Consider the following 57382-nt stretch of genomic DNA (forward strand, 5'->3'; position numbering starts at 1 on the left):
TCGACATACTCTTCAGCCTTAAGACCTTTCCAGCCCAGTCTTGCCTTGACTGAGCACTCAAAGCCCAAGTAACTAGCTTTCCAATGCTCTGGCACGCGGCCTATCCACTCGATATTTGAGCTTTTATAAGTTGCATACGGTTTATATCGCCCCACCATCAGGAATGCACCTCTTGCAGTAGCTGCATAATCTCGGCTGACACAGCATCCAAATCCGCATCAATATCTACTAAGTCTCGTGGCGGTTGATACTGGTAAAAGTGTCGGTTAAACGGAATTTCATACCCGACAATACCCACTTGCTGATCCTTGGCGTCTTTTTTGCTAGCATCAATCCAGGCATCGGGCACGTGCGGCTGCACTTCTTTAAGAAAGTAAGCTTCGTTAATGGCGTTAACGCTTTGGCTTGGATCCAGCGCTACGTTTTCGTTGTCACGCAGGTCGCTATCGGTTTGATATTCCAGCACCTCACCGTTGACGGCAAACAATCCGTACAGGGGATTTTCTTTGGTCTTGTGTGCCTTTTTGATGACCTTTGCCGCTTCTGGGTTTTTCCAGCTCACGGCATCGATGATTTGTTTTTTGTCTTTGGCGTCTAGGACAATGCCCTGTTGCTTGCAGACCGCTTTAACGGCCTCGTCAAAGGTGTTGAAGTCGTCATGCTGGGCGGTGCCAATGCTGGCCTGAAGACTTTGTGCCTTGAGTAACAGCCGCTTCTGATCCATCCAGGTTGTTCTGTTGAGCAGATCCTTGATGTGCTTCTCTTTTAGTTCGGCGAAGTGCAGCTTGCAGTAACGTCGAATAACGTCTTCATGGGTGCTTAGGTCACCGTAACGCTTGCAATTGTCGCCGTCGCTCCAGCTTTCGCCCTCCACTGCGCTGAACTCTTGGTAGACCCAACGCATGGCGCTGTTGAGGGCGCCGGGGGCGAAGCGACAGGTTGCCACTCGCTCATCACTGAACTGGTAAGACAGACGCAACGGGCGCTCAATGCTGATACGGCGATAGCCGAACTCATAGCTGTTGAAGATCTTGCTGGCGAAGGTCTTGGCAGACTCGGCTTTCGGGTTGGCAGCCTGGCGGCCACGATTGCTTTTTTGTGCGGCTTGTTTGTCCAGCTCGTAGGCATCGACGGCGGCAAAGCTGCCGAAGGCGCGGATCACTGTGGCAATATCGATTTCGTCCATTTCATTGCGCTTGGAGCCGAGAGATTTGCGCATTTTGCCGCAAAGGTTCACGCCATTAATTAGCTGCACCTTGCTCTTGCGCTCAGGGGCTTTTTTGTTCGACAGCACCCAGACGTAAGTGGAAATACCGGTGTTGTAGAACATGTCGGTGGGCAGCGCGACGATAGCTTCGAGCAAATCGGCTTCGAGAATGTAGCGGCGGATTTCCGATTCGCCAGAGCCGGCGCCACCGGTAAACAACGGCGACCCATTGAGGATGATGCCAATCCGCCCGCCGCCTTGAGAACCGTCGCGTAGCTTGCTAAGCAGGTGCATTAGGAACAACAAGGAGCCATCGCTGACCCTTGGCAAACCTGCGCCAAAACGGCCACTGAAACCTTTTTGCGTATGCTCTTCACTGATTTCTTGCTCGATCTTTTTCCAGTCCACGCCAAAGGGCGGGTTGGAAAGCATGTAGTCAAATTCAGTGGCATACAGCTGGTCGTTCGACAACGTGTTGCCGAGCTTGATGTTGCTTACGTCCTGCCCTTTGATCAGCATGTCAGCTTTGCAGATGGCGTAACTCTCAGGGTTTAGCTCCTGACCATAAGCTCGCATCACCGCCTGCGGGTTCAGCTCATGCACATATTCCATGCCGGAGGAGAGAAAGCCGCCTGTACCTGCCGTAGGGTCGTAGATGGTGCGGATGATGCCGGGCTTGGTCAGCGCATCATCGTCTTCCATAAACACTAGGGAGGTGGTGAGCCGCACGATGTCGCGCGGGGTAAAGTGCTCCCCAGCGGTGTCATTCGAGCTTTCCGCAAATCGGCGAATCAACTCCTCAAACACCAGGCCCATGTCGTGGTTGGAAACAGCAGCAGGGCTTAAGTCAGTGTTCCGTACCTTTAGCACAACCTTATACAGCAGATTGGCATCGTTCAATTGCCCGAGAAACTCGGTGAATTTGAAGTGTTCGAAAATCTCCCGTGCATCTTTGGAAAAGCCTTGTAGGTAGGACTCCAGGTTGGCTTTGATGCCGGACTCACCGAGCTTGGACAGATCCATTTTCGAGGTATTGAAAAACGACAGTCCACCGCTGGCACGCAGGAGCAGTTTTTCTTGGGCTTCTTCGGAGATATTGAGTTGCTGGACGCGTGCATGCTCCGCCAGCACCGCCGCCTTGCTTGCCTCCAACACGCACTCGAGGCGACGCAACAAGGTGAATGGCAGAATGATGCGACCATATTGGCTTTGTCTAAAATCACCACGTAGTAAATCTGCTAAAGACCAGATGAAGGCGGCTAGGTTGTTGGAGGTTTGCGACATTATTTGAATATTCCCTGCAGTGCTTTGCGGTTGCTGAAGCGGGTGCGAAGCACGATTATGAAAAAACTGGGCGGCATTATGCTGCAACGTAAGCAGGTGGCCATGCCTGAAATTGGGTATTTCTATTGGATGGGTTTGGGCTGAAGGACAATTGCCAGATACGGAGCGGTACTGCGATCATGGATTTTGCTGCCGTGTCACCGAATTCATCAACGCGCAGTTGTTCCAGCGAAGCGCCGCCTGACGTTTGCTCGAAAAGCGCGACTAGCAGTTCGGTGCGACCTCGGCCAGCTTTTTACAGGCCGAGTTGAGCAGGTTTAGGGGGTATCGCGATGCCCCGGTTGTATACCTCCATCTAGAGATAAGAGCGGCAGGCCAAATTCAGTGCGACTGCGTCTTTGAGGTCAGCCGCAGGGTTGACTAATCCTATCCACCGTCTGGCAGTCTCTGATGGAGGTCGCTATGCCTCTTACAGCCAAGCACAAACCTAAACCCCGACGAGGCCGGCCCCGGCTCGAAACGCAACGGGCCCTTTATCAAATTAAGCTGTCCGGGTGGGAATTTACATGGTCGCTAAGCCTAGCCTTGCCCAATAACTCGAGGGCTAATGAGGGTCATTATAATGAACACATGATCCTCACGCTGAAGGGCGAAATACTCTATCCAGAGAAATTCAAATACCCAGATGTCGAGTGCCAGCTCTACGCAGATCCGCGACTGACGCAAGACACTGATCCTCCCAAAGGAATAGGATCAATGACAGCAAGCGGGACACGACTGATTGCGTACATAGCTGTCCCCCGCGAGCGGATGGATGCCTTAGCTGGCGTGGCCGACCGACTTCTGTCCTTAGAGTTGAATACCACCCCGTTGCATTACCGGCGTGCGCTGATCATGTCGATTCATTTGGGTTCAGAGCCAGAGCCAGATTGGTAATGCTATTGCGGCTTACCTGGATGCGCTTCAAAAGCTGAAGCCCCGGTTTCGGGACTTCGGATGAATCGATCGCGGATAGAAGGCATTGCAAGTCCCCTTTCGTAGCCTCAGCGGTTACGTGGCAAGGCCCTAGTCGCCTCATTCCGCATCCTCTGGCTTCGTTTCGTACACACTGTTATGGCTAAATGCTATTGTCTGGCACGGCGCCAAGCGCCTAATGGATCAAGAAGTCGCGATGTAACCGGCGGCCCTAGCCGAGAACTGGCAAAAATAGGGGGGGAATGGTAAGGGGCAGTAAGCATGAGCATCCCTCCTTACACCCTACATCCCCTCGAGCACAGCAAATGGAGAGCACTTATGAAGGATCATTGGCTGATAAAGGTCATGCTTTACGTCCTTTCACTATGGTTGCTGTTCGTTTCGCTGTTGATCATGTCCTTCGACCAAGCACTGCTGTCCAATTTTTGGGCCGCCTTAACCGAGCATGACGTTGCGAAGCTGACTTCGGAGTTGAAAGTCAGAAACTTGGTTTTTATTGTGAGCATATTCTTCATAATTTTGGGCATGCTCATACTTTGGCTTCTTGCGAACAGCTATCGAGGTGGCTGGTCAATCAACTGCAAAATATCAGACGTTACCGATGAAAATCATGAGCACTTGGAATTTCTCGCGACCTATGTAATGCCGCTTGTCTTTACCGATGTAAATAGCAAGAGAACTGTGCTGAACTTGGTGTTGATGATTATTGCTATTGGAGCGATTTACGTAAAAACTAATAAGTTTTACTCAAATCCATCATTGGCCATTCTGGGGTTTAAAATTTACAAGGCAAAAATACACGACAGAGGCGAAAAGCAGTTTGTAGTCATTTGTCGAGGGCAGCTCACAGAGCAGAGCGTAATCCGCTATATCCGGATTGATAACAATACCTGTTTGGCTAAATTGGATAAGTAATTATGTTTACTGGCATCGACGCTATCATAAGCTCAAAGCATCTCTCTGGAGAGGCGTTCTTTTTAACAAGTACGGCATCTGGCCCAGTGATCTGGTCAGTTTTATTGGAGCCTACAGTTGAGAAAGAACTAACAAAGGCGTTCGCCGATAAACTTAGAAAGGTCGCCGTCGAGCCTAACGTGGGTAAAGCCGGTGTTCCTATGGTGTCTACTATCCTAGAGCGGGATCGACAAGTGATGGAGTACGACCAAGCTGCAATCGGCCACGTACCTAGTGAATTTGCCGAAATTCAGCGTGTACTGACCTTTGGGGTGAACGCTAGCGCTCCAGCCTTCGACTTCAAGCAGCAAGGTCTGTCGGCGGTTAAGGGTGTGATATATCATCTGTCCGATGGGCAAGGTAACAGTGTGGTTATTTACCAGCACAAATACCCCGTGTCACTGCATAAAAAAACCAAAAGCTCATTTTGCAGTTTCAACGGCCGCACTTTAGGGAAAGTTGATTACGATGCCATTGATATCAATGACACGGTCGATGTATTTTATTTTGCTGGTAAGTTCTATACGCTGAATGTTGCTCTGCTGGAGCGGTTCTATGGCCTTGAGCAAGTTATCAATAATCTTGCGCATGCCGCAACACCGCTTGTTCTAGCCTTAAATGTAATAAATATCCAGGGGGTTGCATCTCCAGGCGACATTTTTAAGGATATGCATCACGATCGAGCATTCATGCGCCGGTTGGCGATGGTCTCGAAAGGCAATATCGTGAAATCTGGATTGAACGTTACTCAAATCCAAGGCGTGATGGCGAACTTTCCGATTTTTTCCCGTACGATCGATCTCACTGGTGGCTTGGTGAATCTAACTACTAAAGAGCAAAAACGGAGTTTCATCCGCTTGCTCAATAACGAGGCTTCGTTCGCTGCTCTCGACAATAGCCCGTTCCTGGCGGTAGATAAGGATTCAGCAGCGTAATCCTCACTGGCTTGACAGACTGGCCTTGTTCCCTCGAACCATGACTTCCCAGCCGGGTTCATGGGGAGATTGAGGGGTGTTGAGTTACGTCTCAGCAAACCTGCAGAGGTTGCGATGCTGGATTTCAGTCGCCATGTGGTGAGCTTTCTGACGTCGGTGTTTTAAAGATGCCACCGGGCGTTGCGGCCCGGCTTAAATCAGTCCCCCATGCCGTCCAAGCGGCAGGGAGATCGCTTGCGATAAGCGTTGAAAACACCTTGCTTAGGCGTTTGTAGAGTTGTGCAGTGTCATCACCTCGTGATGGTTGCGGGCAAATACTGCAGAAGGAAGACCAAACCACCTCTTTCGGTGGTTTTTTTCTTGGAAATCTTACTAGCGAGGAGCGAGAACCAGGAGGGGCTTGGCTTTCACGTCTTAATCGTTGGGTGCAAGTTAAATTATTCGAAATTATGGCTGGGGAATAATTATGGCCAGCCAATAATTTCGTTGCCTGATCATTTTTTGAGCGGTTGTTGCTGGGGTTGGATGAATACCGGTCAAGGCCGACTTCTGCAATTCGACCTCGTTGGGCGTTCTTGAGGCATTGGAGGGCGCTACTGCTAGGTCGTCGACCCTATTTGATTTGTGTTCTGTGCTTCAGCGGTGGGTACCGTTCGTCTGGATTTTTACGTGGCTTAGACGATCCTCCTTCGACAGTACGGTCGATTGGGTTTTGTAAAGTTTTTAGGGCGGCATGAGCCATAAATTTACGAAAAACCTTACGATGATTTCATGTTTTTGTGACTGGCAGTTATCTTGCGCCTAATAAAATAAAGGGGTTCACTCACTCACCCGTTCGTAATGTTGGCTTTCTGGTATTCATAACCTTTTTGATTCGATGCTGCATCGGCTCTGAATAAAAAAGGCCCGTCGCTGAACACGACGGGCCTTTTTTGTGGGCGCTGGTTTTTCAATCAAGGATCAGGTGCGGCAGAAACCGACTCGAATCCTTGGTGATCAGACTGTTGTCTTCCCGCACACCAATTCCCGCCGCCTGATCGCCGATTACCCACGAACCGATCAGCGTGTAGCTGTCATCGAACTTCGGCAATGGCGCAAATTCCTGCAGGATGAAGGGTGCATCGGTGTAGGGCCCGTCTTCCTTGAAGATCAGACCTTCCGCCGTTTGCAGCTCGATGTTCGCGCCTTCGCGGGAAAAGTACGGTTTGCGTACCCAGCCCTTGGGCACGGCACTGCCCGGATTCGGATCGAGGTGCGCCGCGAGCAGGTTCGGGTGGCCCTTGTGCAGCTCCCACAGCAGCGGCAGTGCGCCTTTGTTCGACAGGATCGATTTCCACGCCGGTTCGAAAAACTGCGTATCGCTTTCGGCGATTGCAGCGCCGAACGGTTCGTGGAAGATGAATTCCCAGGCATGCAGTTTGAACAGGTGCGGGATCCAGCGATCCTCAAGGTCGACGAAGCGTCCCTCGGCGGTCAGGCCGATGTCTTCGATGTCGATGTGCCGGGATTCAATGCCGACTTTTTCCGCGATCAGGCGCAGGTAGTCGGTGGTGCCTTTGTCTTCGACCGAGTCTTTCATCGAGGCAAAGTAGAACGGCCGCTTGAGCTGCAGTTCAGCGAATGCCTGATGGAGTTTGGTATCGATGCTGTTGAACTGGTCGGCATTGCGCGGCAGCATTCCGCGCTCGATGCATTGCTCCAGCCAGCCCCACTGAAACGCAGAGGCCTCATAAAGACTGGTCGGCGTGTCGTAGTTGAGCTCCAACAGCTTGGCCGGGCCGTTGCCGCTATAGGAAAAGTCCATGCGCCCGTACAGATGCGGATGACCTTCGAGCCAGGACGTTCGGATCATGTCGTAGTACGGCGCCGGGATGCTCAGGCGATCCAGCAACGCTTCGCTGTGCACCACGCGGTCGACCAGATCCATGCACATCTCGTGCAGTTCAGTGGTCGGATCCTCCAGATCGTTTTCGATCTGCGCCAGCGTGAACTGGTAATAGGCGCTTTCGTCCCAGTACGGCTCGTCGTCGATAGTGTGGAACAGAAAGCCGAGGCTTTCGGCGGTCTGTTTCCAGTCGGGGCGCTCGGCGCAGTGGATCTTCTTCATGGTCAGCTGCTCGAGCGTCCGGAACTGCTGCCCCAGCCACCCCAACCGCTGCGGGCGGACGACTGGCTGCCGAAGCCGCCACGGGAGGTCGACGAGGCGACATTCACCGGTTTGCTTTTGCTGCTCTCGTAGTCCGGTTGACTGCGCGGTGCCGATTCGATTTTGCGGTACTGCGACGAGATGTTGTAGGTCTGACGCGTGTCGCGATCGCGGTAAACGGTGCGGTTGGCGTTGTTGCTCATCGCATTGCCGATCAGCCAGCCTGTGAGCCAGCCGTTGCCGCCGCCACCCGAGGAGTGAGAAGTGCTTTGCGCATTCTGCGCGGCGGCCGCTTCACCGGCAGGCATCTGCGCGTTGGCAATCGCATTCAGGTCCTGCGGCGCCTCGCCGTTCTGCGGCACCTTGAAACCGCCGAGCTTCGGCACGAAGCGGCCGTCGGAGTTTTTCTGGCACCAGTCGGCGGCGAAGTCTGCGTCGCACTTGGTCTTGTCATCGTAGGCCGGCGCAATGCGTCGGTGCTCGGTCAGGGCCGCGACATAGGCGTTGGAGCAGACATCGGCGGCCACTTCGGCGCCGACGCACTCCTCGACAGATTGAAAGCGCTGCTGCTCCTGCGCGGCAACTTCGCCGGAAATCGCCAGCGCCACCGAAGCGGCGAGCGACAGTTGAACGTACTTGCTGCGTTTCATCGAAGGCTTCCTGCCGATCAGTTGGACGGGGTCATGCACGCGGCGTTGAGCATGCCGACGCTGATGGCCACCGCGGCCACGTAGATACCCGAAGCGACTTCACCGTTGGCGATGCGCTGGGAGGTGCCCTTGAGCACCAGACCCGTGGCGAGGAAGGCCAGCAGCTGGACCACGGCAGCAATCACCGCCCACAGTACAAAGTCGAGGACGTTGACCGAAAACGCGATGACATTGCTGGCCGGAATCGCGAAGCCGATGATCGCGCCAGACAGGGCGATGGCGGCGGCGCTGTTGCCGGAGCGGATCAGCTCGAACTCTTTGTGTGGCGTGATGCGGGTGTAGACGAACTGAAACAGCATGAACAGCAGCACGGCGCCGAACAGGTAAACGATGAAACCGACCAGCGCGGTCTTGTTCAGGGAAACGGCCAGCACTTCCAGCATGGAAAACTTCCTTTTTAAATGGTGCTCAGATCAGTCGTGTATAGCGAAATGCCCAGCGAGGTGCTCAGGCTGACGGTGCCTTCTTCGTCCTGCTCGACGGAGAACAGCAGCAATTCGCGGCGATCGGTCAGGCCGGTCTCGCGTGCGTAAAGCATGGAGTGGTGTTCGATGGTGTAGCTCTCGTCCGGGTTGACCACTTGTTCGGTCAGCGGCACCAGTTCGGTCTGGCCTTGTTCGGTGCCCCACTCGCGGGTGTATTCGACACCGTCGTGGTTGTAGCCGGGCAGGCCGATCTGGCTGTTGGGGCCGGCGAGGCGCTGCAGCTCGGCGTCACTGTTGACGGTCACGTAGCTGAGGTAGTTGAACAGGGTGACCGATTCGATCTGATCCTCACCGGTGACGTGGATCTGTAGCCAGAAATCCTCGTCGTTCATGTAATAGCGGTGCAGTTTGTTGGACTGGCCGAGGTCGACCCAGCCATGGCTCCAGATCGCCTGATCGAAGGGCACGCGCACGGTCGTCGAACCGTCCAGCAACAACGCCAGGGTCGAATCGAACCGCACGCCTTTGCCTTGTGCCATTCCGAGTGGGCCGCCGGCTACGGGAGCGGGCGCGGCAGTTTGCCAGTTGCTGGTGCCCAGCAAGTCTTTGAACCATCCCATGGGTACATTCCTTGAGGCGGGTAGGTGTTCGTCGTAAAAAGCGCCGCTAGTGTACCGGGCCGAGCGCCGAACGAGCAGGCAAAATGCAAATGTTGTGGGTGCTGAAAACAATGTAGGAGCTGCCGGAGGCTGCGATCTTTTGATCTTGAATCCAGATCAAAAGATCGCAGCCTCCGGCAGCTCCTACATGGGCAGCGGTGCTTACTGAGTCGATTTTTGCTTCAGACGCTCAAGAATCGCATTGGCGCTGCCTTCGTTCGGCGTGATGCCGGCGTCGCGCAGTTTGCGTTCCAGGTCGTTGCCGGTCGAAGCGTCGGCCAGCTCATCGGCGGCGCTCAGCTCGGCGGCACGTTGCTGCTGCTTGGCTTGCAGACGGTTCAGGGTGCCGACCGCGGTTTCCAGTTTGCCGTTGGCACCGCCGCTGGCGATCGACGCGCTGACCTGGGCCTTCTGCACGCTTTCACGGGCCTTGGCCATGTCCACCTGCTGGCGCAGGCTCTTGATCCGCGACTCGGCCTTGGTGATGTCCTTGCGCATGTTTTCGGCATAGGTGCCGAACTCGTCGCTCTGGGCTTTTTCAGCGCTCAGGTCGTTGGTCAGGGTCGAAATCGCTTCGGCCACTTCCATCGCCAGGTCTTCACGGCCGGCGTTCAGCGCGGAAACCGCCTTGGCTTCCAGGTCCTTGATCTTGGCGTCGTACTCGCTTACGCGGTCAGCGGCCAGTTTGTGCTTGGCCATGATGGTGACCAGCTCGCGACGGGCGTTGGACAGCGCGGTATCGGCGTCGCGGATTTCCTGGTCGAGGATGCGCAGGGCCTGTTGGTCGACGATCGCTTCGCCGACTTCATTGGCGCCGCCGCGCAGTGCGGTGAACAACTTGCTCCAGATGGACTGAGTCATTGGATATTCCCTGTTGATTACTTGAAGAAGTGTTCGAAGGCTTCACTCGCGCGCTGCACGTTGTCGACCAGGGTTTTCACCTCGGTGACGACGTTGGTCAGGCTCGAGTCGGCGCTGAGGGCGCCAAACATGTTGTATACGGTCTGGCCGTTGGGCATCGACTCGATACCGATCGACGACAGCGGGAACATTTCCCGGCTGCGCAGCACGGCATCGTTGAAGGCGCGCACGTCAGTGATCGAATCGATATCCACCAGCACGGTGTCGACGATGATCTGCTGACCGGCCACGGCGATGTGAATCGGCAGACCGCCGAATTCGTTCATTTCCAGCTTGATGCTGGGTTCGGAGCTCTGGATCAGAGACAGTGTGATCTCGTGCGAAGCCACCTCATCCAGTGCCTTGAGGGCGTTGAAGAGGCTATCGATGTTCCAGTTGTTGCCTGCGCTCATGTAATTCTCCGACATGAATGAGCCAGCCAGAATCGGTTGGCGTAGCTGTTGCTCCATTTGCTTGAGCAAGCTCCGGTTTTCCGGAAGTACCCAAGTTTCGTGTTTCACATAACCGGCGGCGGCCAGGCCCGCACGCATCTGCTTCATGTAGAAGCTCGATGGTTTTTTCGCGGACGGTTTCGAGCGCTCTCCCTTTGGGCTCTCTGACGCAACGGTGGGGGAGCGGCTTTTCATGGCGATGACTCCGTTATGAACATCTCACGCGTGAGCCACACTACAACCAATTCAAAGTGCCATCAATGGCTCACGCGTGAGATTTTTTCGGTGCGTCTAAATGGCCCTGGCCAACCCTGCGCGAAAGTGACCAAGCCGCGAGGAACGCATCAACCGTTTGTATTTGAAGTTTTTGTCAGGTTGTTAAAGTTTTTTTGATTTTTAGTGTTTGTACTTTTTTGTTTAAGTTGCAAGGAAAATTCCTACGTTGTTTTTCTTTTTTCTGTAAGAGCTTTCCCTTGAGTGCAGTAGGGGTGTGGAGTTGCACTTCTGTTTGAGTAACATTAAGAAATAACGCGGGTTCGCAACTCTCGGAAACTTATTCTAGGTTTTGTGTGTGCACACCTTCGCCCCGGTGGAGAGTTGGTTCAACCACTGGCCCTTTAACTTTTCGAGGAAATCATTATGACTTTCGAAAAAGCATCTTCCGCAGGCGATTCTCAGATCGGCTGAGCTAGCCAATGAGAACCGGGGCCTTATGGCCCTGGTTCTTAATGAACCTGTTTTTAATTGTCTTTGAGGCTGATATATGAAGCTCTGTCTGAAGCCAACCATTATTCCGTTCAAACTTGAAGGCCAGGTTGTTCTGCGGTTTAACGGGCAATACGCAAAGATTCCCGATCCCCATGGGGCTATCTGGGAATTTGCGACGGCACTGGATGGCCGCACGCCATTCGAAGCGTTGATCACACGGGTAGCAGGCCGTTATCCCGCGGTGGATCAGGAGGATTTGCGCAGCGTTGCGCAGGATTTGGTCAGATACCGACTGGTCGAGAGTCCTGATGCTTTCGCGACGACCTCTCTTTCAGACCACGATCGCAACAGATTTTCCCGGAACATCGATTTTTTCGGGTCGATGGCGGCCGTGGGGGAGAGCAAGTTTTCCTCGCAGGAGAAACTGCGCGCGGCCAGGGTTTGCGTCCTGGGTTGTGGCGGGCTCGGCACCCATATCCTGTTCGATCTGGTCGCGCTGGGTGTGCATCACCTGACGATCCTTGATTTTGACAAGATCGAGTTGAGCAACCTGAATCGACAGATCCTTTACAAGGAGAGCGACATCGGGATGTCGAAGGTCGAAACCGCCAGGCGCCGGTTGCTCGAGTTCAACAGTCACCTCGATATCACCGCCCACGAGACCCGCCTCGAATCAGCTCAGGACGTCGCCAGAGTTATAAGTGGCCACGATATTGTAATTTGCGTTGCCGACAAACCCGCGAACTACATGGCCGACTGGCTGAACGAGGCCTGTGTTCAGGAGCGCGTGCCCTTCATATCAGGCGGTCTTGATGTGCGACGGTCGGTTTTCTATTCGGTGGTCCCCGGCAACTCGGGGTGCGGTGCTTGCTGGCTGACTTCGGCGCGCAACAAAAGCAGCCTGGTGAACAGTATCTCGACCATGGCCAAGCAGCACGACATAACCTACCAGCACCCAGGCCCGGCACTGGTTACCCTGGTGGCCGTCACCGCGGGCATGATGGTGAGCGAAACCGTAAAGATCCTCACCGGCTGCCAGCCGCCACAATTGACCAACAAGCTCAAGGAATTCACCTTCGACGATCTGGATGTTGGCATTGCCGAGGTCTGGGAGCAGAACCCGGACTGCACGGTGTGCGGGCATCTCGCGAATTCACTGCGGCTACCCATGCCGACGGAGACCGTCTAGATGTTCAAGCTGCTGGCGTCTTATATCATCACGTCTGTTTGCTCATGGGCCATTGCATTTCTCATCCCGCTTTACGTCTATGAGCAGACAGGCTCCCCTGTCTGGACATCACTGGCCTTTTTTGCCGCAATGGCGCCCTACATACTGGTCACGCCGTTTGCCGGTGTGTGGAGCGACCGCTACAGCAAGCGACGGTTTCTGATCGGTGGCGATCTGTTCAGCATTGTCATCGGCTGCCTGATTTACGTCGCCGTCAGCACCTTGTCCGGGGACGCATTGAGCATCACGCTGTTGCTGTTGAGCTTTATGCTGGCAAGCGTTGGCGCTACCCATCACCCCGTATTCCAGAGCATCGCACCTGCGCTGGTCGAGGGGCGAAAACTTCATCGGTTCAATGCGATCGTCAACGCCAGTGACAACATCATCCGCATCGTGGCGCCGATCAGTGTGGCTGCGGTGTTGGCCTTCAGCACCAAGGAGCGGATTCTCGTTGTCAGCATTGTCGGCTTCGCGCTCTCTTTGCCGCTTTGCTACTGGCTAACGGAGCAGGGTAAGCCCCAGCCCGCCACCACCCGTGTCTTCACTGAAATCAAAGCCGGCCTGCTTTATGTTCTTCGGCATCGAGAACTGTGTTCGTTGGTTGTGCTGTTCTTTTTCTGCAACTTCGGCTTTGCTCTGATCGGTGCCAGCCTGATCTATGTCTTCACCACGCTCTTGGCTGTGCCGTTGAGCGATGTCGGCTACTACTACGGACTTATTGGCGCGGGTGCCGTTGCCGGATCAGTTACAGGTGCAGGGCTTGTGAAACGCTATACGGCCGGCGTTCTCATCCGGCGCAGTTGCCTGCTGGCAGGGATTTTCACGTTGACCGCAGCGTTGGCCAGCGACCCCTGGACACTCGCGGGACTCTGGGCGCTGTCTACCTGCTGCCAATCTGTGGTGGTCATCGCTTTTTTCACCTATCGCCAGCAAGTGGTTCCGCGAGCGATTCTGGGGCGAACTGTAGGGGTGACTCGACTCATCGCCTATCTGGCAATTCCGCCCGCGAGCTTGTTCAGTGGATGGCTGTTACTCCATTTCTCAAGCAGTGCTTTTCTTTTTGCGGCAGGTGGTCTTTGCATTATTTTCGCCTCTCTTTGTGCTTATTTTCTGGCCAGGGATGAGCGGCAAGTTGTTTACAGCGATGTGCAATGAACAAAACGCTGCGGGCAGGAATTAAGTTCTTTAGGTGAGGAGTATTCATAAAAAGGGTTTGGCCATTGGAATGGCCGGAGCACGTTAAAAGGAATTTATGGTGGAACAAGATAAAAAGTTATACAGCGATGATGGAGTGCATGCTATTCAAACGGTCACTGGCGGTTCCATATGGGATAAGTGGCTGGACGCTGATGCGCTAAATAGATTGGTTCACCATGATCTGTTGGTGGCGATGCAGAGTGGCCATGTTTCTCTTGGCGGCATGCGCTATTTCCTGGTGCAGCATCATTATTACTCCAGAAACTTCACCCGTTTTCTCTGCGCAATCATTAATCGGCTTGAGTCCCTCGAAGACATCAGGCTTTTAATGCAAAACCTGCAGGAGGAAATGGGAATCGACGGTGACGACAAGCTCACCCATGCCGATCTGTTTCAACGAACACTCAGGATTCTGGGCACCCAACCCATGGCGGATCCTCCTTTATCCCAGACCGTTGATTTTACTCGTTCGATCATGAAATTTTGCCGCAGTGAAAATTCGGTTGAGGGCCTTGCAGCGCTATGTCTGGGGGCTGAAGCCATTGTGCCACTGATTTACAAGCCTGTTCTGGCGGCGCTCAAGAGACTGAATGTCAGTGATGAAGGTCTCGAGTTCTTTCGCTTGCACATCGAAGAAGATGAGGAACATGCAGTCAGCATGCTGGAGATTCTGAGGCGAATGACCCAGCAGGTACCTGAAGCGAAGATGATCGCGATGCAAACCGGGCGTCAGGCGATCGATAAGCGATGCGTCATGTTTGACGCCATCTGGAGGGAAGTGCGTGAGCTGCGGTAGGTCCCATGATCATGCAAATTGCCGTGAATCACCGCGCGGTCGTGCAGATTGAAACAGGCCCGATGCCATCAGATTTCGCGCAAGCGATTGATTCATTGTGCATTGTCGTCGTGGGGTGATTGGCCTGATCTCTGCACGTCTCACGACTACATTCACCAAGTCGCTTGAAGGGGGACGCATGACCCCGACGCCGAGCAAAAAAGTAGTTGTCGCCCACTCGGTGCGCACCGGCGCACCGCAACACGAAGTGCAGACCAACAAGGCGCTGGCCCGTTGGCTGGCGCAGATTCTCGGGTTCAAATTTGGTGGCAGCTACGACCCGGAAAAACACCGCGGTCGCGATCTGTACTGGTTGCCGACGCAGACCATCGTCGGCGCCAGCCAGGCGCAGCAATTGGGCATCAACGGTGCGAATGACTTGTGGGGTGGATACGTCGAACACGATTTCATCTGCACCAAAGCCATCAGCCACGGCCTGCGCAGCGATCTGGCCCGCGCCCCCCAAGGCTGGTCGTCGCTGTTCGCTGAGCGCGTGCGTGACGTGGTGCTCGATGGCCTGACGGTGTTTGCCCTGGAAGATGCGCGGCCCGCTGCCGAGCACTTTTTGTACAGCGGGCCGATCCGTCTGAAACCGATTCACGCCTGTGCCGGTCGCGGCCAGGAAGTTATCAACAGCCTCGACGCGTTCGATGAGGTGCTCGCCCGTGCGGAGGCCGCCGAGCTGTTTCGTGAAGGCGTGGTGCTGGAGCAGGACTTGAGCAAGGTCTTCACCCACAGCGTCGGCCAGTCATTCATCGGCGGCAAGGTGCTGAGCTACTGCGGTGATCAATACTTGACCCAGGATGCTCACGGCGAAGACGTCTACGGTGGCTCGAACCTGCTGGTGGTGCCGGGTGGTTACGCGGAGTTGCTGGCGCTGCAGCTGCCGGACGAGGTGCGGCTGGCCATCGAACAGGCGCAGATTTTCGACCGGGCGGCGGATGAGGCCTATCCGGATTTCTACGCCTCGCGCCGCAACTACGACATTGCCCAGGGTCTGGACAGCCATGGCAAACCCCGCAGCGGTGTGCTCGAACAATCCTGGCGCATGGGCGGTGCCAGCAGCGCTGAACTGGCCGCGCTGCAATGCTTCGTCAACGATCCCCATATGCCAGCGATCCGCGTGTCGACGGTGGAAACCTACAGCGAGCAAACCCTGCCGGCAGACGCCATCGAAATCTATCGCGGGCCGGCCGAGAACAGCGACTTTCTTCTTAAATACGTAACGGTCAAATCCTATGACGGCTAGAAGCGAAAGCATTCAAATCGATATTGATGACGAACAGATGAGCGGGACGTTTCTCAGCCCTAAATCGAAAGTCCCCGGCGTGTTGTTTGTGCACGGCTGGGGCGGTAGCCAGGAGCGCGACCTCGAACGCGCCAAGGGCATCGCCGGACTTGGCTGCGTCTGTCTGACTTTCGACCTGCGCGGCCACACCGGTGGCACCGGCATTCCGCTGACCCGGGTCACGCGCGAAGACAACCTGCGCGACCTGCTCGCGGCCTATGACCGCCTGCTCGCGCACCCGGCACTCGACACCTCGGCGATTGCGGTGGTCGGTACCAGTTATGGCGGTTATCTGGCCTCGATCCTCACCTCGTTGCGCCCAGTGCGCTGGCTGGCGCTGCGGGTGCCGGCGCTGTATCGCGACGAGCAATGGCACACGCCCAAGCGTGATCTCGACAAGGCGGATTTGCGTGACTATCGGAGCACGCTGGTGCGCGCCGATACCAATCGCGCGCTGCATGCCTGTTCGCAATTCACGGGGGATGTCTTGCTGGTGGAATCGGAAACCGATGAGTACGTGCCTCACGCGGCAATCATGAGTTACCGCGCGGCGTGTCAGCAGACGCATTCGCTGACGCACCGGATCATCGACGGCGCCGACCATGCCTTGAGCGAGCCGGTTTCGCAGCAGGCCTACACCTCGATTCTGGTGGACTGGATTACCGAGATGGTGGTTGGAGAGCGGTTGAGCATCATCCAGTCAAGTTGAGCTGTGTCGTTGTTTCGGACGCTATCGCGAGCAGGCTCACTCCTACATTTTGGAATGCATCCCCCTGTAGGAGTGAGCCTGCTCGCGATAGCCTTTTCAGCTTCACTGCAAACTCAGGACGGTTTCTTCTCGATCCGCAACGCCTTCGCCTTGGCCTCCACCAACAGATACATCACCACCGTGATCAACAACGGCAGCAGAAAATAAATCGCCCGGTACGCCAGCAGCCCTGCCACCAGACTCCCGCGTGAAGCCTCGTGTTGGAGCAGCGCGACGAACACTGCTTCCAGCACCCCGAGCCCCGCCGGAATGTGGGTGATGACCCCGGCAATCGCGCTGATCAACAACACGCCGAGCACCAACGGGTAGTCCAGCTTGCCCGGCAGCAAAGTGAAAATCACTGCCGCCATCAGCGACCAGTTCAGCGCACCGAGCAGCAATTGCAGCACGGCCATGCGCAGGGACGGCAGGTTGATTTCCACCCCGCGAATCGACCACTCGCGGCGCCTCGAGAACTGGCACGCGGCGAGGTAACCGGCACTCACCAGCAACAGCAGCACACCGATGCCTTGCAATGCACCACTGCTGACTTTCCAGCCCGGCGGCATGCTCACCAGGCCGCTGCTGAATACCGCGCCGGCAATCGTCATGTAGCCGAACCAATTGGTCGCCAGGCTCAGGCCGAGGATTTTGGCGATGTTGCCCTTGCTTACGCCCAGACGCGAATAGAGTCGATAGCGCATGGCGATGCCGCCGACCCAGGCGCTGAGATTAAGGTTGAAGGCGTAGCTGATGATCCCCACCGGCAGAATCTGTTTCCAGGTCAGGTCCTGGCGGATGTAGGTGCGGCCGATCAGGTCAAAACTGGCGTAGGTCAGAAAGCTCAGCAGGGTCAGGCCGGCCGCGATGATCAGCGTGCGCACCTTGAAGTCGGCGAGGGTTTGCAGCACTTCGGCCCATTCGATGCGCATGGCGAACAGCGTCAGCAAGACGATCAACGCGAGGAAAAACAACAGCGTCAGTGGACGTTTCCAGCGGCTCCATTTTGAGTGCGTCGCTGGCGCGGCATGCCTGGCCGAGTGCGTTTCGGAATGACTCATGGCCTGGCACCTCGAAACGGCTTGAGCCGCGGTTTATGCGCCGGCAACCAACCGGCCATCGCCGGGAAGTGCCGCAGGAAGTGAAACACCAGAAACCCCACGGTCATGTGCCAGATTCGCCCGCGCGGGGACATGTCGGCATCCATGGCCTTGCAGTGGTTCTGGCTCAGGTCTTCGAGGCGTTCGAACAAATGCTGATTGAACGCGCGATCGCGGATCAGCACGTTGGCTTCCAGGTTCAGCGACAGGCTCAGCGGATCGAGATTGCTCGAGCCGACGGTGCTCCATTCTTCGTCCACCAGCGCGACTTTGCCGTGCAGCGGCCGTTGGCAATATTCGTGGATCTGTACGCCGGCCTTCAGTAGGTAGTCGTAGGTCATGCGCGCCGCCAGCTTCGCCACCAGCATGTCCGGCTGGCCTTGCAGGATCAGCCGGACGTCGACGCCACGGCGCGCCGCATTGCGGATCTCGCGCAGCAGGCGGTAGCCGGGAAAGAAGTAGGCATTGGCGATGACCACCCGGCGTTTGGCCCGGCGCAGTGCCTGCAAGTACACGTCTTCGATATCGGTGTGATGCTGATCGTTATCGCGAAACACCAGGCGTACCTGCCCGTCATGCTCGTTGAAGGCCATGTCGGCGCGACGCTGGCGTCGACGCTGCCACCAGAACCGCGCACGTCCCGGCCGACCGCTTTGCAGCAGGGCAAAGTGATGGATGTCAGTGACCGCCGGCCCCTGAATCTGCACCGCATAATCCTGTTTCGCCTCGGGGCCGAAGTCGGCCAGGTGATCACCGGAAAAGTTGATCCCACCAATGAACGCGATCAGTCCGTCGACCACCACGATCTTGCGGTGCAGGCGGCGGAACCAGTTGGTGCGAAAGCCCAGATGTTTGGGCGCCGGATCAAATATCTGCAGGTGCACGCCCGCGTCGCTCAGTGCCGCGAGATAACCGGTGCTCAACTCGCCACAACCGAAGCCGTCGAGGCTGACGGTGGTGCGTACGCCGCGCCGGGCGGCGTCGATCAGGATCTGCTGCAATTCTGCGCCGACCTTGTCTTCGAAAACGATGAAGGTCTCCAGCAGGATTTCACTTTTCGCCGCACGCATGGCGTCGAACACCCGGGGGAAATATTCCTCGCCGTTTTCCAGCAACTCGATGCGGTTGTTGCCCTGCCAACTGTACTCGACGTCGACCTGGCCGGGCTCGCGCACGGGCGGGTTGATGCTGATCGGTTCCACGGCGGATTTCTCCAGCGGTGCGCTGCTCATAATTCAATCTCCACCGATAAAGGGGCGTGGTCGGACAGGTGAGACCAGGGCCGGTTTGCCAGGACTTTGGGTTGGCTGGCCTTGAGGTTGCGCACGTAGATGCGGTCCAGGCGCAGGGTCGGCAGGCGCGCGGGAAAGCTGCGCGCCGGTTTGCCGTAATGCTCGGCGAACACCTCGCGCAGGCCGCATGGCTTGAGTAGCGCATCGGCGCGCTGGCGCCAGTCATTGAAGTCACCGGCAACGATCACCGGCGCATCATCCGGCAGCTCCGCGAGACGCTGACCGAGCAACTGCAGTTGCGCGTTGCGATGGCTTTCGCGCAGGCCCAGGTGCACGCAGATGGCATGCACTTCGACGCCATCGCCGGGCAGGCGTAGCACGCAGTGCAACAGGCCGCGGTTCTCATGGCCGCTGATCGACACGTCGAGGTTGTCGTGGCGGATGATCTGGAATTTCGACAGCAACGCATTGCCGTGATCACCCTCCGGGTACACCGCGTTGCGCCCATAGGCGAACTGCGGCCAAAGGCTGTCGGCGAGGAACTCGTATTGCGGCATTGTCGGCCAATTGCTGTAGCGCTTAGGATGGTGCTCGTGGGTGCCGTGGACTTCCTGCAGAAACACCACGTCGGCCGCCACGCTACGCACTGCTTCGCGCAGCTCCGGGAGGATGAAGCGTCGATTCAGGGCAGTGAAACCCTTGTGCGTGTTGACCGTCAGCACGGTGAAACGGCGCACTGAGGGGGTTACCACCGAACCTTCATCGGTGAAGCCCACCGGCTCTGGAATACTCATGTCAGCACCCCTTCGGCAGCAGGCTCGCCGGGGGTGGTCGGCAAGTGTTTGTCGAGGTCAAAGCGCTGTAAAAGATTACGTGCGTCGTAAGGCGCGCGGACTTTGATGTCGTTATCGAAATAACAGAACACTTCGCGGGATTTGCGCGCCCGGGGCTTGAGGCGTGGGGCGATCAGGTGCGCATCGCCCGGCTGGCGCCCATGGTGCCAGGCGTCGATGCGTTCGGCCCAGTTCTGCAGCGCGGAGTCGGTGTAGCCGCTGGCGTACAGTTGTTCGGCGCCGTGCAGACGCAGGTAGACGAAATCGCTGGTGAGGTCTTCGCGGTACGGCCACTTGCCGGCGGTGTCGGCGATCACCAGCGCCGTGTTGTAGCGTTTCAACAAGCGAATGAAGTCGGGGTCGATGAAAGTGTCGTTGCGCACTTCCACGGCATGGCGCAGCGGCTTTTTACGCCAGGCCTTGAGGCTGGCGGGGCCATGCAGGTGAGCGTCGTGCTGGCGGGCGAGGGCGGCTGCGGCCTGCGTGTCGTGGGGCAGCAATGAGAGGAAGTGTTCGAAGCGCTCGGGGTCGAATTTGAAGTTCGGCGGAAACTGCCACAGGATCGGCCCGAGCTTTTCCTTGAGCTCCAGCACCCCGGACGCGAAGAAGTTCGCCAGCGGTTTTTCAATCTCGCGCAAGCGCCGCACGTGGGTGATGAAGCGCGGCGCCTTGACGCTGAACACAAAGTCGTCGGGTGTTTCGCTGTACCACTGGGCGTAACGTTCGGGCCGCTGCAGGGCGTAGAACGATCCATTGATTTCGATGCTGTTGACCGCCCGTGAAGCGAACTGCAATTCGCGCTTCTGGGTCAGTCCTTTCGGGTAGAAATCCCCGCGCCACGGAGCGTAGCGCCAGCCGGAAATACCGATGTGAATCGTTGCCATGCCGCCCTCCCGTAGTCAGTCCTCGTACAGCCTGTGTCTGTTGATGACTGTGGGCGGTTCGGGAAAGTTTCGGTGGCGTTACGGACGGTACAGGCTCAGGGGCATCACGGGGGGGATTTGATAGTTGTTGCTGTGTTGCGCCTTTGTGGTGAGGGAGCAAGCTCCCTCACCACAAAGGGTTATTGAGGCAAAAACCGAACTTGTCCGCCATTCACCGATCAGTTCCTTACAGGTTCAGCCAAGAGGGATCGGAGTTTTGATCAAGTTCAGGATCGTCATTCTGCTGGGAGCGCTGCTGTTGCTCGGCGCCAACGAACTCGAAGCCGCCGCGCTGCCGGGCGTTCCGGCTACTGCTGAAGAACCGGCCAAACCCGAGCCGATCGTGCAGGGCGGTTTGCTCGGTGCAATCAGTACGAGCATCGACGATGTGCAGGACAAACTCGATCTCAACGAACACCTGGTTGATGCCTGGCGTCTGCGGGCCGACCGCGCGGCGGACGAGGTCGACCGGCTGGTCAATCAACCGTCGGATCGTTCGGGCTGGAGCCTCGCCGGGGATTTCCTGATGTTGTCCGGTGTCTGGCTTGGCGCCTTTGCGCTGCTCACCGTGCTCGGCAGCCTGTTGGCCAAGCGTCTGAGCCAGGGCCGTTGGCTGCGTACCCGCCAGCGCAGTCAGGACCTGCTCGGGTATCTGCTGCCGTACACGTTGCCGGCGTTGATCTGTCTGCCGCTGACGCTGTACGTCAGCCACTTTCTGCCAACCTCGGTGGGCCGCGCGCTGGCGCTGTGTCTGGCGTATGCCACCAGCAGCGGCATTTTCTCCACCTCGATGTTGTTGTGCGTGGTGGTGATGTTCAATGTCGGCCATAAACGGCCCGCCGCGCGGATCATCCGTGACTACTGCCCGAAACCGCTGTTCCTGATCGGCTTCCTTGCCGCCCTCAGTGACGCACTGACCAGCCCGCAGATCGCCCGGCAGTTTGGCGGCAACATCACCAGCAGCGTCGCGGTGTTCACCGGGCTGATGGCTTCGATCATTTTCGGCCTGCTGGTGATTCGCCTGCGGCGGCCGGTGGCGCATCTGATCCGTAATCGCCCGCTGGCGCAACGCCTGAAGCAGCCGTCATTGCAGGAGTCGCTGCGGATTTTTTCCGGGCTCTGGTACTGGCCGATCGTGCTGATGGTGCTGGTCTCGGCGGTCAATCTGATCGGCATCGGCGAGGACAACCAGAAGGCTCTGCGCTGCGCATTGTTGACCACGGTGTTGCTGATCGGCACGGTGTTTCTCAGCACGATTCTGCAGCACGTATTCAAGTCGCGAAAAGCCGAAGCGATCCAGTGCAGCAGCGCTTACAAGGAACGCTTTCTCAGCTTGTTGCACGCCTTGCTGCGGATCGTCATGGCGATTGCTTTCATCGACATTCTCGGGCGGATCTGGGGTGTTTCGCTGCTCGATTTCGCCCAGAGCAGCACGGTTGGGCGGGCGATCAGTAACGCGCTGAGCAGCATCGGTCTGATCTTCCTGGTGACGTGGTTGTTGTGGGTGGTGCTCGACACGGCGATTCAGGAAGCGCTGAAACCACCGGTCAGTAAACGCTCGTCGCGCCAGCCCAGCACTCGGGTGAAAACCATCCTGCCGCTGTTGCGCAACGCGATCAAAATCATCCTGGTGGTGATTTGCGCAATCACCACCATGGCTAATCTGGGGATCAATGTCGCACCACTGCTGGCCGGTGCCGGGGTGGTCGGTCTGGCCATCGGTTTCGGTTCGCAGCAACTGGTGCAGGACGTGATCACCGGACTGTTCATCATCATTGAAGACACGTTGTCGATCGGCGACTGGGTGGTGCTCGACTCCGGGCACGCCGGCACGGTCGAGGGCTTGACCATTCGGACCCTGCGCCTGCGTGACGGCAAGGGCTTCGTGCACTCGGTGCCATTCGGCCAGATCAAAGCGGTCACTAACCAGTCGCGGCAGTTCGCCTACGCGTTTTTCTCGGTGCAGTTCACCTACGACACCGATGTCGACAAGGCCATCGAACTGATCCGCGAGACCGGCGATTCGATCCGCGAAGATCCGTTTCTCAAGTACAACCTGCAAGGGCCGCTGGATGTGTTCGGGGTGGACAAGATGGATTTGAATGGCGTGGTGCTGACCGCGCAGTTCCGCACGGTGTCAGGCGGGCAATATGCGGTGAGTCGAGCGTTCAACCAGCGCTTGAAAAAGCTTGTGGATAACAGCCCGGTGGTGCATTTTGCGCAGACTTATCCACAGCAGGTTTTGTTGCCCAAGCGGCAAGAAGAAACGCCTGTTGAGCAATCGGCGGCGGTGTTGCCGCAGGAGTCGCGGACCTAGCGCGCGATTGTGTATCGGGAGTACCGGCCTCATCGCGAGCAGGCTCACTCCTACATTTGGAATGCGTTTCCCCTGTAGGAGTGAGCCTGCTCGCGATAGCGCCAGTGCAGACGATATCAATGCTGGATCAGCTTGCCGCGCACCTGCTCCATCGCAACCTGATCCAGTTCCAGCCAGACCTGCTGCTTACCGGCAATCTCGGCCGCCACCGGCAACCCGTCGCGATACACCAGCCGATTACTCGCCAGCGCCGGCACTTTCGCCCCCGGCAACAGTGTCCCGGCGAGGTTCAGCGGATCCACCCCGCACACCGCGGTCAGACTGCCGTCATGTGGCCGGCGCCGTACATCACGCAGCAACGCAATCGCCTCGGGCAGGGCAAACTGTTCGCCTGCCAGGCCACTGACAAAACGCCCGCCGCGAATCTCGCCACGGGCCTCCAGTCGATGGAACGTGCGCAGCAATTCGCGCCAGCTCGGCAGCCAGTCCGCTTCGCGTTCCAGCAGACGCCAGAACACCACGCCGTAGCGGCGCAGCAAGGTCATGGCGACGTGTTCGAGGGTTTCCGGCGAAGGCGTCTGGCCGCTTTCCAATAGCGGCCCGCGCCGCAGCAACGCCCAGCGCCCGGCATCGTCCATGCCACCGACAAACGCCCCACGTCCGCGTCGACTGCTGCGCTGCTGGCGCTTGCTCGTCGGGGTGATCAGCGCACGCAGACCGGCGAAGCTGTCGGCGTTCACCAGGCCGGCGCCGACCAGTTCCTGCAAGGCGATTTCCAGCTCGGTGCGCAGCAGGTGCGCCTCATGGATCAACTCGTCGAAAAACAGCGCGCCGTGTTGAGTCAGTGCCGCGTAGACCTTTTGGGTTTTCGGTGAAAGCTCGCTGACCGGGGTCTGCTCGGCCAATCCACTCCACAACCCGACCTGGCTGCGTGGCAGCAGCACAATCGGCGTACTGCGCAGGGCCGTGCCGCTGACTTTCTGCCGGGCGCTGAGCCGCGTCCACACCAGTTTGCCGTTGCGGCACAGGTCATCCAGCCAACTCGGTGAATAGTCCTTCAGGCGCGCCGGCAGAATGTCGCTGTCCCACGCCGAGGCCGCCGCCGGGTAGCCTTCGAACTGGCCGACAATCGCCGGCAACACCGCGCTGCCCTGACCACGCGTAGCGGGGGACAGATGCTGCCAGTCAAACAGGAAACGCATGAAGTCCTGCAGCGCCACCGGCTCGATTTCCCGGCGCAAACGCTTGACCGTGTAACGATGGATGCGCGCCAGCAGATGCCGCTCGCACCATTCCTCAACCGTCGCGCCCGGGGTGAAGTGACCGCGCAGCACGTAGCCTTCGCGCTCCAGTTGCGCGAGGGCCTGTGCGACTTGTGTAGCGGGCAGCGCCAGCGGTTCGGCAATTGCGGGTAACGGCAGCGGGCCAAATGCGCCGAGCCGCGCGCGGAGCACTTCGACCAGCGCCTCATCGAACGTCCACGACTCATTGAAACCGGGCAACGCCTGCTGCGGTGGTTGCAGCGTGGCCTGTGGATAAAGCGCCAACAGGCAAGTCAGGCGTTCTCGCGCCAGCCACAACGAGCCAGGCTGTGGATGTGTAGTGAGTGTGAGGCCGTCTTCGCGAGCCTGTTCGCTAAGCTTTTCTTTTGCCGTTACTGGCGGAACGGCCAAGCGGCAGGCGCGACCGCTCGCAGTCAGCGCGTCAAGCCATTCGCGCCAGTGTTCGCCAGCCTGAACTTCAAGGTCGCTGATGCAGGCAAGGCTCATCAACGCCTCGTGCATTTCATCGACATTGGTCGGCGTCGGCCACGCTTGCTCGCGCACCGCGCCGATGGCGTCGGCGTCCAGTGCTCCGAGATCGTCGGTGGATTGCGGATCGCTCCAGCGCCGGTTGATCACCGCTTGCGTGCGGCGTTCTTCCAGCGGTGCGTCGTCGAGAAAGGTGTAGGGCCGCGCACTGAGGATTTCTGCCGCCAATGGCGAGGGCGCCGGCAGGTCGCGACTGATCAGCCGCACCTCGCCGCGCTCCATGCGCCGCAGCAAATGCAGCCAGCCTTCGCTGTCCATGGCCTCGTGCAGGCAGTCATCAAGGGTTTGCTCCACCAGCGGATGTTCAGGGACTTCCCGTTCGCCGGCGAGGTTTTCCAGGCAGGCGATCTGGTCCGGAAACACGCTCGCGATCAAGTCTTCGCTTTTCATTCGCTGCAACTGCGGTGCGACTTTGCGCCCGCCGGTAAAGCGCGGCAATGCCAGCGCCACCCCGGCATTCCAGCGCCAGCGCACGCCGAACAACGGCGCGTCGAGAATCGCCTGAATCAGGAGGTGCTCGGCGCTGTTGCTGTGCAGGTAACGCCAGACGTCATCCAGTTCGAAACTGTGGCTGGTGGACAGCGACAGGACGATCGCATCTTCGCTGGCAGCGGCCTGCAGTTCGAAGTTGAAGGTGCGACAGAAACGCTTGCGCAGGGCCAGGCCCCAGGCGCGGTTGATGCGGCTGCCGAACGGCGAATGGATGATCAACTGGGTGCCGCCGGACTCGTCGAAAAAACGCTCCATCAGCAGCGTGTCCTGTGAGGGCAGGGCGCCGAGCGTCAGGCGTGCGCGGGCGAGATAGTCCACCAGTTGTTCGGCGCTGGCGCGGTTCAGGCCGAGGGTCGCGGTCAGCCAGTCGAGCGCCGGTTGCAGTTCGCCGGGGCGGGCGCCAAGCAAGTCGTCGAGGGTCGCTTGCAGGCGCGCCACCGCCGAGGACAATTCATCGCTGCGCCCCGGGGCTTCGCCGAGCCAGAACGGTATGGTCGGTGGCTGCCCCTGCGCGTCCTCGACCCGCACCTTGCCGGCGTCCACCCGCAGGATCCGATAGGACGTGTTGCCGAGCTGAAACACGTCGCCGGCGATGCTTTCCACGGCGAAGTCTTCGTTGACGCTGCCGATGTTCAGGCCTTGGGGTTCCAGCAGCACGCTGTAGTCGGCGTTGTCCGGGATGGTGCCGCCGCTGGTGACCGCCGTCAGTTGCGAGCCACGCCGGCCCCGCAAGGTGCGGCTGACGGCGTCGCGGTGCAGATAGGCGCTGCGAATGCCCTGACGACCGTTGTAGCCTTCGGCGAGCATCGTCAGCAGCGCTTGATAGTGCTTTTCATCGAGATCGCGATAGGGCGAGGCTTGGCGAAACATTGCCAGCAACGCCTCTTCTGCCCATTCCTGACAACTGACTTCGGCAATGATCTGCTGCGCCAGAACATCCAGTGGCGCTTCGGGAATGTGCAGGATGTCGAGTTCGCCACGGCGCACGCAGTCGAGCAGGGCGGCGCATTCGATCAAGTCATCGCGGGTGGTGGCGAACAAACGGCCCTTGGGCGTGCCGCCGACCTGGTGCCCGGAGCGGCCCACGCGTTGCAGGAATCCCGCGATGGAGCGCGGCGAGGAAATCTGGCAGACCAGATCGACTTCACCGATGTCGATGCCCAACTCCAGCGAGGCGGTGGCGATCAAGACTTGCAGCTCGCCGCGCTTGAGTCGCTGTTCGGCGTCGAGGCGGAATTCCTTGGCCAGACTGCCGTGGTGCGCGGCGACGGCGTGTTTGCCCAGACGCTCGCTGAGGTGACGGCTCAAGCGTTCGGCCAGTCGCCGGGTGTTGACGAAAATCAGCGTGGTGCGGTGTTCGCGGGCCAGCTCGGCGAGGCGGTCGTAAACCAGCTCCCAGACATCGTTGGCCATCACTGCCGACAACGGCACTGGCGGCACTTCGATGCCGAGGTCCCGTGGGCGGGCGTGGCCAATGTCTATGATCTCGCAGGGCCGACCGGTACCGACCAGAAACCGCGCCACGGCGTCGATGGGTTTTTGTGTGGCGGACAAACCGATGCGGGTCAGCGGTTCGGCGCACAGGGCCTGCAAGCGTTCGAGGCTCAGCGCCAGGTGACTGCCGCGTTTACCGGCGGCTATGGCGTGGATTTCGTCGATGATCACCGTGCGCGTAGTGCCGAGCATTTTGCGCCCGGACTCGGAGCCGAGCAGCACGTACAGCGATTCGGGGGTGGTCACCAGAATGTGCGGCGCGCTTTTGCGCATGGCGGCGCGGTCTTTTTGCGGAGTGTCACCGGTGCGCACGGCGGTGGTGATCTGCAATTGCGGCAGGCCCATCTGGCGCAACTGTTCGGTGATCCCCGCCAGCGGGTTCTGCAGGTTGATGCGGATGTCGTTGGACAACGCCTTGAGCGGCGAAACATAGACCACCAGGGTTTCGTCCAGCAGGCCGGCGGGGTTTTCCAGGCCGCGCTGGACCAGATCGTCGAGTACGGCGAGGAACGCGGTAAGGGTTTTGCCGGAGCCCGTGGGCGCGGCGATCAGCGTCGAGCGGCGCTGGCGGATCAACGGCCATGCGCGTGCCTGGGCGGCGGTGACCGTCGGGAAGGTGCTGCTGAACCAGGCGCTGACGGCGGGGTGAAAGCCTGCCAGGGCCGCGTCCGTGGGGATGGGCAGATTCATGCTTAAGTTATGCGGGTGGGGGCGGCAAGATGCAAGTACCGCTGGGGATCTCGGCTGGCAGTTGCGGCCCCATCGCTGGCAAGCCAGCCCCCACAGTGATTTCTGTGATGCACGAGTCCTGCAATCAACGCTGAACCCTGCGGGAGCTGGCTTGCCAGCGATGAGGTCAGTCGCCACAGCCTAAATCCGGGGATCTACACTTTACGGGTGACGGTTGCGCACTAAACCCGCAAAATGCAACGATTCCGGCAATTATCGATGACGGTGCCACCAGCACCGTCGTTAAAGCCATCGTTCCAATCAGACTGGGCCTGCTGACTCTATGCGAATGCGCCTTATGTTACTGGGCGGCGGAAATGCCCTTGGGCAGGCGCTGATTCGCCTCGGTGCGGAGGAAGACATCGGTTTCCTCGCCCCCCGCCCGCCAGAAAACGGCTGGGATGCCGCGAGCCTGACGCAACTGCTCGACGACACCCGTCCGGATGCGTTGATCAACCTCGCCTATTATTTCGACTGGTTCCAGGCCGAAACCGTCAGCGAAAGCCGTCTGGCCGGCCAGGAACGTGCCATCGAGCGCCTGGCCGAACTGTGCCAGCACCACAACATCATTCTCGTGCAGCCGTCCAGTTACCGGGTGTTCGACGGTTCGCGGGCAACCGCCTACAGCGAAAAAGACGAGCCGGTGCCGCTGGGCCTGCGCGGTCAGGCGCTGTGGCGGATCGAGCAAAGTGTTCGCGCCACCTGCCCGCAACACGTGCTGGTGCGCTTCGGCTGGCTGCTCGATGACAGCCCTGAAGGCACCCTTGGGCGCTTCCTCGCCCGCGCCGAACAACCGGACGAATTGCTGATGGCCGATGATCGCCGGGGCAATCCGACCCCGGTGGATGATGCGGCGCGAGTGATCATTTCGGTGCTCAAGCAACTCGATTGTGCGGCGCCGCTGTGGGGCACCTACCATTACGCCGGCCACGAGGCGACCACACCGCTGGCGCTGGGCCAGGCGATTTTGACTGAAGCGCGCAATCTGCATGCGCTGGCGATCGAAGCCCCCACCGCCCAGGCGCACGCCGCGCGGCCGGACGCCGCCGAGGAACCGCAGCACGCGGTGCTCGCCTGCAAGAAAATTCTGCACACTTTCGGGATCAAACCGCGCGCCTGGCGCGCCGCACTCCCGGCTTTACTGGATAGGTTTTATCGTCATGGCTGAAGGCCCTGTTTTAATCACCGGCGGCGCCGGTTTCATCGGCTCGCACCTGACGGATGCGTTGCTCGCCACGGGCCATTCGGTGCGGATTCTCGATGATCTGTCGACCGGCAAACGCGCCAACCTGCCGTTGGACAACCCGAAGGTCGAGCTGATCGTCGGTGACGTTGCCGATGCCGCGCTGGTCGCGCAGGCGATGCAGGGTTGCAGCGCCGTGGCGCATCTGGCGGCGGTGGCTTCGGTGCAGGCTTCGGTGGACGATCCGGTAAAGACGCACCAGAGCAATTTCATCGGCACCCTGAATGTCTGCGAAGCCATGCGCCTGGCCGGGGTCAAGCGCGTGCTCTACGCGTCGAGCGCAGCGGTGTACGGCAATAACGGCGAAGGCGAGTCGATCGACGAAGACACGCCAAAGGCCCCGCTGACCCCGTATGCCTCGGACAAACTGGCCGGCGAGCATTACTTCGACTTCTACCGTCGCCAGCATGGTCTGGAACCGGTGATCTTCCGCTTCTTCAACATCTTCGGTCCACGCCAGGATCCGTCCTCGCCGTACTCCGGGGTCATCAGCATCTTCAGTGAGCGGGCGCAGAAAGGCTTGCCGATCACCGTGTTCGGCGATGGCGAGCAGACCCGCGATTTCCTCTACGTCGAAGACCTGGTCGATGTGCTGGTGCAGGCGATCGACAAGCCTGAAGTGGAAGTCGGCGCGATGAACGTCGGCTGGAATCAGGCGATGAACCTCAAGCAGATGCTGCAAGCGCTGCAGGAAGTGGTCGGCGAACTGCCTCCGGTCAGCTACGGTCCGGCGCGCTCCGGTGACATCCGCCATTCGCGGGCGAACAACCGGCGTTTGCTCGAGCGTTTCACCCTGCCGGAGCCGACGCCGATGCGCGTCGGGCTGGCGCGATTACTCGGAAGGTGAGTTTGGGGCAGACATGAAAAAGGCGCCTTTTTACAGGCGCCTTTTTCACGGCCGGAATTTGTCGCTAATCCTGTGGCGAGGGGATTTATCCCCGATCGATCACGAAGTGATCGTCGTCAGTTCCAAGCCTGCTCACCCAAAGCCTCATTCACCACCACGCGAATGTTCGAGTGTTGCTTAGAACTTGTAGCCCAGACCCACCATGTACACAAATGGATCGACATCAACATTCACTTTGGCACGGGTGCCCGGCGCCACTGCGTTGTTCTCGACGGTGGCGCGGGTGTTGATGTCGATGTAGCGCACCTGGGCGTTGAGCATGATGTTGTCGGTCAGCATGTAGTCAGCGCCGACCTGCCAGGCCAGACCCCAGGAGTTTTTCGCCTTGAAGTTGCTGAAACCGTTGGACTGGGCTTCGCTGCCGACGTGCTCGTCGTAGATCCAGGTGTAGTTGATGCCGCCGCCGATGTACGGCTGGAATGGCGACGTCGCTGCCAGCGGGTAGTAGACGACGCTGAGGGTGGGCGGCAGGTGTTTCAGGGTGCCGAGTTTGCCGTTGGCGGCTGACAACGCGGTGCCTTTGATCTTCACGTCATGCTCGAACGGGGACGCGGCCAGCAACTCGATACCGATGTTGTTGGTCAGCATGTAGGCGAAGTTCAGACCCAGTTGGGTGTCGCTGCTCATGGTCGCCTTGCCGCCCAGGTTGGTGCCGCTCAGCGGACCCTGATCGACCTTGACGCTGGAGCTGTCGGCCTTCGGGTTGACGGTGATCGCACCGGCGCGAACGATGATGTCGCCGGCCTCGTGGGCGTGGGCGAGCGGGGCTGCGAGCGCGAGAGCAAACAGCGAAGCGCTGAGCAAGGACTTGTTCATGGGAGCTCCAAAAGGACGTTAAAAATGTCTGATGCCCTATGGTATGAAGCCAACTGATACGGTCTTTTGACTCAGCTCAATGAAACAGTGAAGGGATGGTTTTTTGTGGAACCTTGGCCGGCCCCATCGCGAGCAGGCTCACTCCTACATTTGGAATACGTTCCCCCTGTAGGAGTGAGCCTGCTCGCGATAGCAACTGATCCGGCAACTCAAAACCTCCGGGTATTACTCCGGCAGCTCATACACATAAATCTTGTCCGCCGCCATCTGATACCCGGCGTCGGCCAGTTCGCTGGTGGACGCCTTGACCTGCAACGGTCCCTCCACCCAGTACGGCTGATACAGCTCGTCGAGCTTCACCCCCAGCTCGCTTTTTACATGCACGATCTGGTTCGACGGCGGTGGCGGCACGTGGATGCAGGCGCCGAAGTACGGCACCAGCAGAAAGTCCGTGGTGCGCCCCTCTTCGTTGACTTCCAGAGGCACGATATACCCCGGCAGGCGAATGTTCTGGCCGTCCAGGCTCTGCACCACCGGCGCATTCGGCATGTCCTGTTTTGCCGCTGGCGCCGACTCTGCCGAGAGCGCGTCGCCCATCTTCGACAGGTCATGCAATGGCGTCATGTTCGGCACTTCCGGCGCGGCGTCCGGCGGGATCATCTCCGACCAGGTCAGGTCTTTCGGCGCTGCTGCCCACACAGGCAGGGCAACCAGCAACAGCAGCGCAAGCACGGCGCGGGGCATGGTGAACATCCTCATAAACGGATCGACAGGCCATCGGCCAGGGATTGGCGATACGCGCGCCAGGCCGGCACGCTGCCCATCAGCAGCGCGGCCGCCAGAATGCCACCGAGCAGCGTCCATTCATACTCGCTCGGCCACGCCAGCGGCAGATACAGCCCGTAATTGGCCTGCACATAACCCTGCGCCGCAGCGATACCGATGTACAGCAACCCCAGCCCGGCGATCACCCCGGTCAGTGCCAGGGCGAAGGCTTCCAGCACTAGCAGGCTTGCGATGTGCCACGGCCGCGCACCGACCGAACGCAGAATCGCCATCTCGCGGCGACGCTCGTTGAGGCTGGTGAGAATCGCCGTGAGCATGCCGATCAACCCGGTCAGCACCACGAACAGCGAGACCACGAACAGCGCTTTTTCCGCGGTGCTCATCAGGCTCCACAACTCCTGCAAGGCCACGCCCGGCAGGATCGCCAGCATTGGCTCACCGCGGTATTCGTTGATTTCGCGTTGCAGGGCGAAGGTGGAAATCTTGCTGTTGAGGCCGAGCATGAACGCGGTGATTGCCTGTGGCGTCAGGTCCATGTTGCGCGCCTGGTCCGCCGTGATGCGCCCGTTGCCCCGGGCCGGCACGCCGTTGTGCCAGTCGATGTGAATCGCTTCCATGCCGCCGAGGCTGATGTGCAACGTGCGGTCCACCGGGGTGCCGGTGCGTTTGAGAATGCCGACCACGGTGAACGGTTTGTCGTCGTGCTTGACCAGACTGATCGCTGCCACACCGTGGGCCAGCACCAGTTGGTCGCCGAGCTTGTAGTGCAGCGCCTCGGCCACTTCGGCGCCGAGCACCACTTCGAATGGATCGGTGGCAAACGCCCGACCATCAGCCAGTTCCAGGTGCTGCTGGCGACCGTACTGGTAATGCTCGAAATACGCCTCGGTGGTGCCCATCACCCGGTAACCGCGGTGCGAGTCGCCAAGGGACATCGGGATCGCCCACTTCACTTTCGGGTTGCTGGCAAAGTGTTCGAAGCTGTCCCAGCGGATGTTGTTGGTGGCGTTGCCGATGCGGAACACCGAGTACAGCAGCAGGTTCACCGAACCGGAGCGGGCGCCGACGATCAGGTCGGTGCCGCTGATGGTGCTGGCGAAGCTGGCCTTGGCCTCGGTGCGCACGCGCTCGACGGCGAGCAGCAGGCACACCGACAAAGCAATGGCGAACGCGGTGAGCAGGGCGGTGAAACGGCGGTTGGCCAGGCTGGCCATGGCCAGACGAAACAGATACATCTCAGACCTCGGCAGACGTGGCGGCGCGATTGAGCTCGGCCAGGGACAGGTGACGGTCGAACAGCGGCGCCAGGCTCTGGTCGTGGCTAACGAACAACAGGCTCGAGCCGGCCTCGCGGCATTCGGCGAACAGCAGGCGAATGAAGTTTTCCCGGGCGTCGTAATCCAGCGCCGAGGTCGGTTCGTCGGCGATCACCAGTTCCGGTTGGCCGATCAAGGCACGGGCGGCGGCAACCCGTTGCTGCTGACCGATCGACAGCGAGTCGGCGCGACGACCGAGGAGGCTTTCGTCCTTCAGACCCAAGTGGGCAAGCAGCGTGGCGGCAGCCTGATCGACGCTGCCGTGACGCTGTTTCGCCCGTTCAGCGCGCAGTTTGGAGAAGTGGCAGGGCAACTCGACGTTCTCGCGCACCGAGAGAAACGGCAGCAGGTTGAACTGCTGGAAGATGTAGCCAGTGTGATCGACACGAAAGCGGTCGCGGGCGCCGGCACCGAGTTCGGTCAGCTCCTGGCCGAGCAGGCGAATGCTGCCGCGCCCGGGTTTTTGCACCCCGCCGAGCAGGCCGAGCAGGGTGGTCTTGCCACTGCCGCTGGGGCCTTTGAGGAACAGGGTTTCCCCTGGCTCCAGGCGAAACGCCGGGATGTCCAGCAGCGGCGGGTGACCGGGCCAGTTGAAGCCCAGGTCGGACAGTTCGATGAGTGCTTGGGTCATGGCGCCAGTTTCAAGAGTTGAACTCAGAACCCCTGTAGGAGCTGCCGAAGGCTGCGATCTTTGATCTTGCTTCTAAAAAGATCAGGATCAAAAGATCGCAGCCTTCGGCAGCTCCTACAGGAGATTTTCAGACAATCAGAATTTCAGGGCAGCCGCCTTGGCCGTGACTTCCGTACCTTGCTGGCCGCTCGGGCCGATCAGTTGTACCTGAATTTTCTGGGTCGCCGGGAAGGTATTGAAGATGTTCGCCAAGTCGAGTGTCTTCAGAGCACCCGGGGCTGCGCAGCTGAATTGATAGTGTGCGTGGATTTCGCTGTGATCGTGGTGATGCTCGTGACCGTCCTTGTCCGCTTCATCATCGTCGTGATCTTCGGCGGCCGGCTTGTCGCCGAACAGCGGGCTTTCCAGTTCCTGGCTGGCTACTTTGCAACCCGCGGCGGCGGGCAGGTTGAACAGCGCCAGCGGGTTCTCCAGTTTCGTGCGAGCGGCCACGACCTTGGCTTTGTCGGCGTCGGTGGTGGCGGCGTGTTCGAAGCCGACCAGGTTCATCGCCGGGCTTTCCAGTTCCAGCTCCAGGGTCTGGCCGTCGAGTGCGGCGTTCAAGCGGCCAACGCCATGCTCATGGGCGCCGAGGCTGCCGTGCTCGTGGTCATGATCGTGCTCATCGGCGGCGTGGGCGATGGCCAGCGGCAACAGGGCAAACGGCAAAGCGAGCAGCAGACGACGCATGGCGGTCTCCGGAAAGTAAAGTGAAGAGTTTGTTATGTAATCTTATAACGAAAGTCCGCAGAGTTTGCCCGCCTGCTTGGCGTTGCACAAGTCCCGTGGGAGCATGCAGGTCAGAAATGTGCAGGAGCGAAGCAGATGTTGCGGATACGCGGAACCGTCGGCGCGATGCCGGTGGATTTGACGGTGGAGCTGGATGACAGCGATTGGGCGAAGCTCGGTGCAGCGCTGGGGGCGCAGTCGCAGAGCGAGCAGTCGCCAGCGGCATCGCTGACGCCAACAGCGAAACCGCAGAATCAGGACGATGCCGTGTGGCAAGTCGCGCAGGACCTGTTGCGCAAGGCCGGACAGCTCAGCGGGCCGGACCTGCTGGAGCAGCTTGAGGGTTTGACCGGCAGCGCGGCGGCGGGCAAACGGCTGCTGGTGCGCTTGCGCCACAGCTCGCAAGTGAAAGTGGCGAGCGGCGGCGATACGCCGCTCTACAGCTGGGTCGAGTAAGCCGCAAAAGATCGCAGCCTGCGGCAGCTCCTACATGGGGCGATGCGTCACCCGTTTTGCGGATGAACGCTGAACCTGTAGGAGCTGCCGCAGGCTGCGATCTTTTGATCTTAATAAAGCGCAGCGAACACTTTGCGGCGGTAAGCGGTCACCAGCGGATGATCGTTGCCCAGCAGTTCGAACACCTGCAGCAGGGTCTTGTGCGGCAAGCCCTCGCCGTAGCTGCGGTTGCGGATGAACAGCTTGAGCAAGGCCTCCAGCGCCGCCTCGTATTGCTGACGCGCCAGTTGCTGGATCGCCAGTTGATACACCGCTTCGTCGTCCTGTGGGTTCTGTGCCAGACGCGCCTTGAGGTCAGCGGCATCCGGCAGGTCACGGGCCAGGCCGAGGAACTTGATCTGCGCCTTGGCACCGGCCAGTGCAGCCTTGTGCTCATCGCTCTTGACCGCGTCGAGTACGGTTTGCGCTTCGTCCAGTTCGCCGCGCTCGGTCAGGCAGCGGGCGTACAGGATCAGCGCCTTGGCGTTGCTGTTGTCTTCGTTGAGCATCACCACCAGCGCCGCTTCGGCATCGGCGTAACGGCCATCGTCAAACAGCGCTTGCGCCTGTTCGAACGGGTCGGCGGCGGCCGGTGGCGGCATCTGCACATGCGGTTCGAGCAGGGCGCGCACGGCGGATTCCGGTTGTGCACCGGCAAAACCGTCGACCGGTTGACCGTCCTTGAACAGCACCACGGTCGGCAGGCTGCGAATGCCGAAGCGGGCCACGATGTCCTGCTCGATGTCGCAGTTGACCTTGGCCAGCAGCAGCTCGCCCTGATAGCTCTCGGCAATGCCTTGCAGCATCGGCATCAACGCCTTGCACGGCGCACACCACTCGGCCCAGAAATCCACCAGCACCGGTTTGTTGAAAGAAGCTTCGATCACCGACTGGTCGAAATCGGCAGTCGTGGCGTCGAAGATGTACGGCGTTTGCTGACTCATGGGGGATCTCGTAAAAGCGTGGATGGGGCAACTATACGGCTTGGCGGGGTGCGGCCGGAAGCGGTGCAGGTTTGAGCATTGTGTCGCCTGGCAGGACGCTTTCGCGAGCAGGCTCGCTCCCACATTGGATCTATGGCGTTCACCAACCCCTTGTGGGAGCGGGCTTGCCCGCGATGCTTTTAGCTAGCGCCGCGCGTGGTACAGGCTGACATGGCGAAACTCTTCCGGCTCCGCCAGATCCGGCAAGGTCATCGCCTCAAGCATTTCGATGCGCTGATACAACGGATGACGAAAATCGCGAACCCGCGAATCCGCCACCAGCGCCTCGCGACCACGGCTGAGAAACGCATCGAGCAGCGGCAGGTTCTCGCGGTCGTAGAGCACGTCCGCCACCAGAATCAGATCGAAGCGATCAGCCTCGGCGAAGAAGTCCGTCGAATAGCTCATCTGCACATCATTGAGTTCAGCATTGGCCCGGCACGCGGCAATTGCCAGTGGATCGAGATCACAGGCCACCACTTCCTGCGCCCCGGCCTTCACCGCAGCAATTCCGGCAATCCCGGAGCCGGCGCCGAAATCCAGAACCCGTTTGCCACGCACCCATTCCGGGAATTCGGCCAGATACCGCGCCACCGCCAGACCGCTGGCCCAGCAAAAGCTCCAATAAGGCGGTTCATGGAGGATGCGCCGGGTTTCGTCGGGGCTGAACTCGCGGTGCATGTTGTCGCCGTCGATCAGCCACAGCTGCAAGTCGGTGCCCGGCAATGCACAGGCCTTGAGCCGGGCATCACCGAGCAATTCACCCAGCGCTTGTTGCAGGTCGAGCGGTGCCGTCATGGTGCTTTGACAAATTGCAGCTGGCCCAGCGCCTGAGTGGTTGGCTGGGTGATGGTTTGCGACGGCAGGTGCAGGATCAACTGGCCCGACTGCGTGGCACGACCGCGCAACTCAACCCGCGCACCGGCCGGAAAGGCGTCCGGGTTGAAGCGCAGGCGAAACGGCAGGATCTGGTTGTTGCCGATCAGGCTGGAACTGGCAAGCAGTTGTTGCGGGCGCGACTTCTCGTCGATCACCAGCAGCGCCAGTTCGACTTCGGCCCCGGCCGGCACGCCTTGCAAGGTGCCGCTCAGCTCCCGTTGGTAGGCTGGCAGCGGTCCGAGGTCGGCAGCTTCTTTGGCTTTTTTCTGCGCCTGTTGCGGCGCCGGTCCTGGCGTCGGCGGCTGCGGCTTGGGTTTATCGCTGCCGCAGGCCACCAGCAGGGCGAAAAGACTGAGCAAAACGAGCGGTCGTAGCGGCATTGGCAGCTCCAGCAAAATGAAATCCATGGATCAAACGATCATGGCAGTCTGTATACCGCAAACCCTATGGCTTGTCTTGCCACCGGGATGCGCTACCATGGCCCTCCCTTTTTTTGTTGCCAGCCACCATGCACTGTCCCTTCTGCGGTGCCAACGACACCAAGGTCATCGACTCGCGTCTGGTCGCCGAGGGCGAACAGGTGCGCCGCCGGCGTGAATGCCTGGCCTGCGGCGAACGTTTCACGACGTTCGAGACGGCCGAACTGGTGTTGCCGCGCCTGATCAAAACCGACGGCAGCCGCCAACCGTTCGACGAAGAAAAACTCCGCGCCGGCATGCAACGCGCCCTGGAGAAACGTCCGGTGAGCGTCGAGCGCCTCGAATCCTCTCTGGTTCACATCAAGCACAAGCTGCGCGCCACCGGCGAGCGCGAGGTCAAATCCCTCGTGGTCGGCGAACTGGTGATGGCCGAACTGCAAAAGCTCGATGAAGTGGCCTACATCCGTTTCGCTTCGGTGTATCGCCGCTTCCAGGACCTCAACGAGTTCCGCGAAGAGATCGACCGCCTCGCCCGCGAACCGGTGAAAGAATGACCCGCGCCGCCGAGCAGGCCATCCTCGACGCTCACTTCATGGCCCGCGCGCTGGAACTGGCGCGCAAAGGCCACTACACCACGCACCCCAATCCTCGGGTTGGCTGCGTGATCGTGCGCGACGGGCAGATTGTCGGCGAAGGCTTTCATGAACGGGCCGGCGAACCCCACGCTGAAGTCCATGCCTTGCGCGCCGCCGGTGAACTGGCCCGGGGGGCGACGGCTTACGTCACCCTTGAGCCGTGCAGCCACCATGGCCGTACGCCGCCGTGCGCCGACGCGCTGGTGAATGCCGGGGTGGGCCGGGTGGTCGCGGCGATGCGTGATCCGAACCCGCAAGTTGCCGGGCGAGGCTTGCAGCGTCTGGCCGATGCCGGGATCGCCACCGAAAGCGGCGTGCTGGAAGCTGAAGCGCGCAAGCTCAATCAAGGTTTCCTTAAGCGTATGGAACATGGCCTGCCGTTCGTGCGGGTCAAGTTGGCCATGAGTCTCGACGGTCGCACGGCGATGGAGAGCGGCGAGAGCCAATGGATCACCGGCCCGGCTGCCCGTTCGGCGGTGCAGCGTCTACGCGCCCAGGCCAGCGTGGTGCTGACCGGTGCCGACACGGTGCTGGCTGACGGCGCACGCTTGACCGTGCGCGCCGACGAGTTGGGCCTGGATGCCGAGCAAACTGCCTTGGCCATGAGCCGTCCGCCGCTGCGGGTGCTGATCGACGGGCGCCTGCGGGTGCCGTTGGATGCGCCGTTCTTCAAAGCCGGTCCGGCGCTGGTCGCCACCTGCATGGCAGTCGAAGAGCAATACGCCAACGGCCCGGAATGCCTGATCGTGCCGGGCGATGACGGTCAGGTCGATCTGCATCAACTGCTGATCGAACTGGCCGGCCGTGGCGTCAATGAAGTACTGGTCGAGGCCGGGCCACGACTGGCCGGCGCCTTTGCCCAGCTCGGTCTGGTCGACGAGTTCGTGATCTTCATTGCCGGCAAGTTCCTCGGCTCCTCGGCACGGCCGTTGCTGGACTGGCCGTTGACCTATATGAAGGACGCTGCGGAGCTGAAAATCACTGAAATCCGCGCGGTTGGCGATGACTGGCGAGTCACTGCGACGCCGGTCCGTTCGGCGAGCGTATAATTCCCGGCCATCGCCTTAGCGCTGGCTTCGTTCTCAAGGAGAACCCCATGTTTACCGGCATCATCGAATCCATCGGCAGTATCCGTGCACTGACCCCCAAGGGCGGTGATGTACGGGTGCACGTCGCAACCGGCAAGCTCGACCTGAGCGATGTCAAGCTCGGCGACAGCATCGCCGTCAACGGCGTGTGCCTGACCGCCGTTGAACTGCCGGGCGACGGCTTTGCCGCCGACGTCAGCCGCGAAACGCTGGACTGCACCGCCATGAATGACCTGAAAAGCGGCAGCCCGGTCAATCTGGAAAAAGCCCTGACCCCGACCACCCGTCTCGGCGGGCATCTGGTCAGCGGCCATGTCGACGGTGTCGGCGAAGTGGTGTCGCGCAGCGACAATGCCCGCGCCGTGGAATTTCGCATCCGCGCGCCGAAAGAACTGGCCAAGTACATCGCCCATAAAGGTTCGGTCACCGTCGACGGCACCAGCCTGACCGTGAACGCGGTCGATGGCGCCGAATTCCTGTTGACGATCATTCCGCACACCCTGAGCGAAACCATCATGGCTTCTTATAAGCCTGGTCGCCGGGTAAATCTGGAAGTCGACTTGCTGGCGCGTTATCTGGAGCGTTTGCTCTTGGGCGACAAGGCCGCAGAGCCGAGCGCTGGCGGCACGATCACTGAAAGCTTTCTGGCCGCCAACGGCTACCTCAAATCCTGACTGAAGGGGGGGCCTTGTGGCGCTCAATAGCATCGAAGAACTGGTTGAAGACATCCGCCAAGGCAAGATGGTCATCCTCATGGATGACGAAGACCGCGAGAACGAAGGCGACCTGATCATGGCCGCCGAATGCTGCCAGGCCGAGCACATCAACTTCATGGCCAAGCACGCCCGTGGCCTGATCTGCATGCCGATGAGCCGCGAGCGCTGCGAGCTGTTGAAGCTGCCACTGATGGCCCCGCGTAACGGTTCCGGTTTCGGCACCAAGTTCACCGTGTCGATCGAAGCCGCCGAAGGCGTCACCACCGGGATCTCCGCCGCCGACCGTGCGCGCACCGTGCAAGCGGCCGCCGCCAAAGACGCCAAGGCTGAAGACATCGTCAGCCCGGGGCACATCTTCCCGCTGATGGCTCAGGCCGGCGGCACCCTCGCGCGCGCCGGCCACACCGAAGCCGCCTGCGATCTGGCGCGCATGGCCGGTTTCGAGCCGAGCGGCGTGATCTGCGAAGTGATGAACGACGACGGCACCATGTCCCGCCGCGCCGAACTGGAAGCTTTCGCTGCCGAACACAACATCAAGATCGGCACCATCGCCGACCTGATTCACTACCGGATGATCCACGAACGTACCGTTCAGCGGATTGCCGAGCAGCCGCTGGACAGCGAACTGGGCCAATTCAACCTGGTGACCTATCGTGATTCGGTGGAAGGTGACGTGCACATGGCCCTCACGCTGGGCACCGTTTGCGCCGAAGAGCCGACCCTGGTTCGCGTGCACAACATGGACCCGCTGCGCGACCTGTTGATGGTCAAGCAACCGGGCCGCTGGAGCCTGCGCGCCGCCATGGCCGCGGTGGCCGAGGCCGGCAGCGGTGTGGTGCTGTTGCTTGGTCACCCGCTGGACGGCGACGTGCTGCTGGCGCACATCCGCGAAACCGGTGAGCAGGCAGCGCCGAAAAAACCGACCACCTACAGCATCGTCGGTGCAGGTTCGCAGATCCTGCGTGACCTCGGTGTACGCAAAATGCGCCTGATGTCGGCACCGATGAAATTTAATGCGATATCCGGTTTCGATCTGGAAGTTGTAGAATACGTGCCCTCCGAATAATGACCGGTCGTTTTCGGCATTGTTGAAGTAGATTGATTGTGGCGAGGGAGCTTGCTCCCGCTTGGGTGCGCAGCACCCACAAAAGGGCCGCTGCGCTGCCCAGCGGGAGCAAGCTCCCTCGCCACAGGTTCGTCATCAACCAGCAATGCGGGATTTCCGGCCTTGTATTCGTGGCTAATATCACTGAGGGATGCGTACGAGACGCGTCCCGGCTCTTTAAGAGAACTGACGAATGACCCTGAAGACCATCGAAGGTACCTTCATCGCCCCTAAAGGCCGCTACGCTCTGGTAGTGGGCCGTTTCAACAGCTTCGTGGTTGAAAGCCTGGTCAGCGGTGCAGTTGATGCCCTGGTTCGCCACGGCGTGAGCGAAAGCGACATCACCATCATCCGCGCACCTGGCGCCTTCGAAATCCCGCTGGTTGCGCAGAAAGTCGCCCAGAAAGGTGAATTCGCAGCCATCATCGCCCTCGGCGCGGTCATTCGTGGCGGCACCCCGCACTTCGAATACGTGGCAGGCGAGTGCACCAAGGGTCTGGCCCAGGTATCCATGGAATTCGGCGTACCGGTCGCTTTCGGCGTCCTGACCGTCGATTCCATCGAGCAAGCCATCGAGCGTTCCGGCACCAAGGCCGGCAACAAAGGTGCTGAAGCTGCCCTGTCCGCTCTGGAAATGGTCAGCCTGCTGGCGCAGTTGGAGGCCAAGTGATTAGCGACGATAGCGATCGTTTCAACCCGCGCGATCCGAAACCTGCGGATGCCGGCAAGCCATCGAAAAGCGTCAAGCGTCGCGAAGCCCGTCAGCTCGCGACTCAAGCGCTGTATCAATGGCACATGGCCAAGGCTTCGCTGAACGAGATCGAAGCGCAGTTCCGCGTTGATAACGATTTCACCGATGTCGATGGCGCGTATTTCCGCGAAATCCTGCACGGGGTTCCGGCAAGCCGCACCGAAATCGACATCGCGCTCAAGCCTTGCCTGGACATCGAAATCGAAGAGCTGGACCCGGTTGAACTGGCAGTTCTGCGCCTGTCCACCTGGGAGCTGCTCAAGCGCGTCGACGTGCCGTACCGCGTTGTGATCAACGAAGGTATCGAGCTGGCGAAAGTCTTCGGTTCGACCGACGGCCACAAGTTCGTCAACGGCGTACTCGACAAGCTGGCTCCGCGCCTGCGTGAAGCTGAAGTCAAGGCGTTCAAGCGCTGATCAGCGCTTGATATCGCAATGGGCGAGTTTGAGCTGATCCGCAATTTCTTCGCCGCCGCGCCTTGTGCGCAGGGCGGCGAGGGCGTTGCACTGGGGATCGGCGACGACTGCGCCTTGCTGGCGGTTCCCCCCGGGGAACAGTTGGCGATCTCCACCGATACGCTGGTGGCCGGCGTGCATTTCGCCGATCCCTGCGATCCGTTTCTGCTCGGTCAGCGCTCGCTGGCCGTCGCGGTCAGCGATCTGGCCGCCATGGGCGCCACGCCCGTTGCCTTTACCCTTGCCCTGACTGTGCCGACGGTGACTGCCGATTGGCTGCAAGCCTATGCCCGCGGTTTGAACCGTATGGCGCAGAGCTGCGGCGTTGCGCTGGTCGGCGGCGACACCACCCGTGGGCCGTTGAGCCTGACGGTCACGGTGTTCGGTCGGGTTCCGGCCGGCCAGGCGTTGACCCGCAGCGGTGCGCAAGCGGGGGATCTGCTGTGCGTCGGCGGCGAGTTGGGCAATGCCGCTGGCGCCTTGCCGCTGGTGCTCGGCCAGCGTGAAGCCGAAGCGGAGATCGCCCGGCCCTTGCTCGATCATTACTGGTCGCCCCAGCCACAGCTGGCCCTCGGTCAGGCATTGCGTGGCAAAGCCACTTCGGCGCTGGACATCTCCGATGGCCTGCTCGCCGACTGCGGACATATCGCGCTGGCGTCGCAGGTACGCCTCGAAGTTGAACGCGAGCGCGTACCGCTGTCGAACGCTTTAGTGGCGTTTCTCGGCCAGCGCGGCGCGGAGCGTGCGGCATTGAGCGGCGGCGATGACTACGTGCTGGCCTTCACGCTACCGTCCGTCGAGTTGCCGGCGCTGCTGGCCGATGGCTGGCCGATCCATGTGATCGGGCGGGTGACGCAGGGCCAGGGTGTGGTGCTGCTGGATCGCGAAGGACACGACATCACCCCGCAAATCCGGGGCTATCAACATTTTCAGGAGACACCGTGACAGATCACCCGAAACAGGTTCCGGCCGAATTCGTTCCGCCGTCGGTCTGGCGCAATCCCTGGCATTTTCTCGCGTTCGGCTTCGGTTCCGGCACCTTGCCGAAAGCGCCGGGCACGTGGGGTTCGTTAGTTGCGCTACCCTTTATCCCGTTGTGGCAGATGTTGCCCGACTGGGGTTACTGGCTGATGCTTGGCATCACCATGCTGTTCGGCTTCTGGCTGTGCGGCAAGGTTGCCGATGATCTGCGGGTACACGACCACGAAGGCATCGTCTGGGACGAGATGGTCGGGATGTGGATCACCTTGTGGCTGGTGCCGGAAGGCTGGTACTGGTTGCTTGCCGGGTTCCTGATGTTCCGCTTCTTCGACATTCTCAAGCCGTGGCCGATTCGCTGGATCGACCGGCACGTCCACGGTGGCGTCGGGATCATGCTCGACGACGTGCTGGCCGGCGTGTTCGCCTGGCTGGCGATGCAGGGGCTGGTGTGGATTTTCGCCTGATCCGGATTGTCCGGCTTCAGTGAGGAGACTAAGGATGGCTCGACGCTGGCTGGCGCTGGTGTTTTTTACCTTGCTGGGCACTGTCGCCAGTGCGCAGGAAGCCGCGCCGACGCCTGCGGTCATCCATCTGGCCAGCGAAGACTGGGAAGACTACACCGCCGCCGACGGCCATGGTCTGGGCTGGGACGTGCTGCGCAAGGTGTTCGAACCGGTCGGGGTGAAGCTGGATATTCGCACCGAACCGTACACGCGCTCGGTGGGCCTGGCTCAGCGTGGTGAAGTCGATGCCTGTGTCGGCTCTTATCATGAAGAGTTCAGCGACCTGCTCTATCCGCACTGGAACTTCGACACCGACCACATCTACGCCCTGGGCCTTGCCAGCAACCCGGCACCGACGCCGGAAACCCTGGGTAGCTATCGATTGGCATGGGTGCGTGGCTACGACTATCAGAATTATTTGCCCAATGTGAAAAGCTACAACGAGGTCATTCGGCGCACCGGGATCCTGTCGATGCTGACCCACAACCGCGCCGACTATTACATTGATGCGCAGACCGAAATCGATTACGTGGTCGGCCGGGCCAAGGATCCGACGCAGTTTCGCAAGACCCACATCGCCGAACTGCCGCTGTATCTGTGCTTCGCCGACACGCCGCAGGCACGGACGTTGATGGCGCTGTTCGACAAGCGCATGGAGCAGTTGGTGAAGAGCGGCGAACTGAAGCCGGTGTTCGAAAAGTGGAAGCAGCCGTATCCGTTTGAGCCGAACTGATGCGAATTCCCGTAGGAGCTGCGGCACGCTGCGATCTTTTGATCTTGATCTGATACAACCAGACAAAAAGATCGCAGCCTCGTTTCACTCGACAGCTCCTACAGGGATCCCTGGCGTTCGAGGAGACATCAAACTTTTTGATCGTTATGCCCGATAATTCAGCCTAAGCGCCTGCAGGCACCTGCTGTTACAATGCCGGCCTGCGAATCTTCAGACTTTTTAGATCAGGAGCACACCGGTGCCTGTCGTTTTTGTCGCCGCTTCCAAGCTGCCAACGCCTTTTGCGCAATTCACCATGCACGGTTTTCTCGATGAAGCCACCGGCCGCGAGCACGTTGTGCTGAGCCTGGGTGATTTCGCCGACGGTGCCCCGGTCCTCGGCCGGTTGCACTCCGAGTGCCTGACCGGCGACGCCCTGTTCAGCCAGCGCTGCGACTGCGGCTCGCAACTCGAAGCGGCCCTCAAGGCCATCGCCCGTGAAGGCCGTGGCGTGCTGCTGTACCTGCGTCAGGAAGGGCGCGGCATCGGTCTGCTGAACAAGATTCGCGCCTACGAGTTGCAGGACGGCGGTGCCGACACCGTTGAAGCCAACGAGCGTCTGGGCTTTGCTGCCGACCAGCGCGACTACGCCATGTGCCTGCCGATGCTTGAGCACCTGGGTGTGAAGTCCCTGCGTCTGATGACCAACAACCCGCGCAAGGTCAAAGCCCTGACCGACATGAACATCGTCGTCGCCGAGCGCGTACCGCTGCACACCGGCCACAACCCGCATAACAAACTTTACCTGGCGACCAAGGCCAGCAAGCTCGACCACATGATGGGCAACGAGCATCAGGGCGAGGTAGACCGCGCGTGACTCGCGGTCAGGTGCGACGCCGTCTGGCAGTCGACTGGTGGAAATACCTGGCGCTGGCACTGGTGCCGCTGTTCGTTCTCAACGGCCTGTTCGGCCAGGGCGAAGGCATTCTGCCGGTGCTGGCCATGCCGATGTTCATTGCCGGCGTGGCCTCGATGTTTGTAAGCCTGAAGTTCTTCGGCCGCTACAAACACGCGCTGATCGCCACGCAGAAAGCCCTCGATACCCCTGATGAACCGGCGGCCTGGATTGCTTTGGCGACCCAGCGTCGTCATGCATTCCTCGCGGCGGCATTGCCGGCGTGGATCGGTGCACTGGCGGTGTTCGTCGGCCTCGAAGCGGTGCCGTTGATGCTGTTGGCGCTGTCCACGGCCGTGCTGTTCTACCTCTATCGCATTCCGCGTCAGCTCGGCTGATGCGTCGTCTGTGGCTGGCGGTTCTGCTGCTGGCCTGCGCCGGCCCGGTGCTGGCGAGCCTGCGGGTGGTGAGCCTCGCGCCTTCTCTGTCTGAAATCGTCGTTGAGCTGGATTCGGCTGACCTCTTGGTCGGTGTGCTGGATGCTGGCGAGCGTCCTGCTGCGCTCAAGGATGTGCCGTCAGTGGGGCGCTACGGTCAATTGGACATGGAGCGACTGCTCAGCCTCAAGCCCGATTTATTGCTGCTGTGGCCCGGCAGTGTCGGCCCGGCGCAACGCGACCAACTCAAACACCTGAACATTCCGACTTACGTGGCCGAACCGCACAATCTCGAACAGCTGTCTGCGCAGATTGAAGCGATTGCCAGTCAATTGCGGCGACCTGAGCGTGGGCTGAAACTGGCCGCTGAGCTGCGCGAGAAACTCAATGACTTGCGCCAGCGCTATCGCCGGGACACGCCGTTGAACGTCTTCTACCAAGTCTGGGACAAGCCGTTATACACCGTCGGTGGCGGGCAGATCATCAGCGATGCGCTTGAAGTGTGCGGTGCACGCAACGTGTTCGCCGACCTGAGTCTGCCGGCGCCGCAGGTCAGTATCGAAGCGGTGCTGCAACGCAATCCCGAGGTGATTCTGGCCGGCGATCAGGCCCAGCTTGATGCGTGGAAAGCGTGGCCGCAGGTGGCGGCAGTGGGGCATGGGCAGTTGCTGTTGGTCAGCGACAAAGGCCTGGAACGCCCGAGCGGGCAGATGATCGAAGCCACCGCCAAACTGTGTAAGCTCATTCAGCCACAACGCTAATCTTGTGGCGAGGGAGCTTGCTCCCGCTGGGCTGCGCAGCAGCACCAAAACCTGTCACTCAAATCTGCCTGCCATACCGAGCTAGCCGGATTACGACTGCTGCGCAGCCGGGCGGGAGCAAGCTCCCTCGCCACAGTTGATCAAGGTTTACCTTAGAGCCCCGGTGTCCAGGTCACGCCAAACACCCACGCCCGACCTTCCTCGCGATAGCCATACTGACTGCCGTCATAGCTGTACAGCGCGCGGCTATAACCCTTGTCCAGCAGGTTATCCAGCTTCAGGTCCAGCTTGATCTCACGGTTCAGCGCCCAGCTGCTGCGCAATCCGACGGTGCCGTAGCCACCCAGCGGCTGGGTGTTGTTCGAATCGTCGTAACTGCCGCTGACCAATTGCCAGCTGGCGCCCAGCCCCAACCGGTCGAACTGGCGATCCAGATCCCAGCTGGCTGTACGACGCGCGCGACGGGCCAGGGTATGCCCGGTGTCGCGATCACGCGGGTCGATGAGCGCCACGCCGAGGTTGCTCTGCCAGCCGAACAGTTCCTGTTTCAGCGCCGCTTCGAAGCCGTTGATCCGGGCCGAGGCAACGTTCTCCGGGCGTGAGTGGCTGCCGAAGATGATCGCGTCTTCCAGGTCCGTGCGATAAATCGACGCTTCGAGACGGCTGGTGTCGCTCAACTGGCTGCGCCATTGCAGCTCGTAGCTTTTCGAGGTTTCCGGTTTCAGGTCCGGGTTGCTGAAATCCGGGTAGTACAGGTCGTTGAAGGTCGGCGCGCGGAAGCCTTCGCTGTAGCTCAGCAGCAGATCGTTGTCCGGGTTCAGCGGCAGGGTGAAGGTGCCGCTCCAGGTGTTCTGGCTGCCGAACTGCTGGTTGTCGTCGTGGCGCAGACCCAGTTCTGTGGAGAAGCTGTCGGCCTGATAGCGATGCTGGATGAACGCGGCGCGGTTCCAGCGACTGTCTTCGTTGAACGCGGTGCTGCTGTTGACCCGGTCTTGGTACCAGTCGCCGCCAAGGATCAGGCTGTTGCGCGCATCCAGGGTCAGGTCGTTCTGCCAGTTCACCGAGTCGCGGTAAGTGTTGAACACCGTGCGCTCGTCGCTGAGCTTGTCGAGGGTCTTTTCGCGGTTCTCGCTGTGGCCGAGCTCGATGCGGGTTTTCCAGGTTTCGTTGACCCGGGCGTCGACGTAGCTGCTGACACTGCTGACGTTGAAGTCGCTGTAGGGCTGCTGCTGCACCGATTCGAAGGTGCTCGTGTCGAAGCGGCCAAAGGGGTTGTCGAACTCACTCTTGCCACGGTTATCCAGCAGATTGGCGCCGATCTCAACGTCATCGGTCAGCGCATGGCTGAGGCTCAGGCTGACGGATTTGTTGCGGTAGGCATCGTGATCGCTGTCGCTGGGGTAGGACTCATGAGTGCGGTCGAGGCCGGCGGTGTCATCCAGGCTGGCGCCAAGGTTGAAGCGGGTTTTGTCATCGCCACCGGACAGGCCAAGGCTGCGCTCCCAGGTCTGGTTGCTGCCGAACCCGACGTGCAGACGTGGCTGCAGACCTTGCTCGTTGCCGCGGCGGGTGAAGATCTGAATCACCCCGCCAATCGCATCGCTGCCATAAATCACCGAGCGCGAACCGCGCAGCACTTCCACGCGCTCGATCTGGTCGATGTTCAGGTGCTGCAGGTTGCTGTCGCCGGAGGTCGAGCTGCCGATGCGCTGGCCGTCGACCAGCACCAGACTCTGCGCAGACTGCGTGCCGCGAATGTAGATCCCCGGCAGACTGCCGCGCCCACCGGCCTGCGCCACTTGCACGCCCGGCACCCGTTGCAGCAGATCGGTGACGCTGCTCGGTTGCAGGCGGTCGATGTCTTCGCGGGTGAATACGGTGTTGGTGGCGCTGCTGTCATTGCGCGCCTCGACCTGGCGGTTGGCGCTGATCAGCGTGTCCGGCAGCTTCAGGGCTTCGTCGCGTTCGAAGGTGTCGGCGAGGGCGCTGGCGGCTTGCAGCAGGAGGAAGGGCAGGGCGAGGCGCGGGAGGTTCATGACAATCCGTGGTTTATGCAAAAACCTGTAGGAGCTGCCGAAGGCTGCGATCTTTTGCTTTTGAGAAAGGTCTGGAGCTGCCGACGATCACGATCAAAAGATCGCAGCCTTCGGCAGCTCCTACAGGGGGGAGTGTCAGCGGTTGAGCAACGCCAGACGCTCACGAATCGACGCCTCGATTCCGGCTTCGTCCAGCCCGCATTCGTCCAGCATTTGCGCTGGTTTCGCATGCTCGACATAGATGTCCGGCAAGCCCAGGTGCAGCATCGACTTGAGGATGTTCTCGCGTGCCAGGAACTCGCTGACCGCGCCACCGGCGCCGCCCATGATCGCGTTCTCTTCGATGGTCACCAGCAGCTCGTGGCTGCCGGCGATCTCGCGCACCAGCTGTTCATCCAGCGGTTTGACGAAGCGCATGTCGACCACGGTCGCATCCAGCTTCTCGGCGACTTTCAGTGCTTCGGTCAATTGCACGCCGAACACCAGCAGCGCGACGTTGCTGCCCTGACGACGAACGATGCCCTTGCCGATTTCAATCGGTTCGAGGTCTTTGTCGATGGTCGCGTTCGGGCCGGTGCCGCGTGGGTAACGCACTGCCGCCGGGCCGTTGTACAAGTGGCCGGTGGTGAGCATCTTGCGCAGTTCGTTTTCGTCGCTCGGGGTCATGATGACCATGCCCGGGATGCAGCGCAGGTACGACAGGTCGAAGCTACCGGCGTGGGTCGGGCCGTCTTCGCCCACCAGACCGGCACGGTCGATGGCGAACAGCACGTCGAGGTTCTGCACCGCGACGTCGTGCACCAACTGGTCGTAGCCGCGTTGCAGGAACGTCGAGTAGATCGCCACTACCGGTTTGGCGCCTTCGCAGGCCATGCCGGCGGCGAACGTCACGGCGTGCTGCTCGGCAATCGCCACGTCGAAGTAGCGCAGCGGGAAGCGTTCGCTGAACGCCACCAGGTCCGAGCCTTCCTTCATCGCCGGGGTAATCCCGACCAGACGCGGGTCAGCCGCGGCCATGTCGCACAACCATTCGCCAAACACCGCCGAATACTTCGGTCCGCCGGCCTTTTTCGGCGCGGCGGCCGGGGCGTCGAGCGGTTCGAGCTTGGTGATCGCGTGGTAACCGATCGGGTCGACTTCCGCCGGGGCGAAGCCTTTGCCTTTCTTGGTGACGATGTGCAGGAACTGCGGGCCCTTCAGATCGCGCATGTTGCGCAGGGTGGCAATCAGGGTCGGCAGGTCGTGACCGTCGATCGGGCCGATGTAGTTCCAGCCCAGCTCTTCGAACAGGGTGCCGGGAACCAGCATGCCCTTGGCGTATTCTTCGGTGCGGCGAGCGATTTCCCAGGCACCGGGCAGGCGCGACAGGACTTTCTTGCTGCCCTCACGCATGCTCGCGTAAGTGCGGCTGGAAAGGATTTTCGCCAGATAATTCGACAGGCCACCGACATTGCGCGAGATCGACATGTCGTTGTCATTGAGGATCACCAGCATGTTGGCGTTGACTTCCGGCGCGTGATTCAACGCCTCGAACGCCATGCCGGCGGTCAGCGCGCCATCACCGATCACGGCAATCGCCTTGCGATCGCTGTTTTGCAGACGGGCGGCAATCGCCATGCCCAGTGCTGCGCTGATCGAGGTGCTGGAGTGGCCGACGCCAAAGGTGTCGTACTCGCTCTCGGCGCGACGCGGGAAGGCGGCGATGCCGTCCTTCTGGCGCAGGGTTTCCATGCGCTGACGACGACCGGTGAGGATCTTGTGCGGATACGCCTGATGACCGACGTCCCACACCAGCCGGTCATCCGGGGTGTCGAAGACGTAATGCAACGCGATGGTCAGCTCGATGACGCCCAGGCCGGCACCGAAATGCCCACCGGTCTGGCCGACCGTGTAGAGCAATTCCAGGCGCAACTCATCGGCCAGGGTTTCCAGCTCGGCTTCGCCTAACCGGCGCAGGCCGTCCGGCGTGTTCGCGCGGTCGAGCAGGGGCGTGGTCGGGCGCTTGCGGGGAATCTCATGAAACGTCGTGGGCATCAGGCGAATCGTTATAGGTATAAAAGATGCGGCAGTTTACCTGATGCATCGCCCCCTGCCCACGCGTTGGTCTTTTTTGGCAGGTTGGCGTTCAGTTACGCCGCTCGACGATATACCGGGCCAGGTCGCGCAAAGGCTCTGCTGCCGCGTCAAACGGTCGCAGCGCGTGCAGCGCCTGATCGCGCAGTTCCAGGGCGTAGGCCTTGGCTGCGTCCAGCCCCAGCAGGGCCGGGTAGGTTGGCTTGTCGCGGGCGATGTCGGCGCCTTGGCGTTTGCCGAGGGTTTCGGTATCGCTTTCGACGTCGAGAATGTCGTCCTGGACCTGGAAGGCCAGACCAATGGCCTGTGCATAAATCTGTAGGGCCTTGAGTTCATCTTGCTCGGCACGGCCGCTGGCCAGGGCACCGAGCTTGACGCTGACTTCGATCAGCGCGCCGGTCTTGTGCCGGTGCATCTGCTCCAGCGCTTGCTGATCCAGCTTGAGGCCGACCGAACCGAGGTCGATGGCCTGCCCGCCGACCATGCCCGCCGGGCCTGCCGCATGCGCCAGCGCCGTGACCTGTTGCAGGCGGATGTCGGCGTCGAGGTTGCTCAGGCGCGGGTCGAGCAGAGCGCTGAAGGCCAGGCTCTGCAAACCGTCACCGGCGAGGATCGCGCAGGCTTCGTCGAATTTCTTGTGGGTGGTTGGCTGGCCGCGACGCAGGTCGTCGTCGTCCATCGCCGGCAAATCGTCGTGCACCAGCGAATAGGCGTGGATCAGCTCCACCGCACAGGCTGCGCCGTTGGCCTGCTCGGCTTTGCCGCCGAGCGCTTCGCACGCCGCGTAGGCCAGCAGCGGACGTACGCGTTTGCCGCCGATCATCACGCTGTAGTGCATCGCCTCATACAGGCGCGACAGCTCTGGCAACGGTGCTTTGAAGAGGATTTCCAGTGCCGCATTGACCCGCGCCTGGCTGGTCGCCGAATACGCTGCAATCATTCTGGCTGTTCCGCGTCGAAGGGTTCCTCGGCGAGTTCGCCATCGCGCTCCAGCAGCACTTGCACCTTCTGCTCGGCCTGGGCCAGCGCTGCCTGGCAGTCACGGGTCAGACCGATGCCCTGCTCGAAAGCGGTCAGCGAGTCTTCCAGCGACAATTCACCGTTCTCCAGACGCTCGACCAATGTTTGCAGGTCGGCGAGGGACTGTTCGAAATCCAGTGCAGCTTTTTTGCGGGCCATGGCGGCGATTTCCGGTTGACGTTAAACCGGCGCGACACTAGCAGATAGGGGGTTTATGGGCAAATGAGCGGGGCTTGCGCAGGCATCGCCAAGGGCCGCATCAACTTCTGTGGCGAGGAAGCTTGCTCCCGCTGGGTTGCGCAGCAACCTCATAACCAGCCACCGCAATTTAACAGTTGAACCCAGCCGGGTGATCGGGGCCTGCTGCGCAGTCCAGCGGGAGCAAGCTCCCTCGCCACAGGATTTGGGGGGCTTCATGAAAGTTGGGGCTTATTCGGCTCATTTTGTGAGCCGAATAAGAGCGCTATTCGGCTCATGCCCCACAGACCTGCGTGATTCTCACCGCAAATCCAGATGTATCCGATTGTTAAAAAACTGCCGAATCGCTAATCTTCGCGCCTTCTACGACCCGGTAGTCACGGGTCTTTCAGACGAAACGCAGTTTCCACCGCTGTGAAGTACCGAGGATCGGGTGCAAGGTTTCGTTCAGGCATGGCAGGAGGCACTACATGCGTTCATTTCTTTGGCTGCTGATCGGCCTGGCCTGCGCACCGGCGCTGCTGGCGGCGCCGAGCGCTGAGCTGTCGGAACCGTCCGGCGGCTGGCGTTACCACGGCCTGCTCGATCGCAGTGAAAATCCGCAAGTCGCTTACCCCACGCCGCCGATCGATCGCGGCATTCAGCGCAATCGCACGATGATCCAGGGCCAGCTCAAGGCCATCGGCAATCAGCGCGGGCCGCACACGCTGGCGGTCAACGGCAATCCATTGAATCTGTATACCGATGATGACGGGCGCTTCGCCCGGCCGTATGCGTTCGGCGCCGGCTCCAACAGTGTCGAAGTGCGCAGCGCCGAGGGCCAGTCGCTCAAGCGCGTGCAGTTCTATGAAGCGAATAACCTGCGCACCCCGGCGAAGATCCGCGTGGTGCTCGGCTGGGACGATCCCAAGGCCGAGCTCGACCTGCACATCATTACGCCCGACGGCCAGCATGCGTTCTTCGCCCACACGGCGCTGACCAACGGCGGCGGTCTGGACCCGGATGGGGTCGATGGCCCCGGCCCGGAAATGTTCACCATGACCGCGCCGCTGCATGGCACTTATCTGGTTTACGTCAACTATTGGGGCAACTTCGGCGACGGCGGCTATAACTTCGAGGAGGCCAGCAATCAGAACGAGGTCATCACCTCGCAAATCACGCTGGTGCTCAACGAAAACACGGTCGACGAAAAACGCGAAACATTCATCGTGCCCCTGCGGGCGATCGGTGATCTGCTGCTGGTCAAGACTTTCAACTATTAAGCATCCCGCACCACGGATGAACTTCGGGTTTTGTGAACATGAGTGATAACGCTGCTTCTCCGGCCGTCCCGACACCTGCCGGCCAACCTTCCCGGCGCTGGCCGGCGCTGCTGATCGGCCTGGCTCTGGTGGCCGGGGTGGCCGGTGGTCTCGGCTGGCTGCTGCACAAGCCCAAGGTGCCAGCGGCAGCGCTGGCCAGCGACAAGCTCGGCCTGAGCCGTCCCGATGCGCTGCTGGAAACCCGCTCCCTGAGCCAGTTGCCCAAGGACCTGCTGACGGTGCCGTTCCTCAAGGCCACGCTCACCGAGGATTTCGTCTTCTATTACGAAACCCACGCCGACCGCCTGGGGCTGATCGGCAGCCTGCGGCGGATCATCTACGAGCATGACCTGAAGCTGCAGGACAGCCTGATCGAGCAGCTTTTCGATCAACCGGCGGACGTCGCTTTGTGGCGCGGTGCGGATGGCCGGCTCAAGGATTTCCTGCTGGTGATGGATCGCGGCGGTTTGGCGAAACTGCTTGAGCCGCTGGCGAAAGTGGCGCTGGACGATTCGCAGCTCAGCGTTTTCGGCAGCCTCAAGGTCGGCAGCGACGAGGTGCCGCTGTACCAGCTCAGCTACAACGCCAGCAAATCGCTGCTGTTCGCTTCGCGCGGCGACAAACTGGTGGTGCTGTCCAATCCGAACAAGTATTACGACCCGGCCAATGGCGAGTCCGAAGAGTCGGGGCATGTATCGCCGCAAGCGCTGGCGGCCCTGCTCAACGGCGACAAACTGTTCCCCGAGGCCTTCGGTCTGCCGGCCAAGGCGCCGGAGGTGAAACAGCGTCTGTCGGTGAATTCCAGCGTGCTCGCCATGGGTTATCAACGTTTCATCCCGAACTTCGCCGGGCTGCGCTTCGACATGGACGACAAGGGCTGGCACAGCTTCCTCGCCATGGATGAGCTGGATAACCAGCCGGACTTCGATTTCAAACCCGTGTGGCAAGCCATGCCGCTGGGCGCCAGCGCCTGCGTGACCTTGCCGGTGGCGGCCGAACCGCAGAAGCCATTGTTGGTGAAACTTGGCGCGGATGAGGCGGTGGCGCAGAAACTCACCGAGCACGTCGCCGGTGCGGCGGGCCTTTGCTGGTACGCCGATTCGCGGCTGTACACGCCATTGCTGGTCGCCAGCCTGAAGGACGAGGACAGCAGCAAGCTCGACGGCGACCTGGGCACCTTGTTCGGTTCGATGGTTGGCGCCTACGAGTCGAATGTCGACGAACACGCGTTCCCGGTGGTCGAGAAGCAGGAAGGCCAGAGCCATGTCTGGCAGCGTCAGGTCAGCTCCAACTTCGGCCCGTACGCCGCCAAGACTGCCGAGAATCCGGACGCGATCAGCGGCAAGGCGTTCATGAAAGTCAGCCTCGCCCGTCACGGTTCGACGCTGCTGTTTTCCCTCGACGACAAACTGGTCGACAAGGCCCTCGGCACGCTCGACAAACGCTTCCCGCCGATGGCCGACGTGCTGCCCAAAGACGTGCTGATGCCGATCTACTTCGGCCCCGATTCGATGGCGCAACTGATGCAGCAGGAAACCCTCGACAGCCTGCCGCAGGACATGGAGCCGGTGTTCTACAACGCGGCGCAAACCTACCTGATCCCGAAACTGCGCACCCTCGGTGGCTACGGCAAATATGCCCTGACCCTGCCCGAAGGCAGCGAGCCTGACGGCCACTGGCAATGGTTGCCGCTGGAATGGAAAGCGCTGTGACCGCATTGATCCGCAGCCTCGGCCTGCTCGCGCTGTTGCTCAGCGCGGGTGCCCGAGCCGTCGAGGCGCCTGCACTGGATCCGGCGCAATCCCAGGTGTTCCGCGCCTGGTTCGTGCGCATCGCTCAGGAGCAACTGAGTCAAGGCCCGAGCCCGCGCTGGTATCAGCAGGACTGCGCCGGACTGGTGCGTTTCGCCGCCAACGAAGCGCTGAAGGTTCACGACGACAAGTGGCTGCGCAGCAATGGCCTGTCCAATCGCTACCTGCCGCCAGAGCTGACGCTCAGCGATGAGCAGCGCAAGCTCGCCCAGCAATGGCAGCAGGGCGGCGGCAAGGTCGGTCCGTACGTCAACGCGATCAAACTGATTCAGTTCAACAGCCATCTGGTCAGCCGCGACGTGTCTCAGGCACGCCCCGGCGACCTGATGTTTTTCGATCAGGGCGACGACCAGCACCTGATGATCTGGATGGGCCGCTACATCGCCTATCACACCGGCACGACCACCCCCACTGACAACGGCATGCGTTCGGCAAGCCTGCAGCAACTCATGACATGGAAGGACACCCGATGGATACCCGACGCAGCCAACCCCAACTTCATCGGCGTCTATCGACTGAACTTTCTCTCCCAATGACCGGTGCCCGCATGCTGCGACTCTGCGCTCGAATTCCCCTGCTGCTGGCGCTGTTGCTGCCATTGGCGACCGTCAACGCTGAAGATTCGGTGGAGCCGAGCGGCTACACGCCGGTCTCCGGTGAAAGCTTCTTCTTGCTGGCCGACAGCAGTTTCGCCGCGGACGAACAGGCGATGGTCCGTCTCGAAGCGCCGGGCCGCGATTACCGCCGCTTCCGCATGGAGCCGTATGGCGGCGCGGACATTCGCGTGTATCGCATCGACAAGCCGCTGGATTTCCTCAAGCGCCAGAAAAACCTGCACCGCGTGGTCAGCGACGGCCAGTTCAAGGGCGAAGGCCTGTCCAACACCCTCGCGTACCTGTGGGACAACTGGTACCGCAAATCGCGGCGGGTGATGCAGCGCGCGTTCTCCTACGAGTCGCGCAAACAGGTCACCGAGGAAGTGCCGGAGCTGAAGATGGGCAACGCCATCGCCGCGCCGACCCCGTACGACGCACAGCCGCAATTTGCGCTGATCCCGGGCCTGCCGGTGGTCAGTCAGTTCCGCTATCCGCTGTGGCAAGCCAAACCGATCCAGCCGCCGGCCGGGGTCAATCTGGCCGGGTCCTCCAGTGAGTTCGTCAGCGTCGCCCCGGGTAACGTCTACATCCCGCTGGGCAACCTGAAGCCGGGCTTGTACCTGGTCGAAGCGCTGATCGGCAAATACCGCGCGACCACCATGGTGTTCGTCTCCAACACCGTAGCGGTAAGCAAGATTGCCGGCGATGAATTGCTGGTGTGGGCGGCGCGCAAACACGAGGGCAGTTCGGTGCCCAAGGTCAACGTGCTGTGGACCGACGGCCTCGGCGTGATGAGCAGCGGCGCCACCGATGCCGATGGTCTGCTGCGCCTGAAGCACGTCAGCCCCGAGCGTTCGTTCGTGATTGGCGAGGACGAAGAGGGCGGGGTATTCGTCTCCGAGAACTTCTATTACGACAGCGAAATCTACGACACCAAGCTCTACGCATTCACCGACCGGCCGCTGTATCGCCCGGGGGATTGGGTGTCGCTGAAGATTGTCGGTCGCGAGTTCAAGAATGCGCGGGATTCGGTGATGCCGGGCGCCGCCGACGTCACGGTCAGCGTGCTCGACGCCACCGGCACCGACTTGCAACACCTCGACCTGAAACTCGATTCCAAGGCCGGTACTCAGGGCCGCTTCCAGTTGCCGGACAACGCCGTGGCCGGTGGTTACGAGATCCGTTTCAACTACAAGGATCAGGCCTACAGCAGCGCCTTCCGTGTCGCTGAATACATCAAGCCGCACTTCGAAATCGCGCTGAATCTGGCCAAGCAGGATTACCGCACCGGCGAGCCGGTCAAAGGCAGTCTGGTGCTGCTGTACCCGGACGGCAAACCGGTGGCCAACGCCAAACTGACCCTGAGCCTGCGCGCCCAGCAACTGTCGATGGTCGACAACGAGCTGCAATACCTCGGGCAATTCCCGGTGGAGCTGACCAGCACCGAACTGACCACCGACAGCAAGGGCAACGCGACCCTCGACCTGCCGGCGGCCGATAAACCGAGCCGCTACATGCTCACCGTGTTCGCCAGTGATGGCGCGGCGTATCGGGTCAAGACCACCAAGGAAATCCTCATCGACCGTGGCGCGGCGAGCTTCCGCCTGAGTGCGCCGCAGCGCTTCAGCGCGGTCAACGACAAGGTCGCGTTCAGCTACGCCAACGAGGGCGGCAGCGAGCAGAGCAAAGCGGTCACCCCGAGCAGCTACAGCTGGGTGCGTCTGGAAGATCAAAGCACTGGCGAGGGTAAACTTTCGGCCAGCGATAAAGGCTTCAGCCTGGCCTTTGAACATCCGGGTACTTACAACCTGACGCTGAAAGATCAGCACGGTCGCGTCCTCGGCGCCACCGGCCATTCGGTCACCGGCGAGGGCGTGAAAGCGGTGCCGGGCACCGTGGAAATCGTCCTCGACAAGCCCGAGTATAAGGCCGGTGATGAAGCGCTGGCGCTGATCACGTTCCCGGAACCGGTCAGCGATGCTCTGCTGTCGCTGGAACGCGACAAAGTCGAAGCCACCGCGCTGCTGGCCAAGGGCGGCGACTGGCTGAAACTGGAAAAACTCAGCGACACCCAATACCGCGCGCGCATCCCGGTGAAGGACAACTTCGCACCGAACCTGACCTTCTCCGTGCTGTATACCAAGGGCGGTCAGTACAGCTTCCAGAACGCCGGGATCAAAGTAGTTGCGCCGCAAATCGACGTGGCAATCAGCACCGACAAAGCGGTGTATCAGCCGGGCGATACCGTCACCGTCGACCTGACCACGCAGTTCGCCGGCAAAGCGGTACCGGCGCACCTGACCGTCAGCGTTGTCGATGAAATGGTCTACGCGCTGCAACCGGAAGTCGCGCCGACCATCGACCAGTTCTTCTACCACCCGCGCCGCAACAACGTACGCACCAGCGCCAGCCTGTCGTTCATCAGTTACGACGTGGCGTTGCCGGGCAGCCCGGGTGCACCGGGCAAGGCCAACCGCAGCGAG

The 57382-nt window shown here is 60.4% G+C and carries 52 protein-coding genes (2 of these 52 only partly in view); 27 read left to right on the forward strand and 25 right to left on the reverse strand.

All coding sequences use genetic code 11. The features are described 5' to 3' along the window. Positions 1-158, reverse strand: the 5' end (the start) of a protein-coding gene (locus J5M57_RS09180) for a restriction endonuclease subunit S (RefSeq protein WP_207848963.1). Its footprint begins 1213 nt before the window's first position; the window shows 158 of its 1371 coding nt (coding positions 1-158); it begins with the start codon at positions 156-158; the stop codon falls past the left edge of the window. After that, positions 158-2491, reverse strand: coding sequence for a class I SAM-dependent DNA methyltransferase (locus J5M57_RS09185; protein WP_207848965.1), 2334 nt, complete (start codon positions 2489-2491; stop codon positions 158-160). Before J5M57_RS09185 ends, J5M57_RS09180 begins: the two co-directional genes overlap by 1 nt. 1293 nt (positions 2492-3784) lie before the next feature. Here J5M57_RS09185 and kwaA point away from each other — a divergent pair. Then, the gene (gene kwaA / locus J5M57_RS09190) at positions 3785-4381 is read left to right on the forward strand and encodes an anti-phage protein KwaA (protein ID WP_243435209.1); all 597 of its coding nucleotides are present in this window, start codon (positions 3785-3787) and stop codon (positions 4379-4381) included. A gap of 2 nt (positions 4382-4383) precedes the next feature. Next, positions 4384-5355, forward strand: coding sequence for a Kiwa anti-phage protein KwaB-like domain-containing protein (locus tag J5M57_RS09195; protein ID WP_207848966.1), 972 nt, complete (start codon positions 4384-4386; stop codon positions 5353-5355). Between the two features lie 949 nt (positions 5356-6304). Here the strand turns inward: J5M57_RS09195 and J5M57_RS09200 are convergent. The 6 genes from J5M57_RS09200 to J5M57_RS09225 form a co-directional block, all read right to left on the reverse strand. Beyond that, complete coding sequence (locus J5M57_RS09200) at positions 6305-7462, reverse strand: glutathionylspermidine synthase family protein (RefSeq protein WP_207848968.1); 1158 nt, start codon at positions 7460-7462, stop codon at positions 6305-6307. A gap of 2 nt (positions 7463-7464) precedes the next feature. Continuing rightward, the gene (locus J5M57_RS09205; RefSeq protein ID WP_207848969.1) at positions 7465-8151 is read right to left on the reverse strand and encodes a DUF1190 domain-containing protein; all 687 of its coding nucleotides are present in this window, start codon (positions 8149-8151) and stop codon (positions 7465-7467) included. A 17-nt stretch (positions 8152-8168) separates the two neighbouring features. Then, the gene (locus J5M57_RS09210) at positions 8169-8594 is read right to left on the reverse strand and encodes a DUF350 domain-containing protein (RefSeq protein WP_207848971.1); all 426 of its coding nucleotides are present in this window, start codon (positions 8592-8594) and stop codon (positions 8169-8171) included. 14 nt (positions 8595-8608) lie between these two features. Next, positions 8609-9256: a DUF2491 family protein gene (locus J5M57_RS09215; RefSeq protein ID WP_169843229.1), complete on the reverse strand. Its 648-nt coding sequence runs from the start codon at positions 9254-9256 to the stop codon at positions 8609-8611. Between the two features lie 201 nt (positions 9257-9457). After that, positions 9458-10156, reverse strand: coding sequence for a PspA/IM30 family protein (locus J5M57_RS09220; protein ID WP_207848972.1), 699 nt, complete (start codon positions 10154-10156; stop codon positions 9458-9460). 17 nt (positions 10157-10173) lie between these two features. Next, positions 10174-10755 (reverse strand): YjfI family protein, encoded by a 582-nt coding sequence (locus tag J5M57_RS09225; RefSeq protein ID WP_230679397.1) that lies wholly within the window; start codon positions 10753-10755, stop codon positions 10174-10176. Positions 10756-11410: 655 nt separating this feature from the next. Here J5M57_RS09225 and J5M57_RS09230 point away from each other — a divergent pair. The 5 genes from J5M57_RS09230 to J5M57_RS09250 all read left to right on the forward strand — a co-directional run bounded on the left by J5M57_RS09230 (position 11411) and on the right by J5M57_RS09250 (position 16612). Further along, a complete protein-coding gene (locus tag J5M57_RS09230; protein WP_169843231.1) occupies positions 11411-12544 on the forward strand; it encodes a ThiF family adenylyltransferase in 1134 nt (377 codons plus the stop codon). Beyond that, the gene (locus tag J5M57_RS09235) at positions 12545-13738 is read left to right on the forward strand and encodes an MFS transporter (protein ID WP_169843232.1); all 1194 of its coding nucleotides are present in this window, start codon (positions 12545-12547) and stop codon (positions 13736-13738) included. A gap of 100 nt (positions 13739-13838) precedes the next feature. After that, positions 13839-14576 carry an iron-containing redox enzyme family protein gene (locus J5M57_RS09240; RefSeq protein ID WP_169843233.1) on the forward strand — a complete coding sequence of 246 codons (738 nt, stop codon included), beginning with the start codon at positions 13839-13841 and terminating at the stop codon, positions 14574-14576. Positions 14577-14754: 178 nt separating this feature from the next. Further along, positions 14755-15864 (forward strand): DUF3182 family protein, encoded by a 1110-nt coding sequence (locus tag J5M57_RS09245; RefSeq protein ID WP_207848974.1) that lies wholly within the window; start codon positions 14755-14757, stop codon positions 15862-15864. Then, positions 15854-16612 carry an alpha/beta fold hydrolase gene (locus J5M57_RS09250; protein WP_169843235.1) on the forward strand — a complete coding sequence of 253 codons (759 nt, stop codon included), beginning with the start codon at positions 15854-15856 and terminating at the stop codon, positions 16610-16612. The genes J5M57_RS09245 and J5M57_RS09250 overlap by 11 nt, the downstream gene beginning before the upstream one ends. 113 nt (positions 16613-16725) lie before the next feature. On the opposite strand, the gene J5M57_RS09255 is transcribed toward J5M57_RS09250, so the two are convergent. From J5M57_RS09255 to J5M57_RS09270, 4 genes are read right to left on the reverse strand one after another with little or no spacing between them, the layout of a single operon-like run. Beyond that, complete coding sequence (locus J5M57_RS09255; protein ID WP_169843236.1) at positions 16726-17712, reverse strand: lysylphosphatidylglycerol synthase domain-containing protein; 987 nt, start codon at positions 17710-17712, stop codon at positions 16726-16728. Continuing rightward, positions 17709-18983 (reverse strand): cardiolipin synthase ClsB, encoded by a 1275-nt coding sequence (clsB, locus tag J5M57_RS09260; RefSeq protein WP_207848975.1) that lies wholly within the window; start codon positions 18981-18983, stop codon positions 17709-17711. The genes J5M57_RS09255 and clsB overlap by 4 nt, the downstream gene beginning before the upstream one ends. Continuing rightward, positions 18980-19777 carry an endonuclease/exonuclease/phosphatase family protein gene (locus J5M57_RS09265; RefSeq protein WP_207848977.1) on the reverse strand — a complete coding sequence of 266 codons (798 nt, stop codon included), beginning with the start codon at positions 19775-19777 and terminating at the stop codon, positions 18980-18982. Before J5M57_RS09265 ends, clsB begins: the two co-directional genes overlap by 4 nt. Beyond that, positions 19774-20700, reverse strand: a complete 927-nt coding sequence (locus tag J5M57_RS09270; RefSeq protein WP_207848978.1) for a DUF72 domain-containing protein — start codon at positions 20698-20700, stop codon at positions 19774-19776. The genes J5M57_RS09265 and J5M57_RS09270 overlap by 4 nt, the downstream gene beginning before the upstream one ends. A gap of 256 nt (positions 20701-20956) precedes the next feature. Here J5M57_RS09270 and J5M57_RS09275 point away from each other — a divergent pair, with 256 nt between their 5' ends. Beyond that, positions 20957-23056: a mechanosensitive ion channel family protein gene (locus tag J5M57_RS09275; protein ID WP_207848979.1), complete on the forward strand. Its 2100-nt coding sequence runs from the start codon at positions 20957-20959 to the stop codon at positions 23054-23056. Positions 23057-23172: 116 nt separating this feature from the next. Here J5M57_RS09275 and J5M57_RS09280 read toward each other — a convergent pair whose 3' ends face one another. Next, positions 23173-27543: a DEAD/DEAH box helicase gene (locus tag J5M57_RS09280; RefSeq protein WP_207848981.1), complete on the reverse strand. Its 4371-nt coding sequence runs from the start codon at positions 27541-27543 to the stop codon at positions 23173-23175. A gap of 322 nt (positions 27544-27865) precedes the next feature. Between J5M57_RS09280 and J5M57_RS09285 the strand changes: the two genes are divergently transcribed. Both J5M57_RS09285 and J5M57_RS09290 read left to right on the forward strand, forming a co-directional pair. After that, positions 27866-28750 carry a sugar nucleotide-binding protein gene (locus tag J5M57_RS09285; protein WP_064589444.1) on the forward strand — a complete coding sequence of 295 codons (885 nt, stop codon included), beginning with the start codon at positions 27866-27868 and terminating at the stop codon, positions 28748-28750. After that, positions 28743-29672, forward strand: a complete 930-nt coding sequence (locus J5M57_RS09290; RefSeq protein WP_207848984.1) for an NAD-dependent epimerase/dehydratase family protein — start codon at positions 28743-28745, stop codon at positions 29670-29672. Before J5M57_RS09285 ends, J5M57_RS09290 begins: the two co-directional genes overlap by 8 nt. A 177-nt stretch (positions 29673-29849) precedes the next feature. Here J5M57_RS09290 and J5M57_RS09295 read toward each other — a convergent pair whose 3' ends face one another. From J5M57_RS09295 to J5M57_RS09315, 5 genes are all read right to left on the reverse strand, one after another. Continuing rightward, complete coding sequence (locus J5M57_RS09295; protein ID WP_207848986.1) at positions 29850-30548, reverse strand: OmpW family outer membrane protein; 699 nt, start codon at positions 30546-30548, stop codon at positions 29850-29852. 225 nt (positions 30549-30773) lie between these two features. Next, a complete protein-coding gene (locus J5M57_RS09300; RefSeq protein WP_047296927.1) occupies positions 30774-31292 on the reverse strand; it encodes a DUF3299 domain-containing protein in 519 nt (172 codons plus the stop codon). 11 nt (positions 31293-31303) lie between these two features. Next, positions 31304-32569: an ABC transporter permease gene (locus J5M57_RS09305; RefSeq protein WP_169843242.1), complete on the reverse strand. Its 1266-nt coding sequence runs from the start codon at positions 32567-32569 to the stop codon at positions 31304-31306. A 1-nt stretch (position 32570) separates the two neighbouring features. Beyond that, the gene (locus J5M57_RS09310; protein WP_064589440.1) at positions 32571-33281 is read right to left on the reverse strand and encodes an ABC transporter ATP-binding protein; all 711 of its coding nucleotides are present in this window, start codon (positions 33279-33281) and stop codon (positions 32571-32573) included. A gap of 135 nt (positions 33282-33416) precedes the next feature. Then, positions 33417-34010: a DUF2796 domain-containing protein gene (locus J5M57_RS09315; RefSeq protein WP_083367789.1), complete on the reverse strand. Its 594-nt coding sequence runs from the start codon at positions 34008-34010 to the stop codon at positions 33417-33419. A gap of 135 nt (positions 34011-34145) precedes the next feature. On the opposite strand from J5M57_RS09315, the gene J5M57_RS09320 reads away from it, so the two are divergent. After that, on the forward strand, positions 34146-34505 hold the full coding sequence (locus J5M57_RS09320) for a hypothetical protein (RefSeq protein ID WP_169843243.1): 360 nt from the start codon (positions 34146-34148) through the stop codon (positions 34503-34505). A 110-nt stretch (positions 34506-34615) separates the two neighbouring features. On the opposite strand, the gene trxA is transcribed toward J5M57_RS09320, so the two are convergent. The 3 genes from trxA to J5M57_RS09335 all read right to left on the reverse strand — a co-directional run bounded on the left by trxA (position 34616) and on the right by J5M57_RS09335 (position 36786). After that, positions 34616-35488, reverse strand: a complete 873-nt coding sequence (trxA, locus tag J5M57_RS09325) for a thioredoxin (RefSeq protein ID WP_207848988.1) — start codon at positions 35486-35488, stop codon at positions 34616-34618. Positions 35489-35671: 183 nt separating this feature from the next. Continuing rightward, the gene (locus J5M57_RS09330; protein ID WP_207848990.1) at positions 35672-36325 is read right to left on the reverse strand and encodes a 50S ribosomal protein L11 methyltransferase; all 654 of its coding nucleotides are present in this window, start codon (positions 36323-36325) and stop codon (positions 35672-35674) included. Next, positions 36322-36786, reverse strand: a complete 465-nt coding sequence (locus J5M57_RS09335) for a YbaY family lipoprotein (RefSeq protein ID WP_064590111.1) — start codon at positions 36784-36786, stop codon at positions 36322-36324. The genes J5M57_RS09330 and J5M57_RS09335 overlap by 4 nt, the downstream gene beginning before the upstream one ends. A gap of 128 nt (positions 36787-36914) precedes the next feature. Here J5M57_RS09335 and nrdR point away from each other — a divergent pair, with 128 nt between their 5' ends. The 12 genes from nrdR to J5M57_RS09395 all read left to right on the forward strand — a co-directional run bounded on the left by nrdR (position 36915) and on the right by J5M57_RS09395 (position 45864). Further along, positions 36915-37379 carry a transcriptional regulator NrdR gene (gene nrdR / locus J5M57_RS09340; RefSeq protein ID WP_003228656.1) on the forward strand — a complete coding sequence of 155 codons (465 nt, stop codon included), beginning with the start codon at positions 36915-36917 and terminating at the stop codon, positions 37377-37379. After that, on the forward strand, positions 37376-38509 hold the full coding sequence (gene ribD / locus J5M57_RS09345; RefSeq protein WP_207848992.1) for a bifunctional diaminohydroxyphosphoribosylaminopyrimidine deaminase/5-amino-6-(5-phosphoribosylamino)uracil reductase RibD: 1134 nt from the start codon (positions 37376-37378) through the stop codon (positions 38507-38509). The genes nrdR and ribD overlap by 4 nt, the downstream gene beginning before the upstream one ends. A 47-nt stretch (positions 38510-38556) precedes the next feature. Continuing rightward, on the forward strand, positions 38557-39222 hold the full coding sequence (locus tag J5M57_RS09350; protein ID WP_083367794.1) for a riboflavin synthase: 666 nt from the start codon (positions 38557-38559) through the stop codon (positions 39220-39222). 16 nt (positions 39223-39238) lie between these two features. Continuing rightward, positions 39239-40330 (forward strand): bifunctional 3,4-dihydroxy-2-butanone-4-phosphate synthase/GTP cyclohydrolase II, encoded by a 1092-nt coding sequence (gene ribBA / locus J5M57_RS09355; RefSeq protein WP_039761895.1) that lies wholly within the window; start codon positions 39239-39241, stop codon positions 40328-40330. 232 nt (positions 40331-40562) lie between these two features. Further along, positions 40563-41039: a 6,7-dimethyl-8-ribityllumazine synthase gene (gene ribE / locus J5M57_RS09360; RefSeq protein ID WP_003228649.1), complete on the forward strand. Its 477-nt coding sequence runs from the start codon at positions 40563-40565 to the stop codon at positions 41037-41039. Further along, positions 41036-41536 carry a transcription antitermination factor NusB gene (nusB, locus tag J5M57_RS09365; protein WP_169843248.1) on the forward strand — a complete coding sequence of 167 codons (501 nt, stop codon included), beginning with the start codon at positions 41036-41038 and terminating at the stop codon, positions 41534-41536. The genes ribE and nusB overlap by 4 nt, the downstream gene beginning before the upstream one ends. An 18-nt stretch (positions 41537-41554) precedes the next feature. Then, positions 41555-42520, forward strand: a complete 966-nt coding sequence (thiL, locus tag J5M57_RS09370; protein WP_169843249.1) for a thiamine-phosphate kinase — start codon at positions 41555-41557, stop codon at positions 42518-42520. After that, on the forward strand, positions 42517-43020 hold the full coding sequence (locus J5M57_RS09375; RefSeq protein WP_003228639.1) for a phosphatidylglycerophosphatase A: 504 nt from the start codon (positions 42517-42519) through the stop codon (positions 43018-43020). The genes thiL and J5M57_RS09375 overlap by 4 nt, the downstream gene beginning before the upstream one ends. 34 nt (positions 43021-43054) lie before the next feature. Beyond that, complete coding sequence (locus J5M57_RS09380) at positions 43055-43792, forward strand: transporter substrate-binding domain-containing protein (RefSeq protein ID WP_207848994.1); 738 nt, start codon at positions 43055-43057, stop codon at positions 43790-43792. A gap of 238 nt (positions 43793-44030) precedes the next feature. Next, positions 44031-44648, forward strand: coding sequence for a GTP cyclohydrolase II (ribA, locus tag J5M57_RS09385; protein WP_064589430.1), 618 nt, complete (start codon positions 44031-44033; stop codon positions 44646-44648). After that, positions 44645-45064: a hypothetical protein gene (locus tag J5M57_RS09390; RefSeq protein WP_064589429.1), complete on the forward strand. Its 420-nt coding sequence runs from the start codon at positions 44645-44647 to the stop codon at positions 45062-45064. Before ribA ends, J5M57_RS09390 begins: the two co-directional genes overlap by 4 nt. Continuing rightward, positions 45064-45864, forward strand: coding sequence for a cobalamin-binding protein (locus J5M57_RS09395; RefSeq protein WP_169843251.1), 801 nt, complete (start codon positions 45064-45066; stop codon positions 45862-45864). Before J5M57_RS09390 ends, J5M57_RS09395 begins: the two co-directional genes overlap by 1 nt. Positions 45865-46016: 152 nt before the next feature. Here the strand turns inward: J5M57_RS09395 and J5M57_RS09400 are convergent, their stop codons facing one another. The 4 genes from J5M57_RS09400 to J5M57_RS09415 form a co-directional block, all read right to left on the reverse strand. Beyond that, on the reverse strand, positions 46017-47900 hold the full coding sequence (locus tag J5M57_RS09400) for a TonB-dependent receptor (RefSeq protein ID WP_207848996.1): 1884 nt from the start codon (positions 47898-47900) through the stop codon (positions 46017-46019). A gap of 135 nt (positions 47901-48035) precedes the next feature. Next, entirely contained in the window at positions 48036-49934 is a 1899-nt protein-coding gene (dxs, locus tag J5M57_RS09405; protein ID WP_207848998.1) for a 1-deoxy-D-xylulose-5-phosphate synthase, read from the reverse strand. A gap of 91 nt (positions 49935-50025) precedes the next feature. Beyond that, the gene (ispA, locus tag J5M57_RS09410) at positions 50026-50913 is read right to left on the reverse strand and encodes a (2E,6E)-farnesyl diphosphate synthase (protein ID WP_064589425.1); all 888 of its coding nucleotides are present in this window, start codon (positions 50911-50913) and stop codon (positions 50026-50028) included. Further along, positions 50910-51152 carry an exodeoxyribonuclease VII small subunit gene (locus J5M57_RS09415; RefSeq protein ID WP_003228627.1) on the reverse strand — a complete coding sequence of 81 codons (243 nt, stop codon included), beginning with the start codon at positions 51150-51152 and terminating at the stop codon, positions 50910-50912. The genes ispA and J5M57_RS09415 overlap by 4 nt, the downstream gene beginning before the upstream one ends. Positions 51153-51661: 509 nt before the next feature. On the opposite strand from J5M57_RS09415, the gene J5M57_RS09420 reads away from it, so the two are divergent. The 4 genes in view from J5M57_RS09420 to J5M57_RS09435 are tightly spaced (at most 38 nt apart) and all read left to right on the forward strand, a layout consistent with a single transcriptional unit that may run on beyond the window. Further along, complete coding sequence (locus J5M57_RS09420; protein WP_064589424.1) at positions 51662-52453, forward strand: DUF2135 domain-containing protein; 792 nt, start codon at positions 51662-51664, stop codon at positions 52451-52453. A gap of 38 nt (positions 52454-52491) precedes the next feature. Next, positions 52492-54204 carry a DUF2138 domain-containing protein gene (locus J5M57_RS09425; RefSeq protein ID WP_207849001.1) on the forward strand — a complete coding sequence of 571 codons (1713 nt, stop codon included), beginning with the start codon at positions 52492-52494 and terminating at the stop codon, positions 54202-54204. After that, a complete protein-coding gene (locus J5M57_RS09430) occupies positions 54189-54839 on the forward strand; it encodes a DUF1175 family protein (protein ID WP_064589422.1) in 651 nt (216 codons plus the stop codon). Before J5M57_RS09425 ends, J5M57_RS09430 begins: the two co-directional genes overlap by 16 nt. After that, positions 54836-57382 carry the 5' portion of an alpha-2-macroglobulin gene (locus tag J5M57_RS09435; protein WP_207849003.1) on the forward strand. 2028 nt of this gene lie beyond the right edge of the window, so the window shows 2547 of its 4575 coding nt (coding positions 1-2547); it begins with the start codon at positions 54836-54838; its stop codon lies beyond the right edge, outside the window. Before J5M57_RS09430 ends, J5M57_RS09435 begins: the two co-directional genes overlap by 4 nt.

It is taken from the genome of Pseudomonas sp. 86_A, assembly GCF_017491705.1.
In the GTDB taxonomy this organism is placed as follows: domain Bacteria; phylum Pseudomonadota; class Gammaproteobacteria; order Pseudomonadales; family Pseudomonadaceae; genus Aquipseudomonas; species Aquipseudomonas koreensis.

Coding starts and splice junctions, on each gene's coding strand:
- J5M57_RS09265 (WP_207848977.1), bottom strand. CDS start 19,777: ATGAGTATTCCAGAGCCGGTGGGCTTCACCGATGAAGGTTCGGTGGTA.
- J5M57_RS09400 (WP_207848996.1), bottom strand. CDS start 47,900: ATGAACCTCCCGCGCCTCGCCCTGCCCTTCCTCCTGCTGCAAGCCGCC.
- J5M57_RS09305 (WP_169843242.1), bottom strand. CDS start 32,569: ATGTATCTGTTTCGTCTGGCCATGGCCAGCCTGGCCAACCGCCGTTTC.
- J5M57_RS09430 (WP_064589422.1), top strand. CDS start 54,189: ATGGAAAGCGCTGTGACCGCATTGATCCGCAGCCTCGGCCTGCTCGCG.
- J5M57_RS09280 (WP_207848981.1), bottom strand. CDS start 27,543: ATGAATCTGCCCATCCCCACGGACGCGGCCCTGGCAGGCTTTCACCCC.
- thiL (WP_169843249.1), top strand. CDS start 41,555: ATGGGCGAGTTTGAGCTGATCCGCAATTTCTTCGCCGCCGCGCCTTGT.
- J5M57_RS09290 (WP_207848984.1), top strand. CDS start 28,743: ATGGCTGAAGGCCCTGTTTTAATCACCGGCGGCGCCGGTTTCATCGGC.
- J5M57_RS09270 (WP_207848978.1), bottom strand. CDS start 20,700: ATGGCAACGATTCACATCGGTATTTCCGGCTGGCGCTACGCTCCGTGG.
- kwaA (WP_243435209.1), top strand. CDS start 3,785: ATGAAGGATCATTGGCTGATAAAGGTCATGCTTTACGTCCTTTCACTA.
- J5M57_RS09230 (WP_169843231.1), top strand. CDS start 11,411: ATGAAGCTCTGTCTGAAGCCAACCATTATTCCGTTCAAACTTGAAGGC.
- J5M57_RS09425 (WP_207849001.1), top strand. CDS start 52,492: ATGAGTGATAACGCTGCTTCTCCGGCCGTCCCGACACCTGCCGGCCAA.
- clsB (WP_207848975.1), bottom strand. CDS start 18,983: ATGAGCAGCGCACCGCTGGAGAAATCCGCCGTGGAACCGATCAGCATC.
- J5M57_RS09315 (WP_083367789.1), bottom strand. CDS start 34,010: ATGCGTCGTCTGCTGCTCGCTTTGCCGTTTGCCCTGTTGCCGCTGGCC.
- J5M57_RS09220 (WP_207848972.1), bottom strand. CDS start 10,156: ATGACTCAGTCCATCTGGAGCAAGTTGTTCACCGCACTGCGCGGCGGC.
- ribD (WP_207848992.1), top strand. CDS start 37,376: ATGACCCGCGCCGCCGAGCAGGCCATCCTCGACGCTCACTTCATGGCC.
- J5M57_RS09215 (WP_169843229.1), bottom strand. CDS start 9,256: ATGGGATGGTTCAAAGACTTGCTGGGCACCAGCAACTGGCAAACTGCC.
- trxA (WP_207848988.1), bottom strand. CDS start 35,488: ATGAGTCAGCAAACGCCGTACATCTTCGACGCCACGACTGCCGATTTC.
- J5M57_RS09310 (WP_064589440.1), bottom strand. CDS start 33,281: ATGACCCAAGCACTCATCGAACTGTCCGACCTGGGCTTCAACTGGCCC.
- J5M57_RS09380 (WP_207848994.1), top strand. CDS start 43,055: ATGGCTCGACGCTGGCTGGCGCTGGTGTTTTTTACCTTGCTGGGCACT.
- J5M57_RS09285 (WP_064589444.1), top strand. CDS start 27,866: ATGCGAATGCGCCTTATGTTACTGGGCGGCGGAAATGCCCTTGGGCAG.
- J5M57_RS09395 (WP_169843251.1), top strand. CDS start 45,064: ATGCGTCGTCTGTGGCTGGCGGTTCTGCTGCTGGCCTGCGCCGGCCCG.
- J5M57_RS09210 (WP_207848971.1), bottom strand. CDS start 8,594: ATGCTGGAAGTGCTGGCCGTTTCCCTGAACAAGACCGCGCTGGTCGGT.
- J5M57_RS09335 (WP_064590111.1), bottom strand. CDS start 36,786: ATGCCGCTACGACCGCTCGTTTTGCTCAGTCTTTTCGCCCTGCTGGTG.
- ribE (WP_003228649.1), top strand. CDS start 40,563: ATGACCCTGAAGACCATCGAAGGTACCTTCATCGCCCCTAAAGGCCGC.
- J5M57_RS09200 (WP_207848968.1), bottom strand. CDS start 7,462: ATGAAGAAGATCCACTGCGCCGAGCGCCCCGACTGGAAACAGACCGCC.
- J5M57_RS09300 (WP_047296927.1), bottom strand. CDS start 31,292: ATGCCCCGCGCCGTGCTTGCGCTGCTGTTGCTGGTTGCCCTGCCTGTG.
- J5M57_RS09225 (WP_230679397.1), bottom strand. CDS start 10,755: ATGAAGCAGATGCGTGCGGGCCTGGCCGCCGCCGGTTATGTGAAACAC.
- J5M57_RS09195 (WP_207848966.1), top strand. CDS start 4,384: ATGTTTACTGGCATCGACGCTATCATAAGCTCAAAGCATCTCTCTGGA.
- J5M57_RS09420 (WP_064589424.1), top strand. CDS start 51,662: ATGCGTTCATTTCTTTGGCTGCTGATCGGCCTGGCCTGCGCACCGGCG.
- J5M57_RS09295 (WP_207848986.1), bottom strand. CDS start 30,548: ATGAACAAGTCCTTGCTCAGCGCTTCGCTGTTTGCTCTCGCGCTCGCA.
- J5M57_RS09250 (WP_169843235.1), top strand. CDS start 15,854: ATGACGGCTAGAAGCGAAAGCATTCAAATCGATATTGATGACGAACAG.
- J5M57_RS09320 (WP_169843243.1), top strand. CDS start 34,146: ATGTTGCGGATACGCGGAACCGTCGGCGCGATGCCGGTGGATTTGACG.
- dxs (WP_207848998.1), bottom strand. CDS start 49,934: ATGCCCACGACGTTTCATGAGATTCCCCGCAAGCGCCCGACCACGCCC.
- nrdR (WP_003228656.1), top strand. CDS start 36,915: ATGCACTGTCCCTTCTGCGGTGCCAACGACACCAAGGTCATCGACTCG.
- J5M57_RS09350 (WP_083367794.1), top strand. CDS start 38,557: ATGTTTACCGGCATCATCGAATCCATCGGCAGTATCCGTGCACTGACC.
- ispA (WP_064589425.1), bottom strand. CDS start 50,913: ATGATTGCAGCGTATTCGGCGACCAGCCAGGCGCGGGTCAATGCGGCA.
- J5M57_RS09235 (WP_169843232.1), top strand. CDS start 12,545: ATGTTCAAGCTGCTGGCGTCTTATATCATCACGTCTGTTTGCTCATGG.
- J5M57_RS09185 (WP_207848965.1), bottom strand. CDS start 2,491: ATGTCGCAAACCTCCAACAACCTAGCCGCCTTCATCTGGTCTTTAGCA.
- J5M57_RS09415 (WP_003228627.1), bottom strand. CDS start 51,152: ATGGCCCGCAAAAAAGCTGCACTGGATTTCGAACAGTCCCTCGCCGAC.
- J5M57_RS09330 (WP_207848990.1), bottom strand. CDS start 36,325: ATGACGGCACCGCTCGACCTGCAACAAGCGCTGGGTGAATTGCTCGGT.
- J5M57_RS09245 (WP_207848974.1), top strand. CDS start 14,755: ATGACCCCGACGCCGAGCAAAAAAGTAGTTGTCGCCCACTCGGTGCGC.
- J5M57_RS09205 (WP_207848969.1), bottom strand. CDS start 8,151: ATGAAACGCAGCAAGTACGTTCAACTGTCGCTCGCCGCTTCGGTGGCG.
- J5M57_RS09255 (WP_169843236.1), bottom strand. CDS start 17,712: ATGAGTCATTCCGAAACGCACTCGGCCAGGCATGCCGCGCCAGCGACG.